Below are 57,671 nucleotides of genomic sequence, written 5' to 3'. Positions count from 1 at the left end.
TAGCACAGGTGAAGAGCCACCACTTGAAATAGCGACTTGAACTCGTCCACGATTAACCATTGATGGAGTGATAAAATCACAATGAGCAGTATCATCAACAACATTAACTAATATGCCTGCGTCATGAGCATCTTTATATACTTGGTGATTTAACTCTGAGTTATCCGTTGTTGCCCATACTTGAACATACTTACTATCTAACAAATTACGATGATAAAAACCTTTATGATAGGTAATTTTATCTTCTTCAACATAGCGTGCTAAATACGATTTAATTGAGGGTGCAATAACGGTAATATCTGCGTCCGCTTGCAATAACATGTCTATTTTACGACAAGCCACTTCCCCACCACCAACCACTAATACTGGTCGTTTTTGAATATCCATAAAAATGGGAAAATATCTCATTACATCCTCACTGAGTCTTTTATTTAATATCAATAATATACCTTGCTTCGACTCATTAAGGTAGAGGTTGTCGCGCCCAAAGATAAATTGCGACTTAACATATTCACAAAATATATTAATTAACAATTATTTAACAACAAAGAACATCAGACCAGATCTGTAGAACTATTTTTTATAAATAAAGCAGTATTTATCACTAAATTTACTGGATAAGGCAGATCGATTTACCTATATTTTATTTGTTAGTTAATTTCACAAATCATTAACTATTGTATATCGTTTAAATACAGCTGCTTATAAAAGTAGCAATTAAGTGCCACCTAATGGCTAACGCAACACACTAGATTGTGATACGCCAGTTCAATAATGGATTATAAGGAAGAACACAGATGAAATTTAAAACAAACACTCTTTACGCTGCTCTTACCGCCTCAGCACTGCTTATGTCTACACAAGCAACAGCTGCAGAAGGTACGCTAGATAAAGTAATGAAGAATGGATATGTTCAATGTGGGGTGAGTACTGGCCTTCCAGGATTTTCAAACCCTAACTCAAAAGGTGAATGGGAAGGGATTGATGTTGAATTCTGTCAAGCCGTTGCTGCTGCTGTGTTAGGTGATAAATCTAAAGTTAAATACGTTCCTCTAACGGCGAAAGAGCGCTTTACTGCACTTCAATCAGGTGAGATTGATGTGCTATCACGTAATACAACGTGGACACTGCACCGTGATACCTCTCTTGGCCTAAACTTTGTTGGTGTAAATTACTACGATGGTCAAGGTTTTATGGTCAAAAAAGAGCTTGGCTTAACTAGCGCTAAAGAACTCGATGGTGCGTCTGTTTGTGTTCAATCAGGAACAACCACTGAATTGAACCTTGCTGATTACTTCCGTAATAATGATATGGAATATAAACCTGTCGTATTTGATACTGCAGCACAAACCTCTAAAGGATTTGATGCGGGTCGATGTGATGCGCTTACTACTGACCAATCTGGTCTTTATGCACTTCGTTTAAACCTTAAAGATCCTAAAACAGCGCAAGTTCTACCAGAAATCATTTCAAAAGAACCATTGGGACCAGTAGTGCGCCAAGGTGATGACCAATGGTTTAATATCAATAAATGGGTGCTAAATGCCATGATTAATGCTGAAGAATACGGTATTAATTCGCAGAATGCAGACCAAATGCTGAAATCTAAAGATCCAAATATCAAACGTATTCTTGGTGTTGATGGACCAAAAGGCAAAGGCCTAGGTATTCGTGATGACTGGGGCTATCAAGTAGTAAAACAAGTAGGTAACTATGGCGAAAGCTTTGAGCGTACCGTAGGTAAAGGCTCACCACTGCAAATTTCTCGTGGTGTGAATGCACTTTGGAACGCAGGCGGCTTCATGTACGCTGCACCTATTCGTTAATTCTAACGGTCAATAGAGCCAAATAATAAATAGAAACTAATACAATTTTATGGGGTGAGTTTTCACCCCTTTTATAAATGGATTTAAGGTTGTAGTTGTATGTCATCTAAAAATAAAAACCTCTTTTATAATCCAACATTTCGTGCCATTTTATTTCAAGTGATTGCAGTTGCTGCACTTGTCTTTTTCTTTTACTCCATAGTTAACAATGCATTATCCAATTTAGAATCTCGCGGTATTGCAACAGGCCTTGCTTTTTTAGATCAAGAAGCTGGCTTTGGTATCGGTTTATCTTTAGTGGAGTATGATGAAACACATACTTATGGACGCACGTTCGTTGTTGGTCTTTTAAATACGGCATTAGTCTCTGTATTAGGGATTTTATTTGCCACCCTACTTGGATTTACTGTCGGTATTGCTCGCTTATCCAGTAACTGGTTAGTTAGCCGATGTGCGGCGGTATATATTGAAACGTTCCGAAACATTCCTCTTTTATTGCAAATTTTCTTTTGGTATTTCGCAGTTTTACAAGCCCTTCCCTCTCCTCGACAAAGCCTAAGTTTAGGTGACAGTGTATTCTTAAATGTTAGAGGATTATTCTTTCCCAGTCCGATTTTTGAACAGGGATCTAATCTGATTGGAATGGCGGTTATTCTTGCTATTGTGTTTACTATTTTTCTATCTCGTTGGGCACACAACAAGCAAACACTAACAGGCCAACAAACCCCTGTATTACGCTATTCAATACTACTGCTAGTTGGTTTGCCAATGTTAGCCTACTTTATTTCAGGTATGCCTATTTCAATTGAGTATCCGGAATTAAAAGGATTTAACTTTCGAGGTGGGATAAGCATTATTCCAGAGCTAGCCGCATTAGTTGTGGCATTAAGTGTTTATACTGCATCGTTCATTGCTGAAATTGTTCGTTCCGGTATTAATGCGGTTAGTCATGGTCAAACAGAGGCGGCAATGGCCTTAGGATTACCTCGAAATAAAACCTTAAAGCTTGTTGTTATACCACAAGCAATGCGCATCATTATTCCCCCTCTAACAAGCCAATATTTAAACTTAACAAAAAACTCTTCATTAGCGATGGCCATTGGTTACCCCGATCTTGTCTCTGTTTTTGCGGGAACAACGCTTAACCAAACAGGACAGGCTATCGAAATCATTACAATGACAATGGCAGTTTATTTAACGCTAAGTCTATTAACGTCATTCTTAATGAATATCTATAACAACAAAGTCGCATTGGTTGAGAGGTAACTATGAGCATACATCAATTTCAGCCAGATCTTCCGCCTCCAGCAAACACTGTAGGCGCGGTAACTTGGCTCAAAAAACATTTATTCAATGGCGTAACTAATTCCATTCTTACACTAATCATTGCTTATTTAGCCTTTAGTGGATTGTGGAATGCAATTAGTTGGTCACTAATTAATGCTGATTGGGTAGGAACAACACGAGATGCTTGTACAAGTGAAGGAGCTTGCTGGGTAATGATTAATGTGCGTTGGGATCAATTCATGTATGGATTTTACCCAACCGAAGAACTTTGGCGTCCTCAGCTGTTCTATGGTTTCTTGGCAATCTTTGTTGCTTTGCTTGCCTACGAGCATACCCCTAAAAAAGTGGCTATTTGGTTAGTATTTGTAAATATTTTCCCATTCTTTGCAGCCTTTTTATTGTATGGCGGCGTATTTGGTCTACCCGTTGTGGATACTCACCTTTGGGGTGGGTTATTAATTACGTTGGTTATTGCCATTGTCGGTATTGTTGTTTCATTGCCGATTGGAGTCGCGCTTGCACTAGGGCGTCGCTCTGAAATGCCAATCATTCGTAGCATGTGTACCGTCTACATTGAGATTTGGCGTGGTGTTCCTCTTATTACCGTTCTCTTCATGGCTTCGGTAATGTTGCCACTATTTTTATCAGAAGGAATGGAGCTGGATAAACTCTTTAGAGCCCTCATTGGTGTGGTGTTATTCAGTGCGGCATATATGGCAGAGGTGGTTAGAGGTGGCTTACAAGCGATACCAAAAGGTCAATACGAAGCCGCTGATGCGCTAGGATTAGGTTACTGGAAGAAAATGCGTTTAATTATTCTTCCTCAAGCATTAAAAATTACCATTCCATCCATCGTTAATACTTTTATTGGCTTATTTAAAGACACTAGCCTTGTCCTTATTATCGGTATGTTTGATGTATTAGGTATTGGTCAAGCAGCTAATACTGACCCTGAATGGCTAGGGTTTTCAACGGAAAGTTATGTCTTTGTCGCTTTGGTTTTCTGGGTGTTCTGTTTCTCGATGTCGAGATACTCCATCTATTTAGAAAACAAACTTCATACAGGCCACAAGCGATAATTAACAGAATTCAAGGATGTAGTTATGACGATTCAACAAGATTATATGATCCAATTAGAAAACATGAACAAATGGTATGGTCAATTTCATGTACTTAAAAACATTAACTTACAAGTTAAAAAAGGTGAAAAAATAGTTATCTGTGGCCCATCAGGGTCAGGTAAATCAACCATGATCCGTTGCATTAACCGTTTAGAAGAACACCAAAAAGGCCACATTTTCGTCTCTGGTACAGAGTTGACTGAAGATTTAAAAAACATAGAAGCAGTACGTAGAGAAGTCGGAATGTGTTTCCAGCACTTTAACCTATTCCCTCATTTGACCGTTTTAGAAAATTGTACCCTTGCGCCTATTTGGGTAAAGAAAATGCCAAAATCAGAAGCTGATGCACTAGCGATGACATTCCTTGAGCGTGTAAAAATCCCAGATCAGGCCGATAAATACCCAGGACAACTGTCTGGTGGACAACAACAACGTGTAGCGATTGCTCGTTCTCTTTGTATGAACCCACAAGTAATGTTATTTGACGAACCGACCTCTGCACTTGACCCTGAAATGGTACGAGAAGTACTCGATGTCATGGTTGAACTGGCCGATGAAGGCATGACCATGCTTTGTGTAACTCATGAAATGGGGTTTGCGAAAGAAGTTGCTGATCGAGTGATCTTCATGGATGCAGGTGAAATCATAGAAGAAAACAATCCTGTAGATTTCTTTGAAAATCCACAATCTGATCGTACTCAGTTGTTTTTAAGTCAGATCCTTCATCATTAGTCCTAAATGATAAGTTAACGATTATTTAAATTACAGCAAACCACATAAACAGCGATCTTAGGATCGCTTTTTATTGTTACAGATACTTACAAACTTCATCAGCTAAGTTAATGCACTGATGTAAAATGGTTTCTAGCTCAATTTATTCAATTCAAAAAACAGAACTTACTTGATTTTTTGAACTATAGGCACCATAACTGTCTATATATTTATGTCTGTCCATTCCAAGGGGAATACGATGAATAATCAAATGTTCGGCCAAACTCGCACACAAGAGTCGGCTCTACAAACAAATAAAGTATTACGTAATACTTATTTCTTACTGTCTATGACATTACTATGGTCAGCATTGGTTGCTGGCGTATCAATGGCACTTAACCTACCTCGTCCAGGCATTATCATTATGCTAGTTGGTTTCTACGGTTTACTTTTTTTAACAGAAAAGAACCGTAACAACAGCATGGGTCTTCTATTTACCTTCTTATTTACAGGTTTCTTAGGCTACACCATTGGTCCAATCCTAAACATGTACATTGGTGCAGGTATGGGTGATGTGATCTTAACGGCTCTTGGTGGTACTGCTCTTTCTTTCATGGCAGCATCTGCTTATGCACTAACAACTAAACGTGATTTATCATTCCTTAACGGCGTGTTAATGGCTGGTTTTGTTGTTTTACTTATTGGTATGGTAGCGAATATCTTCCTACAAATGCCTTTATTACACCTTGCTATGAGCGGCATGTTTATTCTGTTCTCAACAGGTGCGATTCTATTAACGACACAATCGATTATTCGTGGTGGTGAAACAAGCTACATTTCAGCAACGATTACGCTGTATGTTTCTATCTACAACATTTTCATCAGCCTGCTAAGTATTCTTGGTATCATGCGTGATGATTAATCGATAATTAATTCGGTAATATAAAAAATGCCAGTCCTCACAGACTGGCATTTTTTTAACTACTATTTTTAATGTTCGAATAGTAACTCTAATTCGTATACATCGCACATTCATCATTGATGTCTTCCGGAGGAAGATAGTTCTCTCTAACATAGAACTTATTAAGTAAACGAATTACAGAGTGTTTTTTTACGGGCTTTTCATTCATTAAGCCATGTAATTTACGAGCTACATTTTGAATCGTTAATAGGTTTTCTAAAGGTAAACTCGCCTCAAGATCATTCTTTAAACTGTGTGCCTCTTCATAACCATTAGCAACAGCAAGATAAGCCCAAATATAAGCAACCGCATTATGAGACGATGATATCTTTTGATTATATTGTGCCGAGCGTAACTGAGACTCAGGGCTTTTAAGCTCCCCTCCTCGTTCCGACCAGTAAATAGCTTTATAGATATTTTTCTTCGTTCCAATACCATGATAATAACAAGAACTCACGGTAACCATTGCTTTTGCATCATCTTGATAAGCCGCTTTTAGCATCCAATAAAAGCCTTCAGGATGCCCATCTTGCAATTTTTGATACCACTGCGCGAGAAACAATTGCGCCCTAAGATCTTCTTTTAACGCTAGGTCTGTGATGGTTTGAGTACCCAACTCTATATTTTTATCGCAACCGATACCTTCAAGGTAAAGCTTTCCTAAGGTAAGTGATGCTTCAGGTAGGCCTTTTGAATCACCCAAGCGCGCAGCCCAATATTTTGACTTCTCACTCGAATTTGGATCATCATAATTATCATCATAAAGTCGAACCAAAGCATAAAAAGCTTGCTGACTATTTTGTTCAGCGGCTTTGAGATACCATTTTATAGCACCATTCTGATCAACTAACTCAAGATCTGCCCCAAGAGCAAGTTGAGCTGTGATATTGCCGCTCATTGCTCGCTCTATTTTATCTTTTTTATCTGCTTCATCATTAAAAGTAACAGAGACAGAAGAATGCTGAGAACGATTCCTCCGCTGAGCTGCCATTATTTTTTTCTTCTCGATAGATTGAAAATGTAAAATCACAACAATTAAACAAATTACACCACCAAAAAATAGGAACCAATACATATTAAGATCATCGAAAAAAGGAATACGTTTGTATCTCTCTATTCTAATGATTTTCCCCTCAAATTAGAATTAATACCTTTTGGAAACAGGGTTTATCTGTCTATTTTTTATAAAAAAGGGCTATTTTGTCAAAATAAAAGACAACGATTTTTTTTTGTTCTCGATTCCTACCTTTGTTACTGGTTTTTTCTTCAAATTTAGCTAAGGTATTATTAATATTATTCATTTTCTTGGTCTATATGAAAAAACTTTCTCATTACCTTTTGTTTATCGTTCTGTTCGCTTTACCTCAATTGACTTATGCCAGTTGGGGGCTTTCTGACGAGCAGCCAATAGAAATTACACCACAAGCCAAAAAAATTGAAACGGATATTCATTCTCTTCCAGAACAGCATTTTTTTTCTAATAATGATTACGCTCAAGTAAAACGTTTGCTGTCCTCGACAATTATTGAACAAAAAAAACACTCTGACAGTCTTAAAGATGCATTAGTTAATTATCGAAGTAATAGTAATGAAGCTCATTGGCTAGTTGTAGAAAATAATCATCAATCATTAAATTCTTTAAATTTAAGTAAACAACAACTTCTAAAGTTAACGGATCAAACAACCAGAGAACAACTTACCGGTTTTGGGCCATATGGTGTAACGCAATTTTATTCAGAACTTTCCATCACGAAGCTAAATATTGAGTATTATTTACACTATCAAATTCGTAGTTTTAAAAGCTTATTACATGATTTACAGATATCTCCAGTTCCAATTATCAGTGTTATATTTAAAGTATTGTGTGTATTTTTCATCTTCAGTTGGTGGATGAGAAATTCTGCCCGTTTAATTAATGACTTTAAAACATCACGATTAGAAGGTTCAACCAAACCAAATATGTTTATTAGAAGTATTTGGTACCTTACTCGTGCGCACAAAGCGATTGCTTGGTTACTTTTAATTACAGTGACATTACGTATTATTTCAACCCTTCCAAGCTTGCAACACTTAATTTTTCTTGAAATATTCACTTGGTGGATACTCGGTGGTTCTATTGCTGTAAGCTTTATTCTTGAGTTTACTTACCGTAATAGTAAGCACAATAAGAAAGACATCACCGCTTTACGATTAGCGACAATACGTCACTATGTGTGGGGAGCCATTGTTGCTGGTGTTATTCTACAAATTTCATCAAGAACACTTGGCGAAGGTACGATATACGCTTGGATTAACTCTTTAGTTTATTTATTCTTTGTTCTTCTCACTGTCTACACGCTGAAACAATGGAAAGCGACAGTTTTTGAACGTATTTATCACATTGAACCGCTGCCAGTATCCATTCAATGGGCTGTGCGTAATCAACGTACTTTTCTAATCTCAATTGCAGCCACTGGTTGCGGTGCTCTTTGGCTATCTTGGAGAGCGATTCAACACAGTATTATTAGTGTTTTATCTCAATATGCGGCATTCAGTCACGCCTTAGCATACTTATTTAGAATTGAGGTTGCTAAACAAACCGAAGTTTCACGAGAATTGTCTAATTTAGTCCGTATTAAAGGAGCCACAGCGTTTGAATATATCGCTCCAGGAGCAGAAGATTCCCCTTTAATCGAAGCTTATGCTAAAGAAGAAATGACGGCTCTATCTCGCTATTTATTAACTGAAAGCCCTGCTGTATGCGTTCTTTCTGGAGAAAGAGGCGTTGGCACTACCACGTTACTTAATCGAATTTTAACTAAAGTAAAAAATGCTCAGCCTATTTACATTAATTGTCCATACGATGGCTATTCAGCATTACTTCCTGAACTTGCAGCTCAATTAGATTTAAATGGCGAATCAACAGAAAGGGATATTCTTCAACATTTAAGAAGCAGCGATGAATGTTATTTAATTGCATTTGATAATGCCCAACGTTTGGTAAAACCCAAGGTTAATGGCTTATCAGACTTAATGAAGTTAACGAATTTATTACGACGAGCTCGTAAAAGTCACCGAGTGGTTCTAGCTATTGAAAAATCAAGTTGGCGCTTTATCGACCGCGCTCGTGGTGAACGTTTGTTATTTGATTTAGTTACCTTCATGCCTAAATGGGGTGAAAAACAGATAGGTCAGTTACTTGAATCTCGTATTACAACAGTGCCTAAAACAGAGACAGAAGGACAACATCCTTCTATTTCATTTGATGGTTTAGTGTTACCAAGACAATGGGATGAAGAAAACTTAACAGAAGAAGAACGTGCTAAAAACGGCTTCTACCGTATCTTATGGGATTACTCTGATGGCAACCCTACCGTTGCGTTGCGTTTTTTTAGACTATCACTTCATCGTGATAAAGATTCTGACGAAGTTCTTGTCCGTTTATTTAAAGCGCCACATTCTGATGATCTTGAAACAATGCCAAAGCCTATGCTTGCTGTACTTCGCTCGATTGTGCAATTAGAGATAGCTTCTCCTGCCGATGTAAGTGAATGCAGCCGTTTAAGTATGGCTGAAGTAATCAGTACTCTGCGTTACTTCCAAAGCCGTGGCTATATTGAATGGAATGACAGCAAAGCCCGAATTTCAGATCACTGGTTCCGTCACATTACTAATGTTCTTCATCGTCAACATTTATTGGTGAAATAATATGCTTCGATTATTTGTCTTTTTTATTGCATTTAGCTTTGGACATACCGCATTAGCGGAAGATGCTCAATCAATTGATAACCTCCACCAATTCGCAAGTTTGATCCGATGGAGCGGTGTGGCGTTTTCGTTCATCATTGTCTTTATTGCTTGGTTATTGCTTCGATTTACCCAATCGATTGTTGATGGTATTAGTAGCCAATTTGCTCAACGCCGAATGCTAATGCAAAAGCTACAATCTTTTTTCCAATTCTTTATTTATATGTCTACGGGTATGACGGTGTTTATGCTCAGTTTCCGTGTAGATGAAAGAGTATTGGCGTTAATTGGCGGTACTCTAGCGGTATCTGTTGGTTTTGCGCTTAAAGATCTTACCGCTTCTTTCATTGCAGGTTTAACCATTATGATTGATCGCCCTTTCCAAGTTGGTGACCGAGTTACTTTTGAAGGACACTATGGCGATATTATTGCTATTGGTTTACGTTCTGTTCGTATGCAAACCCTTAACGACGATATCATTACGATCCCAAACAACAAATTCTTAAATGAAGTGGCAATGAGCGGAAACTATGGCGCTTTAGATATGCAGGTTGTAATTCCGTTTTATATCGGCATGGATCAGGATATAAATACGGCCCGTGACATCATTCAGGAAGCAGCATCATCAAGTCGTTATATCCATCTACCTAAACCTGTTGTCGTTTTAGTTAAACAAAGTATTACTGACAATTACTTAGCAATACAACTTACTTGTAAGGCCTATGTTGTTGATATTAAATTCGAAAAATTATTTGAAACTGATATTACCTTACGTGTAATGCAAGAATTTAGAAAATCTGATATTTTCCCACCTGCAATTGCTATTCAAAATAAATAACATAAAAATAAGTGTCGTCACTCAACTAAAGTGACGACACATTTATAATGTTAATACCTAATACAAATATTACCCCATCAATTTATAGCTCGCTGTACTGTTGTTTTATTGCTAACATATCCACTATATTTTTAGCTAACTTGTTGGTTCTGTAATGAAATTAATGTTAAAAACCCTACTATTATCAGCATCATTATGCTCCCCACTCGCGTTTGCTAATACAGAAGCACATAATGATTATCTAAAAGGCACGGCTTATCTGAATCAAGATAATTATAAAGATGCAATTACTTGGCTTACAAGTGCAGCTAATAACGGCTCAATAGAAGCACAAAATAAAATTGGCGTTATCTATGCGAAAGGAATCGGCACTGAGATTAATACTAATTTAGCAATTCAGTATTTTACAAAAGCTGCAGCCAATAAGAGTTCTATCGCTTACTATAATCTTGGTAAAACATTTGAAGAGCAACATAAATACCCTATCGCTATTGATTGGTATAATAAGGCTATTGAAATAAACAATAGCAATGCAATGAATAACTTAGCTGATTTATACCTTCAGGGTAAAGGGTTAGTCCAAAATACACACCAAGCTGAACTTCTTTATATCAATGCAGCTGAATTAAACAATGCAACTGCAATGCGTAATCTTGGGTTCTTATATTTTAAAGGAACAGAAGTTAAACAAGATATGGAAAAAGCGTATTTTTGGTTTAACTTAGCGGCAGCTAAAGCTTACCCTGACGCAGATAAATACAGAGATTTTGCAGGCGAAAAATTATATAAAGCAACGAGAGTTTTAGTTCAAAATGAAGCTCTAACATGGCTAGAAGAACATTCTATTTAAAATAGAAATAATCTTTATTGGTTGCCTTAAAACAATAATCTAAGGCAACCAGTAGTTTACGATTACACTTTGTTTTCTTTATTATTTAACCATTTTGGTATCCAACCTGAAAACATAATAATTAAAAACATAAGTACAAAGTTCGCGATAGCTTTTATTGTCAGCACAATAATACTCCCAGAAGGAAGTACACTCAGCAGCTCATAAGTACCAAAACGGAACACAATCATTAAAATAACAATTGAAGTAAACGTTATTAAACGACCTTTAATAGTTTTCAGAATTAATGGTTGTTCTTTTTGTAAGAAAATAGCGAGTACAGCCCCCCAACATATAGCGGCGGTATATAGGTAGCTCATATAGAACATGACAAATGCAATACCACTTATCACTATAGCCATCAATAACCATAGCTGAATGCTGCCCATTACACGATACAGTAACTCTCCATGTTTATTTTGTAGGTTTGAAAAATGGAATACAACCATTACACCTAATAGAATACCAACAACAACATCGCTAAGAAAATGCACTCCCAGCCATACATGCGCAATAGACTGAATTATAAGTAAAGGCACGCATATTTGCACAAAGCACTTAAGTGTCGATTCTTCAACTTGCTTTCTTTTTAAAGCAAGATAAAAGGTTCCATAAACGACAGTAGAAAGCATGGCTTGCATGCTCGGCATTCCAAAGCCATTTGCCCAAGTTAACTGTAATTGTGGAACATAAACAAACGGTCGAGGTAAGCTTAACCCTTGTCTTGCAAGTTCAGTCAAAACAATCGAAAATACGATACCAAATAACAATGTTAACGCTAAATCCCTTCCAAAATAGACTAACGCAATAACTACTAAAAAGTAAAAGAAGGCTTCTTGACCAGTTTCATTTATCAACGTAAAAAATACTTTAACTGCCACGTTAATAATAGAGGGTAGAGCATCAATACTTTCGCGTAATGACATTAATAAGTTTAATTCATATTGATGAATACCAGAGGCCTGTTCAACTAAATTAGTTACCCAAATAACTTTATTTTCACTGTCTAATGGCTTTGCAAACCATGATTTAAGTTGGTCTAATTGCTCTGGATAACGATATTTATCTGGTTCTATTTTATAAGGTTCAGTTAGGTATACTGCTTCAGTTTCAATACCATAATGAGGAGCGAACCAAGCAGGAATACGGAAAAAACCATCTGTTGTTTGTAAATCAAAAGCGACAATATCAGAGTTACTAACACAGCGGAAAATAGTGGCTTTTTCATCTTGATGAAGAATTTCTTTTGCTGTGACAATAAGACCCGCTTCTTCCCACGTTTCACGCTCAGCAGCTTGCTGTAGCGTTTCACCTTGATCTATCCCACCACCAGGTAAGGATAATTTTCCAGTAACAAGTTCTTCAATAAGAACAATTCTAAAACCATCATCTACAACACAAACAGCCCCTCTAGATAAAGGAGCTTCATTAGCAAAGGTTGATACCGAAAAAAAAGTCGACAGTAATAAAAAACAAGCTAAAAACTTATTCATATTTCACTCTCTTTAATCGATTTACGTAGATAATGAATATGTTCATTTAAACCATGTTGATGATAAAACTTTAACGCTGATTGATTAAAATCCCACACTTCAACAAATATCTCTTTCACACCGTAATCTTTTAACTCTTGCTCAATACGCACCATTAATTTTTCAGCGATACCTTCTCGTCTTGCTTTTATTTCGACATATAATTCATCAATAGTGGCCATTGTAATTGGTTTACTGACTGTCGAAATTAATTCACAAAAATGTCCTGTAACAAAACCAATGACTTCACCATTAATTTCGGCGACATACACCATGCATTCTGGATCATCGATATATTGAGATATGCTTTTTTCTTCTTGAATTTCAGATGCAGTTTTGAATAACTCAGGACACTGTTGATGATGCTCATCATGTAACTGATACATCATTAAATTTAAGCGGAAGAGGTCAAGCTCGTTTGCTCGACGAATAACTGGTTCCATGTTGATACCAAACGAAAAATGAATCGTAATTAGACCATTTTTTATAAACAAAAAAAAGACTCTATAACGTTAGAGTCTATATTCATTGAGCGACTTATCAGTTTTATGAATTAAATCAAAAAGAATGGCTTAATTGTATCGCTGCTAAGATGGCATCAGCATGAGTGGTTGCAGAAATAGAAATCGCTTCCACCCCTTCTTCTAGGTATTCATGAGCTTGTACATCTTCACCGATTAAATACGTAAAGCCAAAATCTAGGGTCGTACTTGTACTCCAATTATACGTAAAACCTGCCGAAAACCATTGACGATCAGAATCAGGAATGGAAATTGAAGTTAATTCATCTACGGGAGTTTGGTCATACATATAGCCAGTACGCAAAACCCATTTATTATTTAAGTAATGCGTTGCACCAATAGAATAATGATACGAATCTTTCCAATGATATTCTTTAATCGTGTCATATTCAGTATCAATAGTGTCAAACGCTGACCAACCAATCCATTGAATACTATAATGAATGGCGGTTTTATCTGTAATCATATGGAAGCCAGAAAACTCAGCTATATCAGGCAACGGTAAATAAATTTTATCGCTTTGTTGCGAGGCTGCTAGATACTTTACGTCACCTTTTGCTTCTATCTCTGGACTGTATTTGTAACTTAAACCAAAGCGATTACCATCATTAACTTCATAGACCATACCGATATTACCACCAAGGCCAACACCAGTAGCATGAACATCGAGGGCGTTAACCTTCAAATTTCCACAACCGCGCCCATTAAATTCAGGATTTTTATTTATAATTCCAGCATCAACATGAATATTTCCACAAACACCAAGATCGGCATCACGGTATAAGTCACCTACACCATAAATAATATCAACTCCTCCCCCAAAACTTAAATTCTGATTGATTCGATAAGCTAAATTTAAACCTAGATTCATACTTTGGACACTAGTTTTACCTCCAAATATAGGAGCTTCATAATTAGACTTAAACTCAGTCCCAGTTCCAAAATTAGAATAAGCAGCAACACCAACTGCAAACTTATTATTTATAGGATGGATATAATAAAAACTAGGCACAACAGCTACTGGGGCCACATTATCTACATTTTTAATCGATTGACTTTGAATAACGGCATGCCCACTGGCATCAAAAGAAGGAATCGGTAGAAAACCACTTCCTTTATTTACAGATAAATCAATATCCGCTTCAAGGCGATTATAATTTCCGTCCTTCACAGACACATCCGGTTTAACCATAGTCATACCCATAGAAAAAGCATCTTTATCAAACATCATCATTGCTGCTGCATTTCGACTTAATACTGAAGCATTATCGGCGATAACCGCTTCACCAGCGAATGCTCGGCCTAAACCTGTTGCTGAATGCTCATTAACTTGAAAGCCGCCCGCAGTTGAAGCTGAACTAATGAATAAAAGACTGGTTGCTAACAGTGTGCGAGAAAAAGGTGTGTTCATAATTTGCTGTGTATCCGCTAATTGGCGATTAAAATATTCGAACTCTTTGATAAAGAGAGTGTCTTAGCTTTTCTACTTATTTTTATAGTTCGCCGAGTGTAGAGATGCGGACATTCATCAGAAATCGGACCAGTAAACATTTGACACATTTTTAAACCTACACTGACAATCGTTAATATCAGTTAGCTAACTTGTAAGTGCAAACAACACAACAATAGAAACATTTTGTTACACGATAGAGTTTTAACTCTATTTATTTGACGGTTTTCTTGCTTTATTTGTCTACAAATAACGTAGGAAAGGTACACTATCGCCACTTAACTTTATTATACGAATTATTATGTTATTTTCTTTTTCACCGAAACATCGTATTTACGAGCTGACTATTTTTATTCTTTTTATTTTAAGTATGTTGATGGTGCTTTTAATTATCCCTACTCCTAATTTATTTACTCCTTTATCAAATGTAGAAAGTTCAGCGTTAAGCCTATTAAGTCGCTCAGCCGGTTCCCCTATGTTCCTTCTTACTTCAGCTATACTCTGTTGTATTCCTATTATTAAACGTTTACCAGTAAAGAAGATACTTTCGCTCTACCTACAGTTTTCAATTCTTTTACTATTAAGTTTAATGCTTAAAATTGGTGTTAAAGCGGTGACAGAGATCCCCCGCCCTTACACTCAAGCTTTAGTTCAGGTTGATTTAATCGATAATACCGCTGATTTTTATGCGCTCAGTGAAGAGAACAAAGAAACTCTTATTACTCAAGTTGAACAGCAAATAAGCCCTGCACGTATAGACCAATGGCGTCAAGGCATGAATTATTCATTCCCATCAGGCCATACTATTTTCGCCGCTATCTGTGTTTTATTTTGGGGAGGTTTTTTACTTCGCAATAAGCATTATGTACTTACGGCAGTGGTAATATCTTGGGGAGTAGGCGTTGGGTTTAGTCGTATATGGCTTGGTATGCATTGGCCGACAGACCTTATTGCGTCACTGATCAGTGCCTCTATCTTAATCCTATGTGTACCTACGATTAATTTAGAAAAAGAACCCATCGACAAAAACTAAGATTCAATATCACAAAGAATACTCCATACTTTTTCACCTGCTGGATGTAACCTCGCTTGATAGCGGTAAGCATAGTATTCAATTGGAAGTCGCAATGATTGTTCCCCAATGATTGCGACTTTTTTTTGCTTTAATTCTTCAGCAATACTATAGGCAGGCAACCAAGCAATGCCTTGTTTATCAAGTACTAGCATCTTCAACATATCTGTCATTGACGATGAAAATACGGGTTTCAATAAAACCTCATTTTTTACAGTTTCAACTTGTCTTCCCATATATGAAGTAGAGCTATAAGCAAGCCATGGAACTGCATTTTTATTATCAAGCTGATAAATAGGAGCTCCATTATCATCACATGCGCTCACAGGTAAAAGCTCTGTTTTTGCAATTAGTAATGATTGGTATGGCGGTAACCTTAAAATATCATCATCAAACGCCAATAGAATATCGCACGCTCCATCTCTTAGTTCTTTAGTTGCTTGATCAACATCAATAGCTTCAATACTTAATATGGGTTTGTAATTACCTTCGGGTAATGTTTTTTGAATCTTAGGAATTAGATGGGTTGCTAATGAATGAGCCGCTGCAACTTGAACAACATTCCCTCCAAGTTGAGATAAATCTGAAATTTGGTCAATACCTGTCACAATTTGATTCACCAATGTCCTGGCGGTCACTCGAAATAACTTACCGCTAGGAGTTAGGCCAATAGGCTTACTTTTTCGATTTATTAATTCAGCGCCTATTGTCTCTTCTAATAAACGGATCCTACGGCTAAAAGCAGGCTGGGTTACATTTCTAAGTATGGCGGCTTGTGAAAAGTTTCTAACTTTAGCCAATACTAAAAAATCTTCTAACCATTTACTTTCAATGTTCATGTCATTTTCTCATCGCAAACTTATAAGGGTAAATATCACTATTCCTAAAGTGCATTATTGCTATTTATTGAATTTTTATATGCTAGATAACTCTAATAAATTGCGATTAATTCAAATAATTAGCACTTAAAAGTATATAAAACAAACAAAATGCAGACTTACTGAGAGATATTCCTAATTTTTCTCATTTCAACTATGCCAATTTGACATACAAGTACAACTCTTAGCATTTAACAACCTTCCGACTAACTGACATGATTTATTCAGCTTATTCGTCATTGATGATGAATGAAAAATTTAATTATTTAGTCTGAAATAGGATGTTGTATGTCGATAATTATCGAAATATCTGTTGTTTTAATCTGTATATACTGGGGCTTAAAAATGGGAGGTCTTGGTGTTGGTTTAGCGGGTGGGCTTGGGCTCGCGATACTCACTCTTGGATTAGGTCTTGAACCTAGTGCTCCTGCTATCGATGTTATTTTGATCATCATGTCAGTGGTAACAGCAGCATCAACAATGCAAGCGGCCGGAGGTATGGATTGGTTGGTGCACCACGCCGGAAACTTAATGCGCCGCCACCCAAAATATATCAACGTATTAGCGCCTATGATCACTTGGTGTATGACGATTATGGCTGGTACAGGTTATACGGTATTTTCAACACTTCCTGTTATATCTGAAGTTGCTAAAGAAATAGGAGAGCGCCCATCAAGACCTTTATCTGCTGCTGTAGTTGCCTCTCAAGTTGCTATTTCTGGATCTCCAATTTCAGCGGCAATGGCCGCAATGATTTCCATTATGGAGCCAGCCGGAGTTAGCTTTTTAGAAATTATGGCAATTTGCCTACCTGCTTCATTCATTGCTGCTATGGTTGCTGCTTTTGTCGCCTCTCGACAAGGGTGTGAATTAAAAGACGATGTGGTTTATCAGCAACTCCAAAAAGAAAATACGCAACAAACTACAAGTGCGGCCAAAGAAATTGAGCCAAAAGCAAAATTCTCAGTATTGTTTTTTGCATTAGCCACCTGTGCAATTGTTATTTATGCCGCAATCCCCTCTCTTCGCCCTACATTCCCAAGTGGCGATGTTATGTCTACACGAGACATTATCATTGTCAGTATGTTTGCTGCAGCATGTTTAATGGTACCAATGTGTAACATTCACCCTGACCGTATTATCCGTACCACCACATTCCGTTCAGGCATGAGTTCAGTGGCTGTAATTCTTGGCATAGTCACTATGGGGTCAACCGTTGTTAATGCGCACCTTCCTGAAATAAAAGAATTTGCAGGCTCTCTTCTTCATTCCTATCCAATGCTGCTATCACTCGTTCTTTTTGGTACTTGTACGCTTCTAATGTCACAAGGTGCTACGACGCCACTGATTGTTCCATTAGCACTGAGTTTAAACGTTCCTCATTGGGCAATCTTGGCATCATTTGTTGCCGTTACGGGTGTTTTTGTTCTGCCGACCTACCCAACATCCCTTGCTGCCATTGAGTTTGACTCTACAGGTTCTACACGCATGGGGAAAAATATTTTCGACCATCCATTCATGCTACCTGGCTTAACAGGGGTGGTTGTCGCCATTGGATTCGGATTTTTACTTGCTCCTATCGTTCTTTAAGTTTCATAAATACATATATTAAAGGAATCATATTATGAATAAAAAATTAGGTATTTTAGGTGGTATGGGGCCATTGGCAACGGTTGAATTTATGATGAAAATTATCACTCAAACGCCAGCACATAATGACCAAGAACACATCCCAATGGTTGTGAGTAGTGTTCCACAGATCCCAGATAGAACGGCATTCATCATGGGGCACGGCACTGACCCTTACCCAGAGCTAAAACACAGTTTTGATCAATTAGAGCAATCTGGTGCAGAGTGTATTGTTATTCCATGCAATACAGCGCATTACTGGTATCCGCAATTGAGTGCAACAAGCCATGTTCACACCATTAGTATTATTGATAGCGTTGTACAAGAAACTCAATTACGTAAGTATAAAACCGTAGGATTATTAGCAACAACGGCAACAATGAAAACCAAGATGTACCAACAAAAACTCAACCAATATAATATTGATGTGATTGAAACTGACGATTTACAACAACAAGCAGTAATGGCAGGAATATACGAAGTAAAAGCAGGTAATGTAGAGAAAGGGAAATCGATGATGTTACCTGTTTTTGAGGATATGCTAGCCCAAGGCGCTGAAGCGGTTATTTTTGGTTGCACTGAAATTCCAGTCGCATTGGCTGAACAAAATATGAATTCACCCAAGCAGTGCTTAGACTCACTAGAAATATTAGCAAAATATTGTGTTGAATGGTCTTATGAAGCAGAACACACCGCACTAGCAAGCTAAACTTACTCTTTACGATTCTTCTTCACTGATTTAACCGCCATAATGCCAAAGCCAACGAGTAACAGCAGAGGCAACAGCCAAAGCACGATGGTTTTCGCATTTAATGGCGGTTCATATAAAACAAAATCGCCAAAACGATGCGTCATGAAACTCACGACCTCTTCATCTGTCTTTCCCGCTTTGATTTGCTGATACACTTCTAAGCGAAGATCTTTCGCTATCGGTGAATTTGACTCAATTAAATTTTGATTTTGACATTGTGGACAACGTAAGCTTTTTGCCAAGGCTATCGCTTGCTGCTGTTGCTCTGAAGAATCAAACTTAAACAGTTCTACGCTTTCTATCGTCGCTTTGTCAGCGGCAACAAATAAACGATTACTGCTATCCAATGATGCATTAACGGAAAATACGGAGCATAAACAGAATAATGGCACCAATAGATTAAAAAAACGCTTCATTATTACTCCTCAAAAAAGTCAGCAAATTCACGTTGCCACTTTTTCTCATCTAAAGCGCCAGTAAAGCGATGCAATATCACTCCTTTCTGATCAATTAAGAAAGTGGTCGGCGTACCAAAAACACCTAAATCCATTGCGAGCGATCCTCTTGGATCAAAAATCACCGCTTGATATGGCGAACCAGTCTGCTCTAGCACTTGTTTAGCCGCAATGCGATCATCTCGATAATCTAAACCAATAATGGTTATGCCCTGCTCTTTTAACTGATGCAAAAACTGATGTTCTGTTTTGCAAATCCCACACCACGCAGCCCAAACATTTAGCAAAGTTAGTGGCTGTTGCTGAAATAACGATTCATCTAATAATATAGACGTATCCATGACTTCTGGTAATTCAAACGTAGGCACGATCTCTCCCACCATCGCAGTTGATGTACTCGATTCTTTGGTTTCTAATCCTGTAAATAACACACTAAAGATTATCGCGCATATTCCAATGGCTAATCCTACTTTTACTGCTGGCTTCATTTCTTACTACTCTTTCGCTTTATCATTGCCAATACCCCGCCTAGCGCCATCAAAATAGAACCAAACCAAATCCATCGAACGTATGCCTTATATTGTAAACGTAATGCGAAACTGCCGTCTTTTAATTTTTCGCCTAACGTCACGTATATATCACCATGCCAAAACCAATGCATTGCAGGTTCACTCATGTTCATTACACGAACTTGATAATGACGACGCTGCGGCTGAACCATGGCTATTTCTTTACCATTTTCACTGATCAATAAATTTGCTTGTTCTGCGGTGTAATTTGAACCTACCAGTAGTTCGGTTTCTTTATAAGTGCTCTCATAATCGGCGAGTTTAGCTATAATACCCGGTTCCATTTTTGCACTGCTTTCAAAAGAGTGCTCACTGTTCATCGCCGCACCAATCATCACTATCGCAATACCGATATGAGCGATAACCATTCCTATCGCTTTGCCTTTAGACTGTTGCAGTGACCAGACCGAACCTATTATTACCGCGAAAGCCAACACCCAAACCAAGCTAGGGATTACTGCTATATTTTCATATTGAACACGATATATTCCGAGTCCTAGCACAATAGAAACTAAGCTTGAAATAACGATCGTCTTGGTATTTGCATTTGTCGTCTTTCCTTCCCAATGAACAAAGACCGACACGGCCATCATGAACAAAGCAACGATCGCCATTGGCACAAATAACAGATTGAAATAGGGCGCTCCAACAGAGATATTTCCTAATCCGAAAATTTGGAAAATCATAGGATAGAATGTGCCAAGTAATACTGTAATTGTTGCGATTGAAAATAAGCCCGCGAGCAATAAAAATAGAAAATCACGGCTGATAAAATGACGAATAGGTTGGCTATTTAACTGCCTACTTTTTAACGTATACAGAGACAAAGAAACCAACATAACCACAAACAAGATCAGAAGAAGAATAATCCCACGCGTTGGATCCACCGCGAATGCATGAACAGAAGTCAGTACTCCAGAGCGAACAACAAACGTCCCTAAAATACTTAAACAAAACGTCACTAACGATAGGATCATAGACGTTTTTACTAGTTGGTTTTTCTTATCGCTCGCAATTAAAGTATGCAACAATCCCGTAGCAGTTAACCAAGGCAGTAACGACGCATTTTCAACCGGATCCCAAAACCACCAGCCGCCCCAACCAAGTTCATAATATGCCCACCACGAGCCTAAACTGATCCCTGCGGTTAATAATGACCACGCTAGTAGTGTCCAATGTCTTGCGTGTTTTACCCAATATTGCGGAACGTCTTTCATCATTAATGCGGCAAGCGCAAAAGAAAACGTAGCGGCAAAACCGACATAACCTAAATACAATAATGGTGGATGAAATATCAATCCAATATCTTGCAACATTGGATTCAAATCTCGACCTTCTAATGGTGTGTTAACGTAAATAATGAAAGGATTTGAAGCAAATAAAGTAAAGGCTGAAAAAATAGCAATTAATGCATTAAGCACTAATAAAACTCGAATAACGTACTCTGTTTGTATTGTTTTTCTCTTTAGCGTAATTAATCCTGCCCATAGTGCTAAAGTTAATACCCAAAACAATAATGACCCTTCATGACCACCCCAAATAGCGGCAATTTTAAAAAATACAGGTAATGCAGAGTTAGAGTGTTCAGCAATATATCGAATAGAAAAATCATCAATATAGAAGCCATATCCCAATGCAGACGCAGAAAGAAAACAGAATAAAGTACTAAGAATCGAGAGAGGAAAAATTAACGTAGCCCAAGAATTCTGAGAACGTGATATTCCATATATAGCAGATATGGAAGCAACAAAAGATAACACCATCGTTGCTATTAACCAAAATTGACCTATTTCAGCAATCATACGACTCCACTGATCCCTCAAAAAATAAAAACGTCATGCTTATCCTAGTGTGACTTAAATAAGTAACTTAAGATAAACATGACGATACTACATTATACGACGGTCATTTGCCCTGCATAGAGAACAAATGTTCGCAGCATTAATACACCAAGTAAACTTAGTGACGTAACAACAAAGATAAAGCCTTTGCCATGTGTCATTTCTTTTGGTGCGAAAGCGTTAAGGGCCAATGGCGCAATCATACCCAAACCAATAACGCCAACCCAGAACCAAGTGCCCCAAAATCCACCACCAATCGCAGCCCAAGCGGCAACTTCCCCTTGGCCTCCGCTGAAGATTAATCCAGTAAAGAACGTCACTAAAACAAATAACTCGAACAGCACAACTGGTCGTTCGAAATTATGAATCCACTTTACTGAAGTGCTTGTGCTCGATTCCCCAAAACCTAAAATACCAAATAATAAACACGCCGCAGCACCTGAAGATAAACTTGAGAACAAGAATAAAATCGGCAGTACTGGGTTATTTAACATTGGGTAAGTTTGTAATGCAGATAACAAGAAACCAGTATAAGCAGCAAGCATAATCGCTAACACCGCTAACACGATTTCTAATGCATTCTCAAACTGTTCTATCTTCAACAAGATCGTATCGATAAAACCAAACTTCCCTTTTAAGAACCCCATGATTTCTTTTCTAAAAATTATCCCTATCCAAGCAAACAAAACAACCATATACACTTGGAACAAGATAACCCCCATCGACATTACCGATGTTGGGTTGAAGTAAATCATGATTTTCCAGAACGCTAACGGTTTAGTTAGATGGAATACTAGAATTAACAAACCAACAATAATGCCAAATGGAGCCAGAATTGCCATGGCTTTAATGATGCCATTATGAGCAGGATCTCCTTCGATGACTTTACGCTTCAAATAAATTGAAATCATAACGGCACCCGCAGACATGCCTGCTAAGAAAAGATAGATCGCTATGATCCAATCCCAAACTAAGGAGTCAAAATTAAACGCAGCTTCCCATGCACTCATCTTAAATCTCCCCTTTTTGGTTTGGGATCTTAAATAACTTAGGCTTAGTGCCTAGGTCCACTTTGTCTCGATAGAATACGCTATTGCTTAATACCGCATTAATCTCACTATTTTTATCGTTCAAGTCACCAAAGATCAGTGCTTTTGTTGGACACGATTCAACACACGCAGGTTGTTTGCCTTGAGCTAAATTCGTCTCACGACAAAAATCACATTTATCTGCTGATTTGGTAACAGGATTAAAGAAACGTACTTGATAAGGACACGCTGCTAAACAATAACCACAGCCTACGCATTTCTCATTATGAACATCAACAATACCGGTTGCTTCATCTTTATAAGCAGCACCTGTCGGACACACCATGACACACGGTGCATTCTCACAATGCTGGCATGATTTACGAGTAAAGCGGTAATCAACATCAGGAAACTCACCACGAGGTTCACTACGAATGATCTCTAATCGAGAAACGCCTTCTGGCACACTGTTTACTTCTCGACACGCTTCTGTACAGGCCGTACAACCAATACAGGCCGTCTCATCATGCACCATGCCATAGCGTTTCGCGCCGTCTTCCATCGAATAAGCCAGCGTTTTTTTACTGCTCATTAATGAGGTAGTCGCCACTCCAGTAGTAAAGATCACAGCACCTGAACCAGCTAAAAAATTTCGTCTAGAACAACTCATACTATTCTCCTAGCTTATTTTTTTTCTGATTAAAATCAGCGTGGCAATCAACACACATCTTTATCTTTGATGAATGGTCAAAAGAAAGTACCGCTTCTTTTTCTCCATGCACAATATGACAAGATGAGCAGGTTAAGTTTTTGGCGTGAACGTCATGCGTCCAGCTATCATCACGTAATCTTTCTGAGGTATGACAATCAGTACATTGGCTATTAGCTTGTAAAATTTCATCAAACGAGAGGGTCACTTTTTCCGTGCCTTGCTTTGATTGTGCTGCAGAATATTTCGTTACTTGAGGAGCGCCTTCTCGATGATCAGGCCCTATTGATTTATGACACTCTACACAATTCACATCACGCTTAAGAATGGCAAATGCATCTTCACCGTGTGAACCTTTAAGTGTTTCTTTTTCATCTTTATGACATTGAGTACATGCGTAGTCTCGGTCACGAATTAACGTCACTTCATGTCGATTTGATGAGTTAGCCTCTATTTGGGGCGATTCATCTGCTGCAACATTGAGAGACAAACCATAGAGACAAAATGCGAAGAGTAGCTTCAACATTGTGGCTATGGCTAAATTAACTTTGCCCATGTTATATCCTTCCCTTTCCTACTTTATATCAGTCAAATCAATCAAAGATCGGACGCATAAAATAAAATGGATGAGTTATTGTATTGATGAAGAAACAAGCTCTTCATTGAAATCAATTCTCATTGGATAGTTAGCCACAACGCTTAACAGAGACAGTTTATATATAAATGTATCGAAATAATACAAAGTGTGTCTTATAAAATACATCTATCTACCACTTTTGTGATATGGCGCAAATAGACTTATCTCACTGTTATATAACACAAATAAGAAGCATTCTTAATAAAATGCATTTGAATTAATACTTTTGGGGTATAAGTATTAATTGGTGATATAGATCACTTATGTAACTTGATGTAAATCAATACAAATCCCGATGAAAAAATGACCGCCCCTTATCTACGATATACTCATTATGTTTCCAATTCTGATTGATAGTCGCTTTCACAACGCTTGGCTAATTCATAACAAGAATATTGGAGATATCTACTGTGAAAAAGCAATGGACCCGTCGTTCAGCCGCTGCAATTGCCATGGTGACTACGTTATTACTAAGTAGCCACAGCTTTGCTGCCTCTGAAAAAACTGAGCGAGTTGACCCTCGTAATGAAGCATATGCAAAAGAACATGCTGAGCAATATCAATCTTGGCGTTCAACCTCTGACAGTGTGCAAATTGAAGATGCGCTGGCTGAAGACCCAAACATGGTCATCATGTGGGCAGGTTATGGTTTTGCCAAAGACTATAATAAAGCTCGTGGACATTTTTATGCAATAGATGACGTAAGACAAACCCTTCGAACTGCTGGCCCTACTGATGCAAATTCAGGCCCTATGCCAATGGCTTGTTGGAGCTGTAAAAGCCCTGATGTTGGTCGTGTAATTGAAGAGCAAGGCGAAGACGGTTACTTCTCTGGTAAATGGGCACGTCTGGGTAGCGAAATTCAAAACCCGATTGGTTGTGCCGATTGTCACGACACCCGTAGTGAAGGCTTTAAAAACGGCGAACCAGCCCTGGCAATCACTAAACCGCACGTAGAACGTGCAATGGACGCAATTGGAAAACCTTTTGGTGACCAATCTCGTTTAGATCAACAAGCGTCCGTTTGTGGTCAATGTCACGTTGAATACTACTTCACGGGTAAAACTAAAGCCGTTAAGTTCCCTTGGGATAAAGGGACTACGGTTGATGAAATGGAAGAGTACTATGACGAAATTGGTTTTAGCGATTGGACCCATAAAGTATCTAAAGCTCCAATGCTAAAAGCACAACACCCAGGCTACGAAACATGGCGTGAAGGCATCCATGGTAAAAACAAGGTCACTTGTGTTGATTGTCATATGCCAAAAGTAACAAATGAAGATGGCACTGTTTATACAGACCACAAAGTGGGTAACCCATTTGATCGCTTTGAAGATACGTGTGCTAATTGTCATACGCAATCAAAAGAGATGTTACAAGGCGTTGTTGCGAGTCGTAAAGCACAAGTAATAAAAATGAAGCTAACCGCTGAACGTCAAATCGTAGCTGCCCATTTTGAAGCGGGTGCAGCATGGGATGCAGGCGCAACCAAAGCAGAGATGGAACCAATCTTGTTAGATATCCGTCATGCTCAATGGCGTTGGGATTACGCGATAGCTTCGCATGGTATTCATATGCATGCTCCTGAGATTGCACTAGAAGTATTAGGTACTGCTGTTGATAAAGCTGCGGATGCTCGTACTAAACTGGTTCGTCTGTTAGCGAAAAAAGGCATTACTGACCCTATCGCAATTCCAGATATCTCGACTAAAGCAGCAGCACAAAAAGCCTTAGGTATGGATATGGAAGGCATGAGTGCTGAGAAAAAACACTTCTTAGAAACAGTGGTTCCAAAATGGGAAAACGAAGCCAAAGAACGTGAATCTAAAGATTACGAACCAATAAAATAATCAATTAACGAATGTGATTAACTGATTGGTAGACACTAACAAAAAAGCCGACATTTCAATAAATGAAGTGTCGGCTTTTTCATATCTTTAACTCTTTAACTCTTTAACTCTTTAACTCTTTAACTCTTTAACTAGCGACGAGCATTCATTAATTTCTTTGCTTGGTTAATTGAATTAATAATCGTCACTCTATCTACATCAACACGCTCTGAATCTAAAATTTTCTGCCATGCATTAATCGCTTTTTGATAACGGAAACTCACAAAATGGTCAGAAGCAATTAAGGTTAACGCGGCTTGGTTGTATTCATCTAATGCTAAGGCTTTCTCTACTAACTCTTTTACGTCTTCATCAAACAATTGAGAATGTAAATAGTATTGAGCGGTTGCCTTTGCTGCATATTGATTAGCTGTTGGTTCTTCAGTTAAACGGATAGCATAACCAAAACAAATATTAGCTGGTTTTAGCTCACCATTAAGCAAATAACCTTGACCAATTTTAAACCAAAGATCTGCATTGTTCGGAGACTCTTTTAACTGGTCTTCTAAATGACGCATCTTGTCTTCATAAGAGAGAGGACCTAATGGCTCAGTAATGGCTTTATTATTCACAGCAAATTTTTCAGGACGTAAACCCGAAGAGAAAATAACAATCATGCTGATAACAACAATAAATATCATCCAAACTGGGTTTAGGGATGCAGCATTACTGCGACTGTAGAACCACCACAGTACCGCTCCAATAAGAATAAAACTCAGCAACATCATTATTATCATATTGTGTACCCAAATAAAAAACTGGCGCGATCGTAATTCAATTTAAAACTGATAGCAATGATCATCATCATAGTCCAAATAATCCTTAAAATATGAGGGATTAAAAAACAAAAAAGCTTCATTAATAGAAGCTTTTTATTATGTGATAGGGATATCATTAGCGATTAGTTTGGTGGAATTAACTTCATGCCTAAACCAATACGAGTTTGATCGTAATTATAATCAATTAACGTTTCGCCATAACCTTTCCACGCTTGAACATACAAACCGACAAATTTATTTAAATAAAGGGTGTAACCGGCTTCTACTCCACCTTTGTCTGTCTCAAAGTTATAATGAAAACGAGTATTAAACTCACCAATATCATTACCTGCTTTCACCCATACGTCGTAATGACCGAGGTAATCAAGAATATCTTCATTATTTTCTTCATCAGCAAACACATACCAAGTTCTAAACCCATATTGAATTGGGCCATCAATACGCTCCAATGCACCATATATGCGATCCCAACTGCGAGATAGACTTGATGTTTGACCATTTGATTCATGCATATAACCAATTTCTGCATTGTTAAATAACAACATATTAGATTGATGCATCAAAAAGAATTGTGGCTTATAGTTGGTTTCTCTAAAAGGCGATGAAATATCACTGTTGCCTAATTGCCACAATGATTTTTGCGTATAAGAGAACATCAATGCTGTCGTGTTATTGATAGGTATAATCGGTACCGCTAATGAGAATTGAAACTTTACTTCCACATTCTGAAGCCCATCAGCATCCTCAAAGCCACCATTAATGTATTCATCCTTATTAATGCTATCGGTGTAGCTTCCTAATAAATAACTGTCCTCATAAGAAGAAATACGATTCAATGTTTTTGCTGATGTCATGAAGGGTAGAGCCAATGCAATCAATAGCATCCATTTGTTCATAATTTACCTTTTGTCAGTAACTTGCCTTTTCATATTGATAAGCAAAATACATACCGAGATTCTAATTTATCTTATTGAATTATTTAACATCAATGTTACGACTGGCTTTTTTATATTGAATGCGCCAACCAGACCAAGTTGGAAGCTCCCACCTTTTAACATCCCCTTTTCGTTGACCTTTTACATAATTTAGCAAAATACGCTTACTTTGAGGGAAATAGTCGACAGATAAGGTGATATCTGGCAAAACAATATGCTGAGGATAGGTTTTTATAAAGTCAGATATTTCCCACTCAGGGATCCCATCAAATATGAAATCGGTTTCATCAAATAACATCATATCTTCTAAAGAAGTAATACCAAGCTCTTCTAACTGTGCTGCAAACCAAGATTCAAACGTCACTACTGAACTCATTTTATTGCCATTAAGTTGACAATAGAGTTGCCAAGCGGCAATTTCAGTCATTCTTTTCTCTTTAAATGACGGTAATATGCTCCCTTCCATGACTTGAGATACGATTGCTGGAATCGCATCTACCTCTGTGAGCTCTACATATTTAATCATTAACAGTCTATTTGCATAATAATATTCATGAGCGATTTTCAGATCTTGATCATCATTAATGCATTCGCCAATACGACAGTCAGCGAGTCCAGAATCAATAATCCAAAGTAATTCTATTGGTGCTAAGGCTGTACCTATCGTTAACGTCTGCTTATTGCCTCTTCCGGGAAGAGAAAATTGGTTAAACACAACAGCAGCCTCATAAATAGGCAAAAAATGACTATGTCGGCCTAATACAACTTCTTGTTTACCATTACCAAATGCTTCTCTTCGTTTTTCTCTTCGAATATAAACTAGTTCTGGTAATTTTTTAACCAGTTGTTGTAACACTTCATCCCTTTTTAATCGACTACTCACCTCTAAGTCAGGTAATGATAGTTCTGATCTAATTTGTATCGCGAGAGCTTGTGCTTCTTTACGCAACTCATCATCAATCGTTAACCCATAGCACTCATGCCCACGAATAATGGAAACTAGCGTTACTACATCACACGACTTTGGGTTCCAGCGTAAAAATTCATCTAGCGCCATCTCTGAATTCGACAATGAAAACAGTTTATTTGATACAGACAATCCCGCTACTACATCAACCACGGTTTCTTTTTCTGCTTTACCTTCTACCACTGAAATCATGTGTGAAAAAAGAGTATCAATAGGCAAAGGAAATAAACGTAAACCATAGTCAGTAATGAAGAGTTCAGAATCGATTGCCCCCATTAGCTTTAATTTTTCTTCTGCAGCAGAGAGTGATTTTTCAGGTAGCGATTCAAGAAGTGGCATATCTCGTAATTTAGCACCACAGCTTGCCGCAGCAAGTACCGCTTCCACCAACTCTTCCCTTTGTAATTCTGGTGGTGTCATCGAGTCTAACGGGGCATGTTCGCCAAATAATCGAATGGCTCGTCCTGCCTGAGTGCGTCCTGCTCGTCCTGAACGCTGCTCTCTGCTTGCTTTTGAAATTGCTTGCAGTGAAAGAGTTGTTCGTCCATTTCTTTGATGCGTTCTTCGTTCTAAGCCTGAATCAATGACTAAAGTAATATTAGGGATAGTTAATGACGTTTCCGCCACATTCGTAGCAAAAATAACACGTTGTTGAGAAGATGGCGTCAACGCTTGATTACGGTGAGTATCAGAAACCCCCGCAAATAAAGGTATAACCTTAACATTAGGCAATTTGATCGTAGTAATTTGAGCACATTGAGTAATTTCTTTTTTACCTGGTAAAAAGACTAAAATATCACCGACTTCACCTTGCTGAATAGTTTGTTGCAACGTATCTATAATTCGTTGTTCAAGATCTTTATCTGTTGGCATTTGTTGTGAATGAGCTGCGATGTTCGACACTGCTACCGTGAATTGACGCCCTTCAGCAACAAGTACATCGGCATTAGCATATTTGGCTAGCGGTCCACTTTCTATCGTAGCGGAAGTTAGGATCAAACGATGCGCTTTATGTTTATTCAATAACGCTAATAATATGTCTGTATCCCAACGACGTTCATGGAACTCATCTATCATTATAAATTGAAATGTAGCTAACTTATCTTCCATGAACCACTTTAACGCGATACCAGGAGTAACAAATACCACCTTACAGCTTTCGGTATATTGACTATCTAATTTAATGGCATAGCCAATTTCGGTCCCTAAATCAGTTCCACTTTTCAGCGCAAGATACTCAGCCAGAGCAATACAGGCAATTCTTCTTGGTTCAATAACCAACACTCGCCCTTTTTCTGCAGCCCATAATGGTAAATGTGTTGATTTTCCAGACCCAGTTTCAGATTGAATAACTAAATTCTTCTGTGAAATAGAAGCAGAAAACTCAGAACGAATGGCACAAATTGGTAACAAAGTCATATAAACCGAAGAATAATAGAATATTTCACTACTCTAGCGGATTTGATTGATAAAAACATGACTGTATTCGCACTTTATTTTCATTCACACTTTGATATTTGCGTTAAGTAGGCATAGGATCTGTGGTTCATTCTTGATTTGAAGAAGCATAACAATGAATAACAACAAACGTCCCCTATATATCCCTTATGCTGGCCCAGCACTTCTAAGTACTCCTCTGCTAAATAAAGGCAGCGCATTCAGCACGACTGAGCGTAAATATTTTAACTTAGAAGGCTTACTTCCTGAAGCAATCGAAAGTATTGAAGAACAAACTGGTCGTGCTTATAAGCAATATCAAAGTTTTGAAAATGATATGGATAAGCATATTTACCTTCGCAATATTCAAGACACGAATGAGACCTTGTTTTATCGCTTAGTACAAAATCATATCAGCGAAATGATGCCAATTATTTACACACCAACCGTTGGCGCAGCGTGTGAAAACTTCTCAAACATTTATCGTCGTGGCCGTGGTTTATTCATCTCATATGAAAATAAAAACCGCATTGATGACCTACTAAATAACGCCGCAAACCAAAATGTAAAAGTTATCGTTGTTACCGATGGCGAACGTATTCTTGGTCTTGGTGATCAGGGGATCGGCGGCATGGGTATCCCAATTGGTAAATTAGCACTTTATACTGCGTGTGGCGGCATTAGTCCTGCTCATACTTTACCAATCGTTCTTGATGTAGGCACTAATAACCCACAACGCCTTGCAGACCCTATGTACATGGGCTGGCGTCACCCTCGTATTACTGGTGACGAATATAAAGATTTCGTTGAAGATTTCATTCAAGCGGTACAACGTCGCTGGCCTCAAGCTCTCGTTCAATTTGAAGATTTTGCACAAAAAAATGCAATGCCTTTACTTGAGCGTTATAAAAACCGCATCTGTTGCTTTAATGATGATATTCAAGGTACTGCTGCCGTTACTGTTGGCTCTCTACTTGCTGCCTGTAAAGCGGCGGGCAGTTCACTAGCTCAACAACGTGTGACTTTCCTTGGTGCCGGTTCTGCTGGGTGCGGTATTGCAGAAGCAATCATTGCTCAGATGGTATCGGAAGGTATCTCTGATGCTCAAGCTCGCTCTCAAGTATACATGGTTGACCGTTGGGGCTTACTGCAAGAAGGTATGCCTAATTTACTCGATTTCCAGCAACGTCTAGTACAAAAAGCTGAAAATACAAAAGAATGGGTTTCTGAAGAACCAAACTACTCTCTTGTTGATGTAATGCGTAATGCGAAGCCAACGGTATTGATTGGTGTATCTGGTGCTCCTGGATTGTTCAGTAAAGAAGTAATCCAAGAGATGCACAAGCATTGTGAACGTCCAATTGTATTCCCATTATCAAATCCAACAAGTCGTGTAGAAGCAACACCAAATGACATTATCCGTTGGACTGATGGCCAAGCATTAGTGGCAACAGGTAGCCCATTTGATCCAGTAACACACAATGGCCAAACCTACCCAATTGCACAATGTAATAACAGCTTCATCTTCCCAGGCATTGGTTTAGGTGTATTGGCAATTAAAGCGACTCGTGTTTCTGATGCAATGCTACAAGAATCAAGCCGTGCATTATCTGAGTGCTCTCCACTTGCGATTAACGGTTCAGGTGCGCTTCTTCCACCACTAGAAGAAATTCATACCGTATCTAAGAAAATTGCTTTTGCGGTTGCTAAAAAGGCGATTGAACAAGGCTATGCTTTAGAAATCACTGATGAAGCATTACACCAAAAAATTGAACAATATTTCTGGAAACCAGTGTACCGTCGCTACAAACGTACTGCTTTTTAATTAAAAGTTTCCACCAAAATCAAAACCAGAGACATTTTCTCTGGTTTTTTTTTAACTATTTGTTCTATAAGAGATAGAATAGTCAGCAATAATTATTTTATAAAAAGACCGCTTACATGAATCACATTGTTTCTTTTTTTAATTCGATGGGGAGCTACTTAACTCCTTATTTATCTGATATATCAATTGCTATGATTGCTTGTGCACTTGTTATGCTTGGTGGTGATATTAACCGTGCAGTTAGAGCCTTTTTATCAGGTAAACATTTCCTAATCCGCACTGGGGCTTTCATTGGTATTAATGCCTTTGGTTATGGATTGTTAATTGTAAAAGCATCACCTATTCTCAGTTCTGCTTTGCGCTCTATTCAGCCAGCCTTTATGCTTGCTATTGTATTTTCGACCTTTATTATAATTGGTGCATGGGCACAGAAAAATCGACAAGTATAGGTATAGGTAATTTAAGTTGAGACATGATGACAATCTCAGTGTTTGATATTATTAAGAAGTGGTTAAAAATCACGGCGATCGTAGGTATTACTCTTGTCGCCTCGGTTTTAGCTGCCGATTTTTATATGTCTTTTTCAACACAGACACAGTTGTATCAGGACATTGAAGCGCTTCCTGCTCAAGAAACGGCGTTAGTTCTAGGCACCAGTAAATATATTCGCCGTACATTAAATCCTTACTATCAATATCGTATAGATGCTGCCATTGAGCTTTATAAGCAAAATAAAGTGACTCACTTTTTATTAAGTGGAGACAATGCTCATCGCTCATACAATGAGCCATGGACGATGAAAAGAGATTTATTAAAGGCGGGCATCCCAGAAGAAAGTATTACATTGGATTATGCAGGATTTAGAACATTAGATTCAGTACAACGCGCAAAAGAAATTTTTGATGCTAATAGTTTGACGATTGTGACTCAAAAATTTCATTGTGAACGTGCTGTCTTTATCTCCAATCATTTCGATATGGATACTGTTTGTTTAGTGGTTCCATCACCCACTGGATGGGCAAACAGAAAAATTCGATTCAGAGAGGTTCTTGCAAGAACCAAAGCAATGCTTGATCTCTATATCTTCAATGTTCAAGCTAAATTTTTAGGTCCTAAAGAACCGATAGATCATCGTTCTCTTCCTATCGAATAAAAATAAAGCCTTATCGTATTATTTACAATAAGGCTTCATTACAATTTGATAGAAATAACTATCGACTAATTTATAAAACGCGAGTTTGCATCAACATCCGTCACATTAACACTCGTGATCACTTTATTTCGCCCTGCATTCTTTGCTTTATATAATGCATCATCAGCTCGAGCTATGACTTCAGTTATGCGCTCATCTTTCATTTCTGTAACGCCTAAACTACAAGTCAGTGGTTCGTTATGGCACCATAAGTGATGCTCTACCGTTCGCCGAATATGCTCTGCTTTTTCTGTTGCCTCTTCTGCATTATGCTTTGGACAAAAAACGACAAACTCCTCTCCTCCCCATCGGACTAAAAAGTCCGTTCGCTGAATCGCTCCTGTAACCACAAGAACAAACTCTCTTAAGATATCATCTCCAGTCTGATGACCAAGGTTGTCATTAATTTTTTTAAAATAATCGATATCAATATAAATCACAGAAAAAGTTTGCTTGCCCCAACGAACTTGTTGAGCCATTCGCTCTAACCAATCTCTTACTGCATTTCGATTACGAGCCCCTGTTAATGAATCACGGTGAGCAAGCTCGGCAAACTCTACATTTTTCTCTTTTAAATTATCATTCAGCTTTCTTAATCGCCCTTCACGATAAGTACTTGCCTTAAGTTTTTTACCCAACCTTCTTTGTTCATACAAAACATAACTCATGATCATTACTAACCATGCATATAAAATACTTTTCAATAATGTCGTTTCTTTTATCCAGGCACCATGCAATTCAATACTATTTATCGTCATCTCAAAATCCCCCTCATTCACTCCTGAAGAGGTCGCTATTTCAATAATTGATACGTTAGAAAACTCGGGGGCGGCATGCTCTACTGCGACTTTATAATCAGCAATCCACCATGTTAAAACTTGAAAATCAGAAAGGTCAATTTCTTTTGGACCCGCATTAAAACCTGGTTCATATTCAATACCATTAAATTTTAATGACGCTGCATCGTTTCGTTTTGTATAAGCAGGATTACTATTGCGTAAATAAACACGCAAACGCCCATTAGGGTCAGTGCTTTTATAATCAATATCTAACACTAATTTCGAATAACCCGATAAATCAATCCCTTCAAAAATACTATTTGAAAGATGAACGGCAGTTTCACAATATGGCCAAGGGTAATTTCCCTTTTTAAGCTTACAAACTACGCTAGGTCGACCATTTTTATCAACAAGCACTGACTCACTTATCCCTCCAACCTTTTTATCATCCGCCGCGTAATACTGATGAATATCCGGATTAATAGTGATGGTTTTAGTATCCCCACGAAAGTGATACCAAGTCAGTATACTAATAGAAAACATTAACATGACTATCGTAATTTTTTGAAATACTCGCATAGCAGTCCTTTATACAAGTGTTAGTTTTATATGATCTTCATTCCAAAAAATAATAGCGCACTTAATTTTCATCGCAAAGTAATATCCTTACAGAGCAGCTTAAACCATAAACATTCCGTCTGTTTTATGACATACTTCAAGAAATCAACAACCTGTGACTCATAACTAATAACATAATCACCTAAATATAAATCATTGATTATAATGACGAATCTTTGTCACTTCGTTTTATTTTTGACAGTAAATATTTATTAACACCTCATATTACAATTCAACCTCACTGTAATTCATCAATATAAAAAAGGCGCTGTATTAAAAAATACAGCTCCTTTTTTTATTCAGCGGAAAAACTTAAATATCAAATTGAACATAGATACTATTGTAATTGCTGCCGCCTTTAATTCTTCCGTATTGAGATGAATTTTCAAAAATAGCGGAACGGTGGTGAATACTATAACCAACCCAAACTCCATCAAGATCTCGGTGGTTAAATAAATCACCTAAATTGACATCAAAAGAAAAATCAAGATAGTTTAATAGCTTACTTTCCTTATAACCTTTTCTGTCCATCTCTGACTGTTCTATATACGACACATTGTTAATATAAGATAAACCTTCCGCAACACCAAATCGCCATTTTGTTGGCCATGGTATGGTTGCATAGGCTTTAATTGCGACAACAAATTCAGAGCTTAAATCTTGTACGTCTGATTTCCAATGCTGTACATAACCAGGTGTCAAATAAAGATCTATCGGTAAGGAAAACAACTCATCGGTTAAAGGTAATCCATAAAACACCGAGGTCATTTGATTATTATAAGGATCTTTTTCTGAATCTAAATTAATGATATCACCAATATTTGAAGGAGTAGCCCAACCATGCGCTATTCGTAAATACGGCTTATTTTTAATATCTTTGCGAGAAGAAGTGCTGCTATCTGTAAAAAATCCCACCCCTAAGAAATATTCAAATTCCCAACGATTATCGATATATTCACTGCTATAGGCGCTATCATCTAAACGAGAGACGTAACTCCCTCCCAAAAGATATAGATTAGACGTCACATGGTAACGAGACATAAAACCTGCTTTTACATCAACTCCAGCACTTAATCTGTCATTAGTATCGTCATTTAAACCATAATAATAATTATTAAACTCAGCTTCTTTCCATCGAGTTTCAATACTTGGATTAAACCACCAATCACCAGACTCAATTTCAGCGCCTAATCTAAAATTCATATAAGCACGAAACTCAGGATCAACCATTAACTCTGAATCAAAAAACCACTCTTCGTTAATATGATAGCGAGCTTGAAAACCTGTGTCGACAACATCACCACCCGCTTGATTTTGAGCCTCTTTAGGTAAATCAAAATAACGAAGTCTCATTAATGCACTAAATTGCCAATCACTTTCTTGGTATAAAAAAATACCGCCTTCCATACCATTGATAAACACATAATCATTTTCAAAAAACATCATAGGAATGAAGGTAGATACTGTTTCTGTATCTGTTGCATAAGGAATACTTGCGGTACGAACAACACCAGCAATACCCCATTGTTTTTCTTTCTCTGCAGAAGTATTAATTATATTCTGTTTTTCTTCATCATTACCTGTTTCCTCAGCATTAACCAAGTTAGCAACAAAAAATGAAGCAGTTAGAAAAAATAAGTGTTTCAAATTAAAAATGTATTTATACAAAAGAGTTACTCTGGATTAAATAAATGGTGGAAAAATAAACGCTCTAAGCAATTGAACTAAATATAAATTCAATCAACTTTAAATTTTAAGTATAGTGTCGATATACATAAATAGTACTCCACATCTTGAGAATAAATGTGAAAATATCTGAATTAATTAAAAGCTTACAAGATATTCAAGCGACCCACGGTAATGAGTTAGAAGTTGTTACTGGTGAAGAATGGTTTCCTGAACAGCTATTAACTTCTAGTGTTAATCATAATATGGCATTTTTACAATTTGATCGTATGCCTAGTGATATACCAGTAGAGATTGACGCTCGAGGTTTCTTAGAACATGAAGAATTACTGATTAAAACACTTATAAATAATGTTATTTTCAGTGAATTAGAGCCAGAAGCAATCGTCGAAAAACTAACATCAATGCTTATTTTTAGTCATGAAAACATCAGCTCAGATGTCATTGAGCATTTCAGCCAAACAGAAAGATAAAAAGTAGGCTAAGCTGCCTACTTTTTAATATATTCTTATCTTATTAATGATATTAGTTAAATGGATACCAAAACAATGATGTCTCCATAACTCGCTTAGTTATGGCTAAAACTACAATAATCAATAAACCTAGTATCACTGCCTTGTCTGTTTTAGTAATTGCTTTCTCGCTAAACCAAGTTCGGCTTTTTCCTCTCCCAAAACCACGCAATACCATGGCATTGGATATCTCATCTGCTCTATCTAAACTTGAGAAAATTAATGGCCCTAAGATTTTCGCTATATTACTAATACGAGTTAATACAGGGACATTTTTCGATAAATCGACACCACGAGCTTGTTGCGCATGCATTATATTTATAAAGTCACTTTTTACTTCAGGTAAATAACGTAATGTTAAACTGACTGCATAAGCAATTTTATAAGGTAGACCGAGTCGATTCAAACTTGCAGCAAATTCGGTCGGGTGTGTCGTAAACACAAACACAAGCGCAATTGGAAACATACTAAAATATTTAAGCGTTACTGTAATTAAGTAGAATAATGTTTCTTGAGTAACTACATAATGTCCCAAAATAGGTACTAAAACAGTTGTTGATCCTAATAACTCATTACCTTGATTTGGGGCCAGTAGAAACATAAATACCGCATTCATGCTTAATACTGTTGCAGTACCAATCAACAGTGGTTTATAAGCAGAGAAAGGAACTTTTGTTTCTTTTAATAAATATAAGCCAACCAATATTAATGGAATAATAATCCGTAAATCAAACGTCGTCAGTACTACGGTTATCCATGTGATAAATAACAGAAACTTAGTTACGCCATTTAAACGATGCAGCCAAGTATCAAGATCCACATAGTTAATACCAAAACTTTGCTTATTAGTGGACATGTTGTTTACTCTCATGCTCTGTCGCAATAAATTGCTGTATAAAACCAGTAATATTTTCTATTTCTAACTTTTCAGCTAATTCATACAAACTAGTTACGGTTAGATTTGCTTTATTAAGTAATTCAGGCTGGCTAAACACTTCCGTTACATCTTGATCAGCAATACATTTACTGTCTGCAATAACAATAGCACGAGTCGTATGCTCTAAAACTAAATGCATATCATGAGAGATAATAATGACGGTCAAACCAAGCTTTTGATTTAACTGATTAATAAAACTAAGCATTGAAGTATAATTTTTATAATCTTGGCCAGCTGTTGGCTCATCAAGAATTAATAATTCAGGCTCAAGAACAAGAATAGAAGCGATCGTTACTCGTTTTTTTTGCCCGTAACTTAATGCATCAATTGGCCAATGGCGAAAACGGCTTAAGCCACATAATTCAAGCGCATTAAGTACTTTCTTTTCGATATCGCTATCAGATAGACCACTATTTACTAAACCAAACGCGACTTCGTCATAAATCATATGATGTGAAATCATATGGTTTGGATTTTGTAAAACCACACCTACTTTCTGTGAACGCTCATAAATAGAAAGTTCAGTCAGATCTTGACCATTTAAGAAGAGCGCTCCTTGATCTGGCTGTAATACACCCATAACCAATTTAGTAATCGTCGATTTACCAGAACCATTCTTGCCAAGAATAGAAACAAACTCGCCTTTTTTTACATTAAACGAGATCTCTTCTAATGCATTAACTTCACCGTCATAAGAATAAGTAAGTTTATCAACACTTAATAGAACATCATTATTATCATGAAGAGAAGGGCTCCCTTTTATATCACGGAACCAAGTACATACAGCTTGCTTTAGTGACCCAACAGGAATAGATGCTAGGTGACTAATATTAGGAATCAAAGCGAGATCTAATTGACATTTTTTTAATAGAGAAACGTATAAGGGCTCGCGGATCCCATGCTTTGTGAGCAATGAGGATTGAATTAATTCATCAGGACTCATGTCCGCAATAATTTCACCATTATCCATTAAAATAATGCGGTCAACAGAGCGATAAAGTACATCTTCTAAACGATGCTCTATGATTACTATGGTTTTTCCTCTGCTTTTATGCAGATTATCAATGATGTCAATCGTTGCTTTACCTGTTTTTGGATCTAAGCTCGCTAACGGCTCATCAAAAAGAAGTAAATCAACATCATCAACTAAGATGCCACCTAACGAAACTCGCTGCTTTTGACCACCACTAAGATCGTAAGGTGATTTATTTAATAGGTTTCCTAAATCGACTAGTTTTGCCGTGTCACGAACAATGGGATACATTTTGGCTTTTGATACCATTTGGTTTTCAAGCGCAAAAGCAATGTCTTCACCCACCGTTAATCCCACAAACTGGCTGTCTGTGTCTTGTAAAACGGTTCCTACATTTTCAGTGTATTGTTCAATTTTCCAGTCTGAAATATCTTTACCATTAATGTAAAGTTGGCCTTCTATATCACCTTTTACTGTATGAGGAATAAGGCCATTTAAACACTGGCCTAATGTCGATTTTCCGCTGCCGCTAGGGCCTACGATTAAGATCTTTTCTCCTTGCTCTATCCTTAGATTGATATTTTTAAGCGTCGGTTTGTCCTGTGACGCATATCGAAAAGAGAAGTTTGAAAAGGTTACGCTCATTAATTATGGCGCCTCTGTTAGGTTGGTACTTTGTTTCTTACGTTTTGCTAAATTGGTCAGAATTAAGTAACCCACAATAGCAATTAACACTGTGTTACCAGCGGCAATAATACAAAGTTGCATGAATACTTTACTAAAAGGTTCGGCGTATAAAATGGTATCTAAAAAAGCGGAAGTACCATAGCCAATAACATTACCAGCAAATGCTAATGCGACAAATATAATGAAATCTTTCTTATCAAAAAATCCAGCTTCAATGCGGTTTTTAGTAATAATAGGGAATAAACCGATGATCATACCTACAATACCTGAGCCTAAAACCCACGTTAACCAAACCCCCCATCCTGCAAATAAATCTGTTACCCAATGGCCAATAAAACCAACTAAGAATCCAACAATTGGCCCGTATAGTACAGAGAATAGCGCAAGTACAGCCATCGCTGGTTTTAATGTTGTATTCGCAAAAACAGGAATACCAAACATAGGTAAGCCACCGATGCCATACAGAGCCGCACCAATAGCAATAACAACAACAGTTTTAGCAGAAAGGTTCATAATGTTCGCCTTGAAGCAAAAATGATATATAAGAAGAAAGGCGCGCATTATACAGTAACTTAGTTGGTTTGGAAATGTTTACATCTAGACGTCTAATTCTAATCTGATCAAGTAGTTGCTCAAATAATTACTTTAAGAACATTGATTAAAATAAAGCATAAATTGAGTCAAAAATAAGTCTATTTATGTCAATTTAACAACGCAACTAAGCTGTATGCTATCTAAACAAATACCTATTAATATTTTTTATAAAAAAAAGGCTCATCATTTCTGATGAGCCTTCTTAAAAGATGGTGCCCCGGGCCGGACTTGAACCGGCACAGCGCGAACGCCGAGGGATTTTAAATCCCTTGTGTCTACCAATTCCACCACCAGGGCACGCAATTTAATGCGATGCTTCTAACCATGTTCTCTATTGAAAGAGAGGCTGACACCATCTGTAATTACCGCCTAAGCCGTAACTTTTAATTCTTTATACATTTACTAAAATGTAAATGGAGGCGCCTCCCGGAATCGAACCGAGGTTCACGGATTTGCAATCCGCTGCATAGCCACTCTGCCAAGGCGCCAATTTTATTTACCTTTATCAATTCAACGTTAATCGTTGAATAAATAGATGGTGCCCCGGGCCGGACTTGAACCGGCACAGCGCGAACGCCGAGGGATTTTAAATCCCTTGTGTCTACCAATTCCACCACCAGGGCACGCAATTTAATGCGATGCTTCTAACCATGTTCTCTATTAAAAGAGAGGCTGACACCATCTGTAATTACCGCCTAGGCCGTAATTTTTAATTCTATTTATAATAAGGAAATGGAGGCGCCTCCCGGAATCGAACCGAGGTTCACGGATTTGCAATCCGCTGCATAGCCACTCTGCCAAGGCGCCATCTCTCTTACGGGGCTTAATGTAACTGATTTAAAAAAAGTGTCAAATAAAAAATTGTATTTAACACTTCGTTTGTAGACTTTATCACCAATAGATAGAAAAATCAGTTAAGATGTTGAAAAAACGATCTATTTAGGACGCCAAACTTTAATTTCTGATTGCGGTTTGCCTTGCTCTTTACGATCATTTCGTCGCTTAGGTGTCGATTTACCGAAACGCTCTTCTTTTGCTTTTTCTCTGCGTTTTTCATTAAAGCTATTATTTGAATGATGATTACGGCCTGAGCTCGCTTTTTTAATCACTCTTACTTTTCCATCAATTTCTTGAACTTTACGTGATGCTTCTTCTGTTTTACTCGATGTACCAATCATATTATTAATTTGATCCATTTCTGAATCAGTTAAATAACGCCACTCTCCAGATTGCAACTCACCTAAATCAATATTCATAATTCGAACGCGCTTTAATTTAAATACTTCATAATCTAAATATTCACACATACGACGAATTTGGCGATTTAATCCTTGAGTTAACGTAATTCTAAATACAAAGCGAGATTCTTGCTCTATCTTACAAGGCAGCGTTACGGTATCTAAAATCGGTACACCCGCAGCCATTTTTGTTAAAAAATCATCCGTAATTGGTTTATCAACTCGAACTACATATTCTTTTTCATGAGCATTACCAGCGCGCAAGATTTTATTAACAATATCACCATCACTGGTCAAAAAGATTAAACCATCAGAAGGTTTATCTAATCGTCCAATAGGAAAAATACGTTGCTTATGATTAATATAGTCAACGATATTACCTTCAACATGACGCTCAGTCGTACATGTAATACCTACTGGCTTATTGAATGCAATATAAATGCGCTCTTGCTTCTCTTTTAATGGTTTTCCATCAACCAGAACTTCATCACCTTCTGCAACTTTAGTTCCCATCTCTGGAACCTTGCCATTAATGGTAATACGTTGTTGATCAATAAGCTTGTCTGCTTCTCTACGTGAGCAATAACCCGTATCACTGATGAATTTATTTAAACGAGTTAATTTAGGTTCTGGTGATGTCATGATGTACCTCTAAAAAGTGAACAGCCGCAGTGTATCAGAAACGGATAAATATCCAATAAAAAAGCACCTTAAACCAACGTCTAAGGTGCTTCATACTTACTGGTATTTAACCGTGCCTATTTGACGTCTGTTGTTACATTAACTTCCGTTGGCGATGTTGCTGCATTTGTTTTTGCTGAAATATCGACATTTTCTGTCTTCACAACTTCAACATTAGTAGGTTCAGACTCAACAACCGGCGTTTCTTGAGTCGCTTCTGAAGATTCAACTATCGCTGCAGTTTCTTCTTTTTCTACAGAATTGTTCAATACTAGAGCTTCTTTTACCGCTAAAGTATCTGTTTTCGCAAGCTCTTCTTTTTCTTTATAAGACGCAATAACTGCATTTAAGTTATTAATCAAATTGTCATTTCTTTCAAGCTGTTGGGTTAGCACTAACACTTGCTTTTGAACATCAGCATGATTTTCTGTTTGATTTTCAACTGTCACTTCTAAAGTTTTAATTTGAACGTTCAAATCTTTAATCTTAGCTTCTAAATCAGCAGTATTATTAACGTCATGCATTTGCTGAACGGCATCTAAAATCGAAGATGTTTGTGATCTTAATGGTTGGTCACGGTAATCATCACCATTAATCGCTTGTGAAATAGATAATAATTTATTTTCTACTTCTAAAACAGATTGCTCAAATTGACCATTTTTAACAGCTTTCAATAATTTAACTTCCGCAGCCATATTTTTAAGATGATCAAGTTGGAATCGAGTTTTAGCTACAGCATCAACAATTAATGCTTGATCGCGATTATTTGCTTGAACCGCTTTTTTCGTTTTATCTAATTCTGCTTTCGTTTGACCATAACTAATTGGCGCGATCGCTTTAAAACCTTTATTCGTTAATCCTGAGAATTCCTTCTCTAATGGAGTCACGTATATTTTTAGTGTGGCTTTAATTTCGGTTACTTTAGCTTTAGTTAAGAAAGAAGCCTGATTAGTTTGCGCTTCTGCAATACCATCCTCAATGACAGATACAAACAATGCTTTGTATTGTGAATGTAAACTTGAAAATTCTTGTGGATAATACACATTAACGTCAATTGAAGTCATGTATGCCATTTGTGCAATAGCGTTAGATAACACAACATCTGCTGTTTCTTTATAATTCTTAAGTTTATTTAACTCATTATCGGCGGCAGAAACTAACTCCGTGTATTTAGCAGAATACGTTCCAGACGAAAACATTGAATATTCTTCATTAATTAAACCGGGTTCTTTTTCTATTTCAGCAAAGATCTCTTTTGCTTCAACCCAATCTTCCATCATTGCAGTATAGGTCGTTTCAGAATAAATGTTGAAATTTTCTACCGAATCAAAAGTCATCTTATCTAGTAAATACTGCTTCTGAAGTGCATCAAAAGTTGATACTGAAGGCGCTGTAGAGTTTGTTTCTGCCGCCGTAGTTACAGAAGCATTATCTGTACTTTGACAACCGGCGATACCAACTAACGCAGAGGCAACCACTGCCATTTTAAAAAATTGTTTCATTTCTAACCTATAATAATTTTATTTGAATAGACAAGTGCAAAGCACTCCTACGTTATATTTTATTATAAAAAACAATTAAAAGCACAATTTCTTATTAATGAGTCACCATTTAAATTGACAACTATAGAAACAAAAAAACCACTCAATAATGAGTGGTTCAATTTAGATTTTTTGACGATAATCAATGACTATCAATCACCAGCAAACATATAGCCTTCACCATGCACTGTAACAAAGATTTGTGGGTTTTTAGGGTCCATTTCCATCTTCGCACGCATTCTTCTAATCAAGACATCAATCGTTCTATCATTAGGTGCATCTACACGATGGCTGATCATATTCAAAATACGCTCACGTGATAAAACCGTATTCGGGTATGAAGATAACGCCACTAATAATTCATATTCAGCTTTAGTTAATTTAACTGGCTCGCCATTATTTGATAATGCACGGCGCTGGATATCAAATGTCCATTCACCAAAGCGAACCACATTTGATTCATCCAATTCAATGGGTTCATTAACTAAAGACATACGCCAAAACAAGTTCTTAACTCGAACCAATAATTCACGTAATTCTACAGGTTTAGTGACATAATCATCTGCACCCATTTCTAAACCAACAATGCGGTCAATACTATCTGTTCGTCCTGTAACGAGAATAATACCAATGTTAGATTGACTGCGCAGTTCGCGAGCCAACAATAAACCATCCTCTCCTGGTAGGTTTATATCAAGCATAATTAAATCAACTTTTTGTTCAGCCAAAATAGTTCGCATTTCTGCCCCTGTTTCAGCCTCGCTCACTTGATATCCCTCGGCTTCAAAGTAGCCTACAAGTTTAGAGCGAGTTACCACTTCGTCTTCAACAACTAAAATGTGATAGCTCATAATATTCTCTTTTAATGGTTATTTGGATAGTTCTTATCTTATTCTATTCATATTCTGTAATAATGCCAATTCTCAATTGATATTTCTGTATTTTAATTGATTCAAAACAATTATTAATAAAAATTGAGATTTAATCTTTACACATATCTTTATACACCCTGTTAATGATAGGTGCTATTCCTTTTCATACTTATCCAGTACAATTCTTAAATAAATTTCTTGGAGCAAAGATACATGAACGAATTAACTGCATTTAACGAACAACGCGCTGAAATTTACTGGTGGTTGTCAAGTTTATTAGCCAATGAATTAACAACAGAACAGCTAGAGCAATATAATAGCTTTGAAGTTCGTACTTTCTTATCTGATTTAGGAAAAACACCTGAGTTAACGACATCGATAAATGAATTGATTGAAAAGTTAAATCAACTTCAAGCTCGTGATGATGCTCAACTTGAGTTATCTGCCGATTTTTGTCAGGCATTTTTAGGTTCAGATAAAAACAGTGCTCTACCGTATGCATCAATCTATTTAGATAAATCAGGCCTTCTTAATGCAAAACCAGCTCAAGATATGCGTGAATTACTAGAAAAGTACAAGATTGCTCAAAAATCTGAATTCAATGAACCTGCTGATCATATTGCTATTGAATTAGATTTTCTTGGTAATTTAATTCTAATGACAAATCAGCAAACTTCTGAAGAAGATTTTGAAGCTTATATGAGCGCCCAACTTTCTTTTATTAATACACAGTTATTATCTTGGACTCCAAAATTCAGCCATATTTGTAAAGAAAGAGATGAATTTGGTTTCTATGCGGCTGTAACCGCTTTTCTTGTAACCTTTTTACAACTTGACGTTACTTTCCTTACAGGCGAGTAATCTATCATTTATATATTGGTACAATATTCTTACAGGCGTGTGATATAAATCAAACCGTTAACAAAATTAATTAAATCACTAATTGTTTGCACTATGCTTTACCTATAAAATGTGAACGCAAACGATAAAATTTGATCATTAAATGAAAACCGCATTTTTGGCGGTTTTTTTCATTTATAACCAGGGCCTATTTATCTTCCATCATACTCACATAATGTAACACTCAATTTTGTTGGAACATAAATAGCCCCTTATTTACCTATTAAGGCTCTTATATGGCTACTATTAAAGACGTTGCAAAACTTGCTGCTGTTTCTACCACCACCGTTTCTCATGTAATTAATAAAACTCGTTTTGTTGCAGAAGCAACCCAAAAACGTGTATGGGAAGCTGTTGAGGAGCTGAACTATGCACCTAGTGCCGTTGCTCGTAGTTTAAAATGTAATACAACACGCACGATTGGCATGTTAGTAACACAATCTTTCAACCCATTTTTTGCAGAGGTTATGCATGGTGTTGAAAACTATTGTTACAAGCAAGGTTACACTTTATTTATGTGTAATACTGAAGGTGATCTAGATAAGCAAAAACATTATCTTCGTATGCTTTCAGAAAAGCGTGTTGATGGCCTATTAGTGATGTGTTCAGACCTTAATGAACAATTATTAGCATTGCTTGAAAAAAATACAGAGTTACCGATGGTTATTATGGACTGGGGCCCAGATAGCCCGCGAACAGATAAAATCATTGATAACTCAGAAAAAGGCGGTTACCTCGCAACAAAACACTTAATTGAAAATGGCCATGACAAAATTGCTTGCATTACAGGTCAATTAGATAAATTAACTTGTAAAGAACGTGTTCGTGGATTTGAGCGTGCTTTAGCTGAATCAAACTTAACATCTAAACCTGAATGGATTTTAGAAGGTGACTTCGAGTGTGCTTCAGCATCAAAAGCCGTAGATAAAGTGTTAGCGATGAAAGAACGCCCAACAGCGCTATTTTGTTTTAACGATATCATGGCATTGGCAGCAATAAGTAAAATTCAACAAGCTGGCTTAAAAGTACCTGAAGATATCTCAGTAATAGGCTACGACAATATTGAATTGTCTGCGTATTTCTCTCCACCGCTGACAACGATTCACCAACCTAAACGACGTGTTGGTAAAACAGCGGTAGAAATTTTATTAGAGCGAATTAAAGATAAACACCATGAACGCCGTATTTTTGAAATGCAGCCTGAAGTTGTTTCGCGCAGCAGCGTATCAAATAGAGCCAAATAGCCTTTATTCACTAATTAAAATACGAGTTGGTTCAATTTACATGTAAAACTTGAACCAACTTAACAAAAATAAATGATCATTTTTTGAAGCAACATCACACTATGATCAATTGTGCAACAACTCTTGCTATTGATTGCTATATCATCAGCAAGGTCACGAACAGGGCAAACTGTACGAAAGTGCAGGACGCAAAGCTTCCGGCCTACGTATTTATATAAGGTAGCGGGGTTGCCGACAGTAAGTATTCTCTCACAGTATTGTTAATTTTTACTTTAAAATAACAATACCTTACTTTGAACTTGCTACCATTTCCTCGGGCTCAGTTGTTTAGTGACATAGACTTACTAACCGAGAATTATTGCAATGGATAAACCAGTACTAAAAGAATCACTTCGTTTACTTTCATCTTTAGGTAAGATCACTTCACGTTCAATGTTTGGTGGTTTTGGCATTTTTATTGATAGCACTATGTTCGCTCTTGTTGTTCAAGATAAACTTCATTTGAGAGCTAGTGATGAGACTATCAATTTATTTAAAGAGCAAGGGTTTGAACCTTACGTTTATAAAAAACGAGGTTTTCCTGTTGTAACTAAATACTTTGCAATTTCAGCTGAATGTTGGGAAGAGCCTGACTCAATCTTAATTCAAGCCGTTATTGCTTTGGATGTCGCTAAAAAAGATAAAAAGAAACAACAAACAGCGGGACCTTCTCGTATCAAAGATTTACCAAATCTAAGATTAGCAACGGAAAGAATGCTTAAAAAAGCAGGCATCAATACTGTTGAAGAGTTGCGAACCACTGGTGCAGTCAATGCTTATAAAGCGATTCAACAAACGCACTCAAGTAGTGTAAGTGATGAATTGCTTTGGTCGCTTGAAGGAGCAATCAAAGGAACACATTGGTCTGTTGTATCTGCAGAAACACGTAGTGAATTAAGAAAACAATTATAAACTAAGTGTTAATCTATACGTCTTAATCTTATGTGCATTAAAGCATAAGATTAAGGCGTTACTTCCTTCTGCTAATCAACAGGCTCATCATCTACTTGCATCATAAAGTCGGTTACCCAACCAATTAATAAGATCATTAGCCAAGAGACCATAATAGACGTTGGTACTTCAAATTTTGGTGATATGATTAATGTACTAAATCCTATCACAGGTAAAAGCCAAGACATCATCGGGAGCCAGTCTTTATATTTTGAACGCCCTACACTTTGTAAACATACGATAAGACCAGTAATAGATAATGCAACAAGCGCGGCATGTTGTAAGCCTCCAATCCATAGAGGTATCACTAAAACTAATGGCCACCATGCGTTACTATTTACAGGTTTCCAACTCCTAACTGCCACCCACACAAGTACAACACTAATAATTTGAACCAATGTCGAATATGCACTCCCTGCTAGTTTTCCTTCATATTGTAATGCCATTATTCCAGCTTCCATCGCTATAACAACAGAAACAATAAAAACCACTAAATGAATACTTTTACGTCGAGAAAATATAACCATTAATAATGGAAATAGAGTCCAAACAGCAATAGAAAGCGACAACGGTTGAGAAGAATCTAACGTTAAGCCAAACAATGACATTCCCACCAGTAACACCCAAGTAGCCACACCACCTTGAGGAACAAGCCAAAGCATAGGGATAGCCAAAGCCAATAAAGGTAATTGGCCATCACTAACACCAAATGCCAATACACCAACAACAACAAGAACAAAACTTAATAAAATCGATAACACAGCTAATAACATCACCTTCCCTCCTTGGTACAGAGTTGTTTACTTTGTTACTATTTCAGTTTAGCGGCAATAACTTGCTTTATCACTGACCAATCTCTCTTTTCTAAAATAAGGCCGTTAATTCAATGAATGAATTTATACAGAGCATCTATACAAATTTACACTATGTTCCAAAAGGACGCGTTATTACTTATGGGCAACTTGCAAAATTAGCCGGGTTTCCTAACCATTCTCGCCATGTAGGAAAGACATTGGCGAAATTACCCAAAGACAGTAAATTGCCTTGGTATCGAGTGGTTAATTCTCAAGGAAAGATTTCATTGCAGGGTGAGCAATTTAAAGTACAAAAAGGAAAACTCGAGGAGGAAGGTATTATCATTCGTGAAGATGGGAAAATTTTACATTTTAAAAAAGTAGTTATGCCTTAAAGCACAACTACTTTTTTATACAAGGTTCATCAATCTTATTGACGAACACCCTTAAGTAATAAATCTTGTTGCATTGTTTTTTCTTGATCAGTGATCACTGTGTAGCTTGTATCGGTAGTGAAACGTAATTTACCATCAATCTTAATTGTTGCACGAACTGCATATGTATGATTTGGTTGAATATCTGCCGTATTAAACGTTAAAGAATAATCAAATGGCGATGATTTTTCACCCGCTTCAAATGTTTCTTCTGTAATTGTTTTTGATGGAGCATCAGCCAAAGAAACATCTGATAACGTTACAGTAATAACTGCGTTTGCAGGTAGAGCGATACGCTCACGGTAGCCAACACTGCCCGTCACTACTTGCGTTTCAGCAACTTCAATAACTTCTGTATTTGCAGCATCACTTTGAGCTACATCTTCTTGTACAACTACTTCTTGTTTTACTGTTTCTTTTTCAGCTTTATCCGTTGAATTGCAGCCAACCATTGTGATCCCTGTAGCCACAGATAACGCCACTAATAATGATTTTTTCATTTTATTCTCTCTTTATTTATATATTCTGATAAAAACGCCATAAATATAAACCTAATATATTGAGCTGTCTTGTTATCGACTTCATCTTTGACAGAAAACTAACTCAATCACAGTAAAATCACACGGTCCTGATGTTATTTTGACCCAATTAACATCCTGTTTAACTTATTGAACTCAACCTGAATCTACCTCACAATAGAGTAATAACGTCATAAGCATTTAAGGCACAAAAATGAATAAACCATTAAACGAATTATTAACCCTTTTACAGCTCGAACAATTAGAGCAAGGCTTATTCAGAGGGCAAAGTGAGAATTTAGGATTACCCCAAGTTTATGGCGGTCAAGTTATTGGACAAGCACTCTCAGCCGCTCGTTATACCGTTGATAACGCAAGAACAGTACACTCTTTTCATAGCTACTTTTTATATCCAGGCGATCCTGAAAAAGCCATCATTTATGACGTTGAAAATCTCCGTGATGGCAGAAGTTTTAGTACTCGTCGCGTAAAAGCGATTCAAAATGGGCGCCCTATTTTCTATTTAACGGCTTCGTACCATGGTGATGAGCCCGGATTTGAACATCAATCAGCAATGCCTGATATTGCTGGGCCAGAAAACTTTGCTTCAGAAACACAACTTGCAGAAGCGATTAAACATGTTTTGCCACCAGCGGTTCAAAAGATTTTCTGTGGTGAGAAACCAATTGAAGTTCGTCCTGTAAATATAGTTAACCCACTTGCTCCTAAAAAAGCGGCACCAACACAACATTTATGGATAAGAGCAAATGGGGATTTACCTGATGATCAGCTAATTCATCAATATCTATTAGCATACGCTTCTGATTGGGGTTTTTTACCAACAGCACTTCACCCACATGAAGTCAGCTTATTAACGCCTAATTTCCAAGTAGCGACAATTGATCACTCAATGTGGTTCCACCGCCCATTCAAAATGGATGAGTGGTTGCTTTACTCTATTGAAAGTACCAATGCGAGTGGCTCACGCGGTTTGGTCCGTGGTGAAGTATTTAATCAAAAAGGTGAACTCGTTGCTTCTGCAATACAAGAAGGCGTAATGAGAATGAAAAATAAATAAATGACAAACAATGCAGGCCTAAAATAGTGGCCTGCATTGTTGATATTAAGCTATAGAGGCAATTCCGTCGTGTACTTTAATGGCTCCATAGCAAAAGTACTGGTTACATTAGATATTCCATCAATGCTATTTACTAGTTTTTTGTAAAACCCATCAAACGATTTCATATCTTCTGCAAGCACTTTCATCATGTAATCATATTCTCCGGCCATTCTGTAAAACTCCATAACTTCAGGAAAATCAGAGACCGTATCAACAAATCGGTTATACCATTCTTGTGAATGATTCGATGTTTTGATCAATACAAACGCATTAAAGCTGAGTCCTAGCTTTTCAGGGTTAAGTAAAGCGACTTTCTTTTCAATCACCCCTTCTTCTTCTAAGCGTTTTAATCGCTTCCAACACGGTGTTGTCGTTAAGTTAACTGCCTCAGCCAACTCTTGAAGTGAAATAGTACAATCTTTTTGTAATAACAAAAGTAAAGTTTTATCCACCTTATCTAGTTCATGCTTTCCCATAAAAACCTCAAAATAGAAAAATATTCTCTTTAAATGCGAATACACAGTAAATATAGCAAAGTTTTTCTCATTAGATAACGGTAAATTATTCACATCGCTACTACTATTTACATTGACCGAATTTAAGGAAAGTAATTATGTGTACAGATCATAACTGGATTAATAACGCGATTCGTAAAATTGAAGCAGATTACCAACGTTCTGCAGACACACACCTTATTAAACTTGATTTGCCAATGCTTGATGGTATCGACGTATATTTAAAAGATGAAAGTACTCACCCAACGGGATCTCTTAAACACCGATTGGCTCGTTCACTTTTCCTTTATGCTATTTCAAATGGATGGATAGGTCCAAATACACCAATCATTGAATCATCCTCTGGTAGTACTGCAGTATCCGAAGCCTATTTTGCACGTTTACTTGGCTTGCCGTTTATTGCTGTCGTTCCTCGTAAAACCGCGAGTAAAAAAATTGAGATGATCAATTTTTATGGGGGAAAAGCTCATTTTGTAGAACGTTCAGATGAAATTTATGCTGAATCTCGTCGACTTGCGGAAGAGTTAAATGGTCACTATATGGATCAATTTACGTATGCAGAGCGAGCAACAGATTGGCGTGGAAATAACAATATTGCAGACAGTATTTTTAATCAAATGCAATTAGAAGATAACCCTGAACCAACATGGATAGTAATGAGTCCGGGGACAGGCGGCACATCAGCTACCATTGGTCGATTTATTCGCTACCAAAAATACGATACAAAATTATGTGTTGTTGACCCTGAAAATTCAGTATTTCATGACTATTTCAAAACCGGAAATAAAGAGCTTACCTTAGAGTGTGGAAGCAGAATCGAAGGTATTGGTCGTCCTCGCGTAGAGCCAAGCTTCATTCCCGGAGTTATCGATGAAATGCGCACTATTTCTGATATTGCCAGTGTTGCAACGGCTCGTTGGTTAGAAAGCATACTTGGTAGAAAAGCAGGCGCCTCAACAGGAACCAATTTATTCGGAGCACTGCAACTCGCTTGTGAAATGCAACAACAAGGAGAGAAAGGGTCTATTGTTACATTATTATGTGATAGTGGGGAAAGATACCTTGATACTTATTATGACGATGAATGGGTTGCCAGCAACATCGGAGATTTAACCCCAGCTCTAGCTCAACTGGCTAAGTTTGAAAAAACAGGTCAATTATAAACAGAATCGAATAATAACGTCTCACTAGGACTAAAACCTACGTATTATAAAAAACAATACGAATAGGTTACATTATAAAGCCATCGATCATCGGTGGCTTTTTTATTACAATAGCGAATAAATAATCCTACTGAGATTCATTACCTTATGTCTACTGCAATTGTTGTATTTAGTGGCGGCCAAGACTCCACGACCTGTTTAATTCAAGCTTTGACTCAATATGACCATGTTCATTGCATTACTTTTGATTACGGCCAGCGCCATAATCAAGAAATTGAAGTTGCTAAAAAAGTCGCTCTTGAACTAGGCGCGGCCTCTCACAAAGTAATGGATGTAGGTCTTTTGAATGAACTGGCTGTCAGCTCATTAACTCGCGACAACATTCCAGTTTCTCATGAACTTCAAGAAAATGGCCTTCCTAACTCTTTTGTTCCTGGCCGTAATATTCTTTTCTTAACTCTAGCAGGTATTTACGCTTACCAATTAGGTGCAGAGTCAGTAATTACTGGCGTTTGTGAGACAGATTTCTCTGGCTACCCTGATTGTCGTGATGAGTTCGTAAAATCGATCAACCAATCTCTTGTATTAGGTATGGATCGTAAACTTCGTATTGATACCCCATTAATGTGGCTAAACAAAGCTGAAACGTGGGCGCTAGCTGATAAGTATGGCAAATTAGATTATGTACGTAATCAAACATTAACGTGTTATAACGGCGTTATTGGCGATGGCTGTGGTGATTGTCCATCATGTGACTTGCGTAAGAATGGTTTAGACGACTACTTAGACAATAAAGACGCTGTAATGGTTGATTTAATCTCTAAGATTTAAAACAAACTTACCTTATTTTAAGGTTAATTTCGTTTAAGTTAAAAATTAAAAAGCGCCCATCTTCAATAATTAAGATAGGCGCTTTTCTTTTAGTTAAGATACAAACTTAATGCGAAACACGACCTTTAATATCATGATCTAATTCTTTATTCAGAAGCTCTTCGACATAGCCCGGTGAATGCGTACTACCAGAAATCAATCGATACATTGCAGGTATAACAAATAGCGTTACTAACGTCGCAAATGCCATACCAAAGAAAATCACTGTACCTACTGCCACTCGGCTTTCATAACCAGCACCTGTCGACATAATCAACGGAATAGCACCCGCTAATGTCGTAAATGCCGTCATTAAGATAGGACGTAAACGACGAGCTGATGCATCTACAATCGCTTGCTCTAACTCAACCCCTTTATCACGTAATTGATTAGCGAACTCAACAATCAAGATCCCATTCTTAGTAACCATACCAATTAACATGATCATACCAATCTGGCTGTAAATATTTAGACCCTGCCCCATAATCACTAAACCAAGAAATCCACCAAATACACCCATTGGTACGGTAAACATCACAACCATAGGATTGATAAAGCTTTCAAATTGAGCCGCTAATACAAGATAGGCAACCAGTAACGCTAAACCAAATACCACTAAAATACTTGATTGGTTTTCTTTAAAGTCTTTTGATTCACCAGTATAAGCAACTGATATATCACTTGGGAGGATTTCAATTGCCTTGGCATCAAGATAATCCAATGCATCTCCTAACGTCGCACCCTCTTTTAAATTTGCAGTTAACGTGATCGATTTTTGTTTATTGGTGTGTGACAAACGAATCGCTGACGCAACTTCGTTGATTTTAGTTACCGTATCTAAAGTAACGAGATCACCTGTCGCAGTTCTCATGTAAATCTGACTTAAATCAGCTGCATTATTAAAGCTATTTTCATCACCACGCAAATACACGTCATACTCTTCACCACGATCGACATACGTTGTCTCGCTTTTACCACCAAGCATAATTTCAAGCGTATCAGAAATATCAGAAATTTTAATACCCAACTCTGCCGCACGATTACGATCAACAGAAACAACTAACTCAGGTGTTTTCTCTGAATAATTAATATCCGCCCCTTCCATTAATGGGCTATTATTAGCATCTGCTTTTAATAGTTCACCCCACTTTTGAAGCTCTTTATAATCAGATCCGCCTAGAACAAATTGTACTGGTTCACTCGACCCACCTCGGAAACCGGGCATCATAGGGAAAACTCGAGCATCGGGGATATCCGCCAAGGTCTTACGTATCATATTAAGACCTTCTTGTGCTGTTAGTTCTCTATCAGCCCAATCTTCTAAGATCATAATAACAAAACCCGTTTGGTCCCCTGCATTACCGCCAAAAGCTGGAGATTGAATGCTGAATGATTTTAAGAACCCTTTACCAAGAAGAGGCATTAATCGCTCTTCAACAATATCCATGTTCGCACTCATTCGGTTGTAACTGGTTGCATCTGCACCACGAACAAACGCAAACAGTACGCCACGGTCTTCTTGAGGTGTTAATTGTGATGGAACTTGCTGCATTAAACCGTAACTACCGCCAATACACGCTAAGATAATCACAGGAGCTAATAAACGCCATGCCACCGCTTTAGATACCGATTTACGGTAACCACGCTCAAGACTTGCAAATAGTTTATCTACAAACAAATTAAAGCGATTTGGTTTTACATTGGCTTTTAAAATCTTACTGCCTAATACAGGCGTCAACGTCAATGCAATCAAAGAAGAGAACAAGACTGACATCGCAAGCAAGACAGAAAATTCAGTAAATAACAGACCTACCATACCATCCATAAATGAGATTGGTAAAAATACCATTACCAGAACTAAGGTCGTTGCTATTACAGCAAAGCCCACTTCTCTTGTACCTTTATAGGCAGCTAAAAGCGGTGACTCTCCTTTTTCTAAGTGATGGAAAATATTTTCAACCACCACAATGGCATCATCAACCACTAAACCAATCGACAAGATCAATGCCATCAAGGTAATAAGGTTTATCGAGAATCCAAAGTAGTACGCCGCCATGAAAGAGGAAATCAAAGAGACAGGAACCGTAACGGCAGGAATTAATGTTGCACGAGCTTGGCCAATAAAGATATACAACACCAAAATAACCAAACCACCGGTAATAAAGAGTGTGCTGTAAACTTCTGAAATTGAACGATCAATAAAAACGGTAGAATCATAATCAATCGCTAAACGAGTACCTTCAGGTAGAAACTGTTGAATCTTCTCTACTTCTTCATGAACTAAATTCGCAACATCTAATGGGTTAGCATCAGATTGTGGAACAATGCCCATACTTACATTAACAACACCATCACTTTTAAAGGTCGAATTTTCGTTTTCAGCACCAATGAACACATCAGCGACATCTTTTAGATAAATTGATGTTCCATCGCTGGCGGTTTTGACAACAAGATAATTAAAGTCTTCTGCTTGGTTGTAGAGACGCTCGGTTCGAACTGACATAACGATAGCGTCATTACGCACCTCACCACCCGGGCTTTCTATATTTTCAGAACGCAGCGCGGCGGTAATATCAGATGCTGTAACACCGCGACCCGCCATGAGGTCTGGTTTCAGTTTCACGTACATAACTTTGTAAAGACCACCCGAAATATCAACCGAGCTTACACCGGTAATCAAACTAAATCGGTCAACCAAGACACGCTCGGTGTAATCAGTTAGTTCTGTACGATCCATTACACTTGAACTTAAGTTAATGTATAGCGACGCTTCACCAGACCCATTATTCTTAAAAACGATCGGATCATCAGCTTCATCAGGGAGACTTCGTTGAGCACGAGCAACGGCATCACGAACATCACTGACCCCTGTATTTAAGTCGTAACCCAAATCAAAGGTAATCGTAATACGAGACATACTGTTACGCGTGGTTGATTCAATCTCATCAATACCACTAATACCAGACAGTTGGTCTTCCAATACTGTCGTTATTTGGCTTTCAATAATCGTCGCCGATGCACCTTCATAACGAGTACTGATTGATACTACTGGGCTTTCAATATCAGGCATTTCACGTACAGCAAGTTTACTAAATGAAACTGCACCAAACACACACAACAACAAACTTAAAACAATGGCAACGACTGGCCTTTTTACTGATACATCAGACAACCACATGATTATTGTCCTTCTGCAACAGGTTGAGCCGTAGATATTGACTCCTGCTCAAGCTGTTTTACAACCACGCCATCACGCATATTCACTAATCCTTGAACAACGATATCTTGACCAATAGACAAGCCCGTATTAATGACAACACGGTTTTCTACACGAGCACCAAGAGTTACTTCTGTTCTCGTAACTTTATTATCTTCGCCAATGACATAAACATAACGTTTAGTACCAGAATACTCTAATGCTTGAACTGGAATGATTGGAGCATTAATCGCAGGAAAATCTAACGTTGCCGCCATCAACATACCAGGCTTCATCTTTAGATCTTTATTTGGAAATTCAATACGAATACGTAAATTCAACGTTTCGGCGTTAATACGGGAATCAACACCAACCACTTCACCTGAGAATACCGTTGCACCCCACGCTTGGCTTGTCGCCTCGACGGTCATTCCTGTCGATAACATAGATAGATAACGCTCAGGGATTTGTAAATCTAACTGCATTATAGATAGATTATCTAATGTCAGTAGCTCCGTTCCTACACTAACCATTTTTCCACGACTAAAATCGATAAAGCCAACCGTACCAGCAAAAGGCGCTGAAATATGAAGATCAGCTAAATTTGCATTGGCTGCCTCTAAGCGTGCTTCTGCAATATCCACACTTGCTTTTTGACCATCAATTTCAGTTTGAGTAATCGCGTTCTTTTTTGCTAAACGTTGAAATTCTTTTAGCTTGCGTTTTTCATCATTTAAATACGCACGTGCTTCTTTTATGGCTGCACTGGCCTTATCATCATTTAATTGAATTAAGAGCTGGCCCTTCTTTACCTCTTGATTCGCTTTTATAGCAATACGGTCAATTTTTCCAGAAACCTCCGGAGATATAATGACAGACTCTGCTGCCTCTAGCTTACCAATAAGGGATAAAGACTGAGAGATCTCATGCGTTGCAACTTCTTCAGCCACAACAGCAACCACTTGATTTCCTCTTGGTTTCTTAGCATAAGAAGGTGTTGATAAAGTGCATGCCAGTAAAACCGAAAGAGCAATAGACTTAGTTTGATTCATATTGATACTTATTATTTGAATTATTAAAATTACTTACTGACTATAGTTTACCAAGTGAAAGTACTTTTGTTCGTCAATGAATGTAAAGATGACGCAATAAACTGTAAAAACAATTACTTCTGTATGACTCATTTTAAATTAATTTGTTCAAAAACGGTGATTTTTACTCCTTTTTGACGAAAAACCAATCATTTAAACCAAAAAACAAAGAAAAGTACTTTACAGGTAAACGAAGTTTGCTATTATTCGCTCCGCACTTGGCAAGGTCGTTGGGAAAACTCTAGCTAAGTATAAAAATCTCT

General features: G+C 37.4%; 51 protein-coding genes, 4 tRNA genes and 1 riboswitch (1 of these 56 only partly in view). Of the genes, 23 read left to right on the top strand and 32 right to left on the bottom strand.

Features of this window, described 5'->3' with window-relative positions; genetic code table 11:
• Positions 1 to 408, bottom strand: partial view of a precorrin-2 dehydrogenase/sirohydrochlorin ferrochelatase family protein gene (locus BTO23_RS03765; protein WP_105062973.1) — the start only. It extends 534 nt beyond the left edge of the window; the window shows 408 of its 942 coding nt (coding positions 1-408); it begins with the start codon at positions 406 to 408; its stop codon lies beyond the left edge, outside the window.
• Between the two features lie 389 nt (positions 409 to 797).
• Between BTO23_RS03765 and BTO23_RS03760 the strand changes: the two genes are divergently transcribed.
• The 5 genes from BTO23_RS03760 (at position 798) to BTO23_RS03740 (ending at position 5,867) form a co-directional block, all read left to right on the top strand.
• Entirely contained in the window at positions 798 to 1,826 is a 1,029-nt protein-coding gene (locus BTO23_RS03760) for an amino acid ABC transporter substrate-binding protein (RefSeq protein WP_060991250.1), read from the top strand.
• A gap of 99 nt (positions 1,827 to 1,925) precedes the next feature.
• Positions 1,926 to 3,092, top strand: a complete 1,167-nt coding sequence (locus BTO23_RS03755; protein WP_105062972.1) for an amino acid ABC transporter permease — start codon at positions 1,926 to 1,928, stop codon at positions 3,090 to 3,092.
• 2 nt (positions 3,093 to 3,094) lie between these two features.
• The gene (locus tag BTO23_RS03750) at positions 3,095 to 4,192 is read left to right on the top strand and encodes an amino acid ABC transporter permease (RefSeq protein ID WP_060991252.1); all 1,098 of its coding nucleotides are present in this window, start codon (positions 3,095 to 3,097) and stop codon (positions 4,190 to 4,192) included.
• A gap of 24 nt (positions 4,193 to 4,216) precedes the next feature.
• On the top strand, positions 4,217 to 4,966 hold the full coding sequence (locus tag BTO23_RS03745; RefSeq protein WP_061002724.1) for an amino acid ABC transporter ATP-binding protein: 750 nt from the start codon (positions 4,217 to 4,219) through the stop codon (positions 4,964 to 4,966).
• Positions 4,967 to 5,204: 238 nt separating this feature from the next.
• Positions 5,205 to 5,867: a Bax inhibitor-1 family protein gene (locus tag BTO23_RS03740; protein WP_060991254.1), complete on the top strand. Its 663-nt coding sequence runs from the start codon at positions 5,205 to 5,207 to the stop codon at positions 5,865 to 5,867.
• A gap of 88 nt (positions 5,868 to 5,955) precedes the next feature.
• On the opposite strand, the gene BTO23_RS03735 is transcribed toward BTO23_RS03740, so the two are convergent.
• Entirely contained in the window at positions 5,956 to 6,981 is a 1,026-nt protein-coding gene (locus BTO23_RS03735; protein ID WP_105062971.1) for a tetratricopeptide repeat protein, read from the bottom strand.
• A gap of 239 nt (positions 6,982 to 7,220) precedes the next feature.
• On the opposite strand from BTO23_RS03735, the gene BTO23_RS03730 reads away from it, so the two are divergent.
• The 3 genes from BTO23_RS03730 (at position 7,221) to BTO23_RS03720 (ending at position 11,320) form a co-directional block, all read left to right on the top strand.
• A complete protein-coding gene (locus tag BTO23_RS03730) occupies positions 7,221 to 9,593 on the top strand; it encodes an ATP-binding protein (RefSeq protein ID WP_105062970.1) in 2,373 nt (790 codons plus the stop codon).
• A gap of 1 nt (position 9,594) precedes the next feature.
• Positions 9,595 to 10,470 carry a mechanosensitive ion channel family protein gene (locus tag BTO23_RS03725; protein ID WP_060991257.1) on the top strand — a complete coding sequence of 292 codons (876 nt, stop codon included), beginning with the start codon at positions 9,595 to 9,597 and terminating at the stop codon, positions 10,468 to 10,470.
• A 154-nt stretch (positions 10,471 to 10,624) separates the two neighbouring features.
• A complete protein-coding gene (locus BTO23_RS03720; protein ID WP_105062969.1) occupies positions 10,625 to 11,320 on the top strand; it encodes a tetratricopeptide repeat protein in 696 nt (231 codons plus the stop codon).
• Between the two features lie 62 nt (positions 11,321 to 11,382).
• On the opposite strand, the gene BTO23_RS03715 is transcribed toward BTO23_RS03720, so the two are convergent.
• The 3 genes from BTO23_RS03715 to BTO23_RS03705 form a co-directional block, all read right to left on the bottom strand.
• Complete coding sequence (locus BTO23_RS03715) at positions 11,383 to 12,852, bottom strand: bifunctional NUDIX hydrolase/phosphatase PAP2 family protein (RefSeq protein ID WP_105062968.1); 1,470 nt, start codon at positions 12,850 to 12,852, stop codon at positions 11,383 to 11,385.
• Positions 12,849 to 13,334 carry a GNAT family N-acetyltransferase gene (locus BTO23_RS03710; protein WP_061002733.1) on the bottom strand — a complete coding sequence of 162 codons (486 nt, stop codon included), beginning with the start codon at positions 13,332 to 13,334 and terminating at the stop codon, positions 12,849 to 12,851. The genes BTO23_RS03715 and BTO23_RS03710 overlap by 4 nt, the downstream gene beginning before the upstream one ends.
• Before the next feature lie 115 nt (positions 13,335 to 13,449).
• A complete protein-coding gene (locus tag BTO23_RS03705) occupies positions 13,450 to 14,823 on the bottom strand; it encodes an outer membrane protein transport protein (protein WP_105062967.1) in 1,374 nt (457 codons plus the stop codon).
• 340 nt (positions 14,824 to 15,163) lie between these two features.
• On the opposite strand from BTO23_RS03705, the gene BTO23_RS03700 reads away from it, so the two are divergent.
• Positions 15,164 to 15,895 (top strand): phosphatase PAP2 family protein, encoded by a 732-nt coding sequence (locus BTO23_RS03700; RefSeq protein ID WP_060991262.1) that lies wholly within the window; start codon positions 15,164 to 15,166, stop codon positions 15,893 to 15,895.
• Here BTO23_RS03700 and BTO23_RS03695 read toward each other — a convergent pair.
• A complete protein-coding gene (locus tag BTO23_RS03695; RefSeq protein WP_105062966.1) occupies positions 15,892 to 16,773 on the bottom strand; it encodes a LysR substrate-binding domain-containing protein in 882 nt (293 codons plus the stop codon). The genes BTO23_RS03700 and BTO23_RS03695 overlap by 4 nt on opposite strands.
• A 327-nt stretch (positions 16,774 to 17,100) precedes the next feature.
• Here BTO23_RS03695 and BTO23_RS03690 point away from each other — a divergent pair, with 327 nt between their 5' ends.
• Positions 17,101 to 18,402 (top strand): anaerobic C4-dicarboxylate transporter, encoded by a 1,302-nt coding sequence (locus BTO23_RS03690; RefSeq protein ID WP_105062965.1) that lies wholly within the window; start codon positions 17,101 to 17,103, stop codon positions 18,400 to 18,402.
• 34 nt (positions 18,403 to 18,436) lie between these two features.
• Positions 18,437 to 19,150 carry a cysteate racemase gene (gene cuyB / locus BTO23_RS03685; RefSeq protein WP_105062964.1) on the top strand — a complete coding sequence of 238 codons (714 nt, stop codon included), beginning with the start codon at positions 18,437 to 18,439 and terminating at the stop codon, positions 19,148 to 19,150.
• A 2-nt stretch (positions 19,151 to 19,152) separates the two neighbouring features.
• Here cuyB and nrfF read toward each other — a convergent pair whose 3' ends face one another.
• The 6 genes from nrfF to nrfB all read right to left on the bottom strand — a co-directional run bounded on the left by nrfF (position 19,153) and on the right by nrfB (position 24,350).
• Entirely contained in the window at positions 19,153 to 19,608 is a 456-nt protein-coding gene (gene nrfF, locus BTO23_RS03680; RefSeq protein WP_105062963.1) for a heme lyase NrfEFG subunit NrfF, read from the bottom strand.
• Between the two features lie 2 nt (positions 19,609 to 19,610).
• The gene (locus BTO23_RS03675) at positions 19,611 to 20,135 is read right to left on the bottom strand and encodes a DsbE family thiol:disulfide interchange protein (RefSeq protein ID WP_105062962.1); all 525 of its coding nucleotides are present in this window, start codon (positions 20,133 to 20,135) and stop codon (positions 19,611 to 19,613) included.
• On the bottom strand, positions 20,132 to 22,018 hold the full coding sequence (locus tag BTO23_RS03670) for a heme lyase CcmF/NrfE family subunit (protein WP_105062961.1): 1,887 nt from the start codon (positions 22,016 to 22,018) through the stop codon (positions 20,132 to 20,134). The genes BTO23_RS03675 and BTO23_RS03670 overlap by 4 nt, the downstream gene beginning before the upstream one ends.
• Positions 22,019 to 22,110: 92 nt before the next feature.
• Positions 22,111 to 23,067: a cytochrome c nitrite reductase subunit NrfD gene (nrfD, locus tag BTO23_RS03665; RefSeq protein ID WP_105062960.1), complete on the bottom strand. Its 957-nt coding sequence runs from the start codon at positions 23,065 to 23,067 to the stop codon at positions 22,111 to 22,113.
• A 1-nt stretch (position 23,068) separates the two neighbouring features.
• Complete coding sequence (gene nrfC, locus BTO23_RS03660; protein ID WP_061002749.1) at positions 23,069 to 23,755, bottom strand: cytochrome c nitrite reductase Fe-S protein; 687 nt, start codon at positions 23,753 to 23,755, stop codon at positions 23,069 to 23,071.
• A 1-nt stretch (position 23,756) separates the two neighbouring features.
• A complete protein-coding gene (gene nrfB / locus BTO23_RS03655; RefSeq protein WP_105062959.1) occupies positions 23,757 to 24,350 on the bottom strand; it encodes a cytochrome c nitrite reductase pentaheme subunit in 594 nt (197 codons plus the stop codon).
• A 491-nt stretch (positions 24,351 to 24,841) separates the two neighbouring features.
• On the opposite strand from nrfB, the gene nrfA reads away from it, so the two are divergent.
• Entirely contained in the window at positions 24,842 to 26,281 is a 1,440-nt protein-coding gene (gene nrfA / locus BTO23_RS03650) for an ammonia-forming nitrite reductase cytochrome c552 subunit (RefSeq protein WP_105062958.1), read from the top strand.
• A 131-nt stretch (positions 26,282 to 26,412) separates the two neighbouring features.
• Here nrfA and BTO23_RS03645 read toward each other — a convergent pair whose 3' ends face one another.
• The 3 genes from BTO23_RS03645 to BTO23_RS03635 form a co-directional block, all read right to left on the bottom strand.
• Positions 26,413 to 27,057 carry a heme lyase gene (locus BTO23_RS03645; protein WP_105062957.1) on the bottom strand — a complete coding sequence of 215 codons (645 nt, stop codon included), beginning with the start codon at positions 27,055 to 27,057 and terminating at the stop codon, positions 26,413 to 26,415.
• Between the two features lie 164 nt (positions 27,058 to 27,221).
• Entirely contained in the window at positions 27,222 to 27,995 is a 774-nt protein-coding gene (locus BTO23_RS03640; protein WP_060991274.1) for a phospholipase A, read from the bottom strand.
• A 79-nt stretch (positions 27,996 to 28,074) separates the two neighbouring features.
• Positions 28,075 to 30,420, bottom strand: coding sequence for a helicase-related protein (locus tag BTO23_RS03635; RefSeq protein ID WP_105062956.1), 2,346 nt, complete (start codon positions 30,418 to 30,420; stop codon positions 28,075 to 28,077).
• 154 nt (positions 30,421 to 30,574) lie between these two features.
• On the opposite strand from BTO23_RS03635, the gene BTO23_RS03630 reads away from it, so the two are divergent.
• From BTO23_RS03630 to BTO23_RS03620, 3 genes are all read left to right on the top strand, one after another.
• Complete coding sequence (locus tag BTO23_RS03630) at positions 30,575 to 32,263, top strand: NAD-dependent malic enzyme (protein ID WP_060991276.1); 1,689 nt, start codon at positions 30,575 to 30,577, stop codon at positions 32,261 to 32,263.
• Positions 32,264 to 32,379: 116 nt separating this feature from the next.
• Positions 32,380 to 32,712, top strand: a complete 333-nt coding sequence (locus BTO23_RS03625) for a DUF3392 domain-containing protein (protein ID WP_060991277.1) — start codon at positions 32,380 to 32,382, stop codon at positions 32,710 to 32,712.
• 26 nt (positions 32,713 to 32,738) lie between these two features.
• Positions 32,739 to 33,416, top strand: coding sequence for a SanA/YdcF family protein (locus BTO23_RS03620; protein WP_060991278.1), 678 nt, complete (start codon positions 32,739 to 32,741; stop codon positions 33,414 to 33,416).
• A gap of 65 nt (positions 33,417 to 33,481) precedes the next feature.
• On the opposite strand, the gene BTO23_RS03615 is transcribed toward BTO23_RS03620, so the two are convergent.
• Together BTO23_RS03615 and BTO23_RS03610 are read right to left on the bottom strand one after the other, a co-directional pair.
• Positions 33,482 to 34,813, bottom strand: coding sequence for a GGDEF domain-containing protein (locus BTO23_RS03615; RefSeq protein ID WP_060991279.1), 1,332 nt, complete (start codon positions 34,811 to 34,813; stop codon positions 33,482 to 33,484).
• 351 nt (positions 34,814 to 35,164) lie between these two features.
• The gene (locus BTO23_RS03610) at positions 35,165 to 36,409 is read right to left on the bottom strand and encodes a MipA/OmpV family protein (RefSeq protein ID WP_170066720.1); all 1,245 of its coding nucleotides are present in this window, start codon (positions 36,407 to 36,409) and stop codon (positions 35,165 to 35,167) included.
• A 248-nt stretch (positions 36,410 to 36,657) separates the two neighbouring features.
• Here BTO23_RS03610 and BTO23_RS03605 point away from each other — a divergent pair, with 248 nt between their 5' ends.
• Positions 36,658 to 37,011, top strand: a complete 354-nt coding sequence (locus BTO23_RS03605) for a VC1380 family protein (protein WP_060991280.1) — start codon at positions 36,658 to 36,660, stop codon at positions 37,009 to 37,011.
• A gap of 52 nt (positions 37,012 to 37,063) precedes the next feature.
• On the opposite strand, the gene BTO23_RS03600 is transcribed toward BTO23_RS03605, so the two are convergent.
• From BTO23_RS03600 to torR, 10 genes are all read right to left on the bottom strand, one after another.
• Positions 37,064 to 37,906, bottom strand: coding sequence for an energy-coupling factor transporter transmembrane component T family protein (locus BTO23_RS03600; RefSeq protein ID WP_061002759.1), 843 nt, complete (start codon positions 37,904 to 37,906; stop codon positions 37,064 to 37,066).
• The gene (locus tag BTO23_RS03595) at positions 37,896 to 39,605 is read right to left on the bottom strand and encodes an ABC transporter ATP-binding protein (RefSeq protein WP_060991282.1); all 1,710 of its coding nucleotides are present in this window, start codon (positions 39,603 to 39,605) and stop codon (positions 37,896 to 37,898) included. Before BTO23_RS03595 ends, BTO23_RS03600 begins: the two co-directional genes overlap by 11 nt.
• 3 nt (positions 39,606 to 39,608) lie before the next feature.
• Entirely contained in the window at positions 39,609 to 40,160 is a 552-nt protein-coding gene (locus BTO23_RS03590; protein ID WP_060991283.1) for an ECF-type riboflavin transporter substrate-binding protein, read from the bottom strand.
• A 291-nt stretch (positions 40,161 to 40,451) separates the two neighbouring features.
• Positions 40,452 to 40,538: transfer RNA gene (locus BTO23_RS03585), tRNA-Leu, on the bottom strand.
• A 117-nt stretch (positions 40,539 to 40,655) separates the two neighbouring features.
• A tRNA-Cys gene (locus BTO23_RS03580) sits at positions 40,656 to 40,729 on the bottom strand.
• A gap of 48 nt (positions 40,730 to 40,777) precedes the next feature.
• Positions 40,778 to 40,864, bottom strand: a tRNA-Leu gene (locus BTO23_RS03575).
• Between the two features lie 110 nt (positions 40,865 to 40,974).
• Positions 40,975 to 41,048, bottom strand: a tRNA-Cys gene (locus BTO23_RS03570).
• Between the two features lie 128 nt (positions 41,049 to 41,176).
• On the bottom strand, positions 41,177 to 42,121 hold the full coding sequence (rluF, locus tag BTO23_RS03565) for a 23S rRNA pseudouridine(2604) synthase RluF (RefSeq protein ID WP_060991284.1): 945 nt from the start codon (positions 42,119 to 42,121) through the stop codon (positions 41,177 to 41,179).
• A 116-nt stretch (positions 42,122 to 42,237) separates the two neighbouring features.
• Positions 42,238 to 43,662, bottom strand: coding sequence for a hypothetical protein (locus tag BTO23_RS03560; RefSeq protein ID WP_245922073.1), 1,425 nt, complete (start codon positions 43,660 to 43,662; stop codon positions 42,238 to 42,240).
• Between the two features lie 191 nt (positions 43,663 to 43,853).
• Positions 43,854 to 44,552, bottom strand: a complete 699-nt coding sequence (torR, locus tag BTO23_RS03555; protein WP_060991286.1) for a two-component system response regulator TorR — start codon at positions 44,550 to 44,552, stop codon at positions 43,854 to 43,856.
• Positions 44,553 to 44,786: 234 nt separating this feature from the next.
• Between torR and torD the strand changes: the two genes are divergently transcribed.
• The 3 genes from torD (at position 44,787) to BTO23_RS03540 (ending at position 47,668) form a co-directional block, all read left to right on the top strand.
• Entirely contained in the window at positions 44,787 to 45,434 is a 648-nt protein-coding gene (gene torD / locus BTO23_RS03550) for a molecular chaperone TorD (protein ID WP_060991287.1), read from the top strand.
• Between the two features lie 275 nt (positions 45,435 to 45,709).
• Positions 45,710 to 46,717, top strand: coding sequence for an HTH-type transcriptional repressor PurR (gene purR / locus BTO23_RS03545; protein WP_060991288.1), 1,008 nt, complete (start codon positions 45,710 to 45,712; stop codon positions 46,715 to 46,717).
• Between the two features lie 153 nt (positions 46,718 to 46,870).
• Positions 46,871 to 46,953, top strand: a riboswitch (cyclic di-GMP riboswitch).
• 127 nt (positions 46,954 to 47,080) lie between these two features.
• On the top strand, positions 47,081 to 47,668 hold the full coding sequence (locus BTO23_RS03540; protein WP_060991289.1) for a TfoX/Sxy family DNA transformation protein: 588 nt from the start codon (positions 47,081 to 47,083) through the stop codon (positions 47,666 to 47,668).
• A gap of 71 nt (positions 47,669 to 47,739) precedes the next feature.
• Here BTO23_RS03540 and BTO23_RS03535 read toward each other — a convergent pair whose 3' ends face one another.
• A complete protein-coding gene (locus tag BTO23_RS03535) occupies positions 47,740 to 48,480 on the bottom strand; it encodes a VP0952 family biofilm-associated protein (RefSeq protein ID WP_060991290.1) in 741 nt (246 codons plus the stop codon).
• Between the two features lie 113 nt (positions 48,481 to 48,593).
• On the opposite strand from BTO23_RS03535, the gene BTO23_RS03530 reads away from it, so the two are divergent.
• Positions 48,594 to 48,896 carry an MGMT family protein gene (locus tag BTO23_RS03530; protein ID WP_060991291.1) on the top strand — a complete coding sequence of 101 codons (303 nt, stop codon included), beginning with the start codon at positions 48,594 to 48,596 and terminating at the stop codon, positions 48,894 to 48,896.
• A 35-nt stretch (positions 48,897 to 48,931) separates the two neighbouring features.
• Here the strand turns inward: BTO23_RS03530 and BTO23_RS03525 are convergent, their stop codons facing one another.
• A complete protein-coding gene (locus BTO23_RS03525; protein WP_060991292.1) occupies positions 48,932 to 49,435 on the bottom strand; it encodes a YbaY family lipoprotein in 504 nt (167 codons plus the stop codon).
• Between the two features lie 232 nt (positions 49,436 to 49,667).
• Between BTO23_RS03525 and tesB the strand changes: the two genes are divergently transcribed.
• Entirely contained in the window at positions 49,668 to 50,531 is an 864-nt protein-coding gene (gene tesB, locus BTO23_RS03520; RefSeq protein ID WP_060991293.1) for an acyl-CoA thioesterase II, read from the top strand.
• 50 nt (positions 50,532 to 50,581) lie between these two features.
• Here the strand turns inward: tesB and BTO23_RS03515 are convergent, their stop codons facing one another.
• Positions 50,582 to 51,049, bottom strand: coding sequence for an Lrp/AsnC family transcriptional regulator (locus BTO23_RS03515; protein ID WP_060991294.1), 468 nt, complete (start codon positions 51,047 to 51,049; stop codon positions 50,582 to 50,584).
• A gap of 137 nt (positions 51,050 to 51,186) precedes the next feature.
• Here BTO23_RS03515 and BTO23_RS03510 point away from each other — a divergent pair, with 137 nt between their 5' ends.
• Together BTO23_RS03510 and queC are read left to right on the top strand one after the other, a co-directional pair.
• On the top strand, positions 51,187 to 52,251 hold the full coding sequence (locus BTO23_RS03510) for a PLP-dependent cysteine synthase family protein (RefSeq protein ID WP_060991295.1): 1,065 nt from the start codon (positions 51,187 to 51,189) through the stop codon (positions 52,249 to 52,251).
• A gap of 147 nt (positions 52,252 to 52,398) precedes the next feature.
• Positions 52,399 to 53,082, top strand: a complete 684-nt coding sequence (queC, locus tag BTO23_RS03505) for a 7-cyano-7-deazaguanine synthase QueC (RefSeq protein WP_060991296.1) — start codon at positions 52,399 to 52,401, stop codon at positions 53,080 to 53,082.
• A gap of 106 nt (positions 53,083 to 53,188) precedes the next feature.
• Here the strand turns inward: queC and vexH are convergent, their stop codons facing one another.
• Positions 53,189 to 56,299, bottom strand: a complete 3,111-nt coding sequence (gene vexH, locus BTO23_RS03500; protein ID WP_060991297.1) for a vibriobactin export RND transporter permease subunit VexH — start codon at positions 56,297 to 56,299, stop codon at positions 53,189 to 53,191.
• A 2-nt stretch (positions 56,300 to 56,301) separates the two neighbouring features.
• A complete protein-coding gene (locus BTO23_RS03495; protein WP_105062955.1) occupies positions 56,302 to 57,369 on the bottom strand; it encodes an efflux RND transporter periplasmic adaptor subunit in 1,068 nt (355 codons plus the stop codon).
• Positions 57,370 to 57,671 lie beyond the last annotated feature (302 nt).

The organism is Aliivibrio sifiae (assembly GCF_002954715.1).
GTDB lineage: Bacteria > Pseudomonadota > Gammaproteobacteria > Enterobacterales > Vibrionaceae > Aliivibrio > Aliivibrio sifiae.
The sequence above is the reverse complement of the archived record's forward strand: the minus strand, read 5'-3'. Positions and strand labels throughout refer to the sequence as shown.

Coding starts and splice junctions, on each gene's coding strand:
- BTO23_RS03630 (WP_060991276.1), top strand. CDS start 30,575: ATGAATAACAACAAACGTCCCCTATATATCCCTTATGCTGGCCCAGCA.
- nrfF (WP_105062963.1), bottom strand. CDS start 19,608: ATGAAGCGTTTTTTTAATCTATTGGTGCCATTATTCTGTTTATGCTCC.
- BTO23_RS03530 (WP_060991291.1), top strand. CDS start 48,594: ATGAATGAATTTATACAGAGCATCTATACAAATTTACACTATGTTCCA.
- BTO23_RS03715 (WP_105062968.1), bottom strand. CDS start 12,852: ATGAATAAGTTTTTAGCTTGTTTTTTATTACTGTCGACTTTTTTTTCG.
- BTO23_RS03590 (WP_060991283.1), bottom strand. CDS start 40,160: ATGAACCTTTCTGCTAAAACTGTTGTTGTTATTGCTATTGGTGCGGCT.
- BTO23_RS03695 (WP_105062966.1), bottom strand. CDS start 16,773: ATGAACATTGAAAGTAAATGGTTAGAAGATTTTTTAGTATTGGCTAAA.
- BTO23_RS03535 (WP_060991290.1), bottom strand. CDS start 48,480: ATGTTATTAGCTGTGTTATCGATTTTATTAAGTTTTGTTCTTGTTGTT.
- nrfB (WP_105062959.1), bottom strand. CDS start 24,350: ATGGGCAAAGTTAATTTAGCCATAGCCACAATGTTGAAGCTACTCTTC.
- BTO23_RS03510 (WP_060991295.1), top strand. CDS start 51,187: ATGTGTACAGATCATAACTGGATTAATAACGCGATTCGTAAAATTGAA.
- BTO23_RS03635 (WP_105062956.1), bottom strand. CDS start 30,420: ATGACTTTGTTACCAATTTGTGCCATTCGTTCTGAGTTTTCTGCTTCT.
- BTO23_RS03735 (WP_105062971.1), bottom strand. CDS start 6,981: ATGTATTGGTTCCTATTTTTTGGTGGTGTAATTTGTTTAATTGTTGTG.
- rluF (WP_060991284.1), bottom strand. CDS start 42,121: ATGACATCACCAGAACCTAAATTAACTCGTTTAAATAAATTCATCAGT.
- BTO23_RS03525 (WP_060991292.1), bottom strand. CDS start 49,435: ATGAAAAAATCATTATTAGTGGCGTTATCTGTGGCTACAGGGATCACA.
- BTO23_RS03725 (WP_060991257.1), top strand. CDS start 9,595: ATGCTTCGATTATTTGTCTTTTTTATTGCATTTAGCTTTGGACATACC.
- BTO23_RS03600 (WP_061002759.1), bottom strand. CDS start 37,906: ATGTCCACTAATAAGCAAAGTTTTGGTATTAACTATGTGGATCTTGAT.
- BTO23_RS03640 (WP_060991274.1), bottom strand. CDS start 27,995: ATGAACAAATGGATGCTATTGATTGCATTGGCTCTACCCTTCATGACA.
- BTO23_RS03540 (WP_060991289.1), top strand. CDS start 47,081: ATGGATAAACCAGTACTAAAAGAATCACTTCGTTTACTTTCATCTTTA.
- BTO23_RS03675 (WP_105062962.1), bottom strand. CDS start 20,135: ATGAAGCCAGCAGTAAAAGTAGGATTAGCCATTGGAATATGCGCGATA.
- BTO23_RS03645 (WP_105062957.1), bottom strand. CDS start 27,057: ATGATAATAATGATGTTGCTGAGTTTTATTCTTATTGGAGCGGTACTG.
- queC (WP_060991296.1), top strand. CDS start 52,399: ATGTCTACTGCAATTGTTGTATTTAGTGGCGGCCAAGACTCCACGACC.
- torD (WP_060991287.1), top strand. CDS start 44,787: ATGAACGAATTAACTGCATTTAACGAACAACGCGCTGAAATTTACTGG.
- BTO23_RS03560 (WP_245922073.1), bottom strand. CDS start 43,662: ATGAAACAATTTTTTAAAATGGCAGTGGTTGCCTCTGCGTTAGTTGGT.
- nrfD (WP_105062960.1), bottom strand. CDS start 23,067: ATGAGTGCATGGGAAGCTGCGTTTAATTTTGACTCCTTAGTTTGGGAT.
- BTO23_RS03700 (WP_060991262.1), top strand. CDS start 15,164: ATGTTATTTTCTTTTTCACCGAAACATCGTATTTACGAGCTGACTATT.
- BTO23_RS03760 (WP_060991250.1), top strand. CDS start 798: ATGAAATTTAAAACAAACACTCTTTACGCTGCTCTTACCGCCTCAGCA.
- BTO23_RS03705 (WP_105062967.1), bottom strand. CDS start 14,823: ATGAACACACCTTTTTCTCGCACACTGTTAGCAACCAGTCTTTTATTC.
- BTO23_RS03730 (WP_105062970.1), top strand. CDS start 7,221: ATGAAAAAACTTTCTCATTACCTTTTGTTTATCGTTCTGTTCGCTTTA.
- BTO23_RS03740 (WP_060991254.1), top strand. CDS start 5,205: ATGAATAATCAAATGTTCGGCCAAACTCGCACACAAGAGTCGGCTCTA.
- BTO23_RS03690 (WP_105062965.1), top strand. CDS start 17,101: ATGTCGATAATTATCGAAATATCTGTTGTTTTAATCTGTATATACTGG.
- BTO23_RS03625 (WP_060991277.1), top strand. CDS start 32,380: ATGAATCACATTGTTTCTTTTTTTAATTCGATGGGGAGCTACTTAACT.
- cuyB (WP_105062964.1), top strand. CDS start 18,437: ATGAATAAAAAATTAGGTATTTTAGGTGGTATGGGGCCATTGGCAACG.
- BTO23_RS03595 (WP_060991282.1), bottom strand. CDS start 39,605: ATGAGCGTAACCTTTTCAAACTTCTCTTTTCGATATGCGTCACAGGAC.
- BTO23_RS03620 (WP_060991278.1), top strand. CDS start 32,739: ATGACAATCTCAGTGTTTGATATTATTAAGAAGTGGTTAAAAATCACG.
- torR (WP_060991286.1), bottom strand. CDS start 44,552: ATGAGCTATCACATTTTAGTTGTTGAAGACGAAGTGGTAACTCGCTCT.
- purR (WP_060991288.1), top strand. CDS start 45,710: ATGGCTACTATTAAAGACGTTGCAAAACTTGCTGCTGTTTCTACCACC.
- BTO23_RS03720 (WP_105062969.1), top strand. CDS start 10,625: ATGAAATTAATGTTAAAAACCCTACTATTATCAGCATCATTATGCTCC.
- vexH (WP_060991297.1), bottom strand. CDS start 56,299: ATGTGGTTGTCTGATGTATCAGTAAAAAGGCCAGTCGTTGCCATTGTT.
- BTO23_RS03615 (WP_060991279.1), bottom strand. CDS start 34,813: ATGCGAGTATTTCAAAAAATTACGATAGTCATGTTAATGTTTTCTATT.
- BTO23_RS03495 (WP_105062955.1), bottom strand. CDS start 57,369: ATGAATCAAACTAAGTCTATTGCTCTTTCGGTTTTACTGGCATGCACT.
- tesB (WP_060991293.1), top strand. CDS start 49,668: ATGAATAAACCATTAAACGAATTATTAACCCTTTTACAGCTCGAACAA.
- BTO23_RS03745 (WP_061002724.1), top strand. CDS start 4,217: ATGACGATTCAACAAGATTATATGATCCAATTAGAAAACATGAACAAA.
- BTO23_RS03710 (WP_061002733.1), bottom strand. CDS start 13,334: ATGGAACCAGTTATTCGTCGAGCAAACGAGCTTGACCTCTTCCGCTTA.
- BTO23_RS03755 (WP_105062972.1), top strand. CDS start 1,926: ATGTCATCTAAAAATAAAAACCTCTTTTATAATCCAACATTTCGTGCC.
- nrfC (WP_061002749.1), bottom strand. CDS start 23,755: ATGAGTTGTTCTAGACGAAATTTTTTAGCTGGTTCAGGTGCTGTGATC.
- BTO23_RS03670 (WP_105062961.1), bottom strand. CDS start 22,018: ATGATTGCTGAAATAGGTCAATTTTGGTTAATAGCAACGATGGTGTTA.
- BTO23_RS03750 (WP_060991252.1), top strand. CDS start 3,095: ATGAGCATACATCAATTTCAGCCAGATCTTCCGCCTCCAGCAAACACT.
- BTO23_RS03515 (WP_060991294.1), bottom strand. CDS start 51,049: ATGGGAAAGCATGAACTAGATAAGGTGGATAAAACTTTACTTTTGTTA.